The sequence below is a fragment of the Kitasatospora sp. NBC_01560 genome, assembly GCF_045208415.1.
In the GTDB taxonomy this organism is placed as follows: Bacteria; Actinomycetota; Actinomycetes; order Streptomycetales; family Streptomycetaceae; genus Kitasatospora.
The window spans coordinates 3,315,254-3,372,030 of record NZ_CP109364.1 but is presented as its reverse complement, the minus strand read 5'-3'; the positions used below and the strand labels follow the sequence as shown (position 1 = coordinate 3,372,030).

The 56,777-nt window shown below is 72.9% G+C and carries 51 protein-coding genes (1 of these 51 cut by a window edge); 31 read left to right on the top strand and 20 right to left on the bottom strand.

Features of this window, described 5'->3' with window-relative positions; genetic code table 11:
• Positions 1 to 163: 163 nt before the first annotated feature.
• Positions 164 to 2,032 carry a translation elongation factor 4 gene (lepA, locus tag OH807_RS14475; protein WP_406198467.1) on the top strand — a complete coding sequence of 623 codons (1,869 nt, stop codon included), beginning with the start codon at positions 164 to 166 and terminating at the stop codon, positions 2,030 to 2,032.
• Between the two features lie 145 nt (positions 2,033 to 2,177).
• Here lepA and OH807_RS14470 read toward each other — a convergent pair whose 3' ends face one another.
• The 4 genes from OH807_RS14470 to OH807_RS14455 all read right to left on the bottom strand — a co-directional run bounded on the left by OH807_RS14470 (position 2,178) and on the right by OH807_RS14455 (position 8,363).
• Positions 2,178 to 3,245, bottom strand: coding sequence for an NAD(P)/FAD-dependent oxidoreductase (locus OH807_RS14470; RefSeq protein ID WP_406198466.1), 1,068 nt, complete (start codon positions 3,243 to 3,245; stop codon positions 2,178 to 2,180).
• A 228-nt stretch (positions 3,246 to 3,473) separates the two neighbouring features.
• Positions 3,474 to 4,385, bottom strand: a complete 912-nt coding sequence (gene sigJ / locus OH807_RS14465) for an RNA polymerase sigma factor SigJ (protein ID WP_406198464.1) — start codon at positions 4,383 to 4,385, stop codon at positions 3,474 to 3,476.
• A 190-nt stretch (positions 4,386 to 4,575) separates the two neighbouring features.
• Complete coding sequence (locus tag OH807_RS14460; RefSeq protein ID WP_406210978.1) at positions 4,576 to 6,474, bottom strand: ABC transporter ATP-binding protein; 1,899 nt, start codon at positions 6,472 to 6,474, stop codon at positions 4,576 to 4,578.
• A 155-nt stretch (positions 6,475 to 6,629) separates the two neighbouring features.
• The gene (locus OH807_RS14455; RefSeq protein ID WP_406198461.1) at positions 6,630 to 8,363 is read right to left on the bottom strand and encodes an ABC transporter ATP-binding protein; all 1,734 of its coding nucleotides are present in this window, start codon (positions 8,361 to 8,363) and stop codon (positions 6,630 to 6,632) included.
• Positions 8,364 to 8,712: 349 nt separating this feature from the next.
• Between OH807_RS14455 and OH807_RS14450 the strand changes: the two genes are divergently transcribed.
• Genes OH807_RS14450 through OH807_RS14440 form a run of 3 tightly spaced genes read left to right on the top strand, consistent with a single transcriptional unit; the run spans position 8,713 to position 12,521 of the window.
• Positions 8,713 to 10,635, top strand: coding sequence for an AMP-dependent synthetase/ligase (locus OH807_RS14450; RefSeq protein WP_406198458.1), 1,923 nt, complete (start codon positions 8,713 to 8,715; stop codon positions 10,633 to 10,635).
• A gap of 58 nt (positions 10,636 to 10,693) precedes the next feature.
• Positions 10,694 to 11,923, top strand: a complete 1,230-nt coding sequence (gene hemW / locus OH807_RS14445; protein WP_406198455.1) for a radical SAM family heme chaperone HemW — start codon at positions 10,694 to 10,696, stop codon at positions 11,921 to 11,923.
• Positions 11,924 to 11,963: 40 nt separating this feature from the next.
• Positions 11,964 to 12,521, top strand: a complete 558-nt coding sequence (locus tag OH807_RS14440) for a Uma2 family endonuclease (RefSeq protein ID WP_406198453.1) — start codon at positions 11,964 to 11,966, stop codon at positions 12,519 to 12,521.
• Between the two features lie 7 nt (positions 12,522 to 12,528).
• On the opposite strand, the gene OH807_RS14435 is transcribed toward OH807_RS14440, so the two are convergent.
• From OH807_RS14435 to htpX, 4 genes are read right to left on the bottom strand one after another with little or no spacing between them, the layout of a single operon-like run.
• A complete protein-coding gene (locus tag OH807_RS14435) occupies positions 12,529 to 13,356 on the bottom strand; it encodes a DUF3097 domain-containing protein (RefSeq protein ID WP_406198450.1) in 828 nt (275 codons plus the stop codon).
• Positions 13,357 to 13,376: 20 nt separating this feature from the next.
• Positions 13,377 to 14,144: a DUF2785 domain-containing protein gene (locus OH807_RS14430; RefSeq protein WP_406198448.1), complete on the bottom strand. Its 768-nt coding sequence runs from the start codon at positions 14,142 to 14,144 to the stop codon at positions 13,377 to 13,379.
• 56 nt (positions 14,145 to 14,200) lie between these two features.
• On the bottom strand, positions 14,201 to 14,785 hold the full coding sequence (locus OH807_RS14425; RefSeq protein WP_406198445.1) for a hypothetical protein: 585 nt from the start codon (positions 14,783 to 14,785) through the stop codon (positions 14,201 to 14,203).
• Positions 14,786 to 14,809: 24 nt separating this feature from the next.
• Positions 14,810 to 15,730, bottom strand: coding sequence for a zinc metalloprotease HtpX (htpX, locus tag OH807_RS14420; protein WP_406198442.1), 921 nt, complete (start codon positions 15,728 to 15,730; stop codon positions 14,810 to 14,812).
• A gap of 261 nt (positions 15,731 to 15,991) precedes the next feature.
• Between htpX and hrcA the strand changes: the two genes are divergently transcribed.
• From hrcA to era, 15 genes are all read left to right on the top strand, one after another.
• Entirely contained in the window at positions 15,992 to 17,026 is a 1,035-nt protein-coding gene (hrcA, locus tag OH807_RS14415; RefSeq protein ID WP_406198440.1) for a heat-inducible transcriptional repressor HrcA, read from the top strand.
• A 76-nt stretch (positions 17,027 to 17,102) separates the two neighbouring features.
• The gene (gene dnaJ, locus OH807_RS14410; protein ID WP_406198438.1) at positions 17,103 to 18,242 is read left to right on the top strand and encodes a molecular chaperone DnaJ; all 1,140 of its coding nucleotides are present in this window, start codon (positions 17,103 to 17,105) and stop codon (positions 18,240 to 18,242) included.
• A 149-nt stretch (positions 18,243 to 18,391) separates the two neighbouring features.
• The gene (locus OH807_RS14405) at positions 18,392 to 19,141 is read left to right on the top strand and encodes a 16S rRNA (uracil(1498)-N(3))-methyltransferase (RefSeq protein WP_406198437.1); all 750 of its coding nucleotides are present in this window, start codon (positions 18,392 to 18,394) and stop codon (positions 19,139 to 19,141) included.
• A gap of 139 nt (positions 19,142 to 19,280) precedes the next feature.
• Positions 19,281 to 22,592 carry a PDZ domain-containing protein gene (locus tag OH807_RS14400; RefSeq protein WP_406198435.1) on the top strand — a complete coding sequence of 1,104 codons (3,312 nt, stop codon included), beginning with the start codon at positions 19,281 to 19,283 and terminating at the stop codon, positions 22,590 to 22,592.
• 127 nt (positions 22,593 to 22,719) lie between these two features.
• A complete protein-coding gene (locus OH807_RS14395; RefSeq protein WP_406198433.1) occupies positions 22,720 to 23,424 on the top strand; it encodes an RDD family protein in 705 nt (234 codons plus the stop codon).
• A gap of 67 nt (positions 23,425 to 23,491) precedes the next feature.
• The gene (locus OH807_RS14390) at positions 23,492 to 23,845 is read left to right on the top strand and encodes a histidine triad nucleotide-binding protein (RefSeq protein ID WP_406198431.1); all 354 of its coding nucleotides are present in this window, start codon (positions 23,492 to 23,494) and stop codon (positions 23,843 to 23,845) included.
• A 5-nt stretch (positions 23,846 to 23,850) separates the two neighbouring features.
• A complete protein-coding gene (locus tag OH807_RS14385) occupies positions 23,851 to 24,774 on the top strand; it encodes a ribonuclease Z (protein WP_406198429.1) in 924 nt (307 codons plus the stop codon).
• Between the two features lie 177 nt (positions 24,775 to 24,951).
• Complete coding sequence (locus OH807_RS14380; protein WP_406198427.1) at positions 24,952 to 26,088, top strand: PhoH family protein; 1,137 nt, start codon at positions 24,952 to 24,954, stop codon at positions 26,086 to 26,088.
• 14 nt (positions 26,089 to 26,102) lie between these two features.
• Positions 26,103 to 26,597 (top strand): rRNA maturation RNase YbeY, encoded by a 495-nt coding sequence (gene ybeY, locus OH807_RS14375; protein ID WP_406198424.1) that lies wholly within the window; start codon positions 26,103 to 26,105, stop codon positions 26,595 to 26,597.
• A 19-nt stretch (positions 26,598 to 26,616) separates the two neighbouring features.
• Entirely contained in the window at positions 26,617 to 27,942 is a 1,326-nt protein-coding gene (locus tag OH807_RS14370) for a hemolysin family protein (RefSeq protein ID WP_406198422.1), read from the top strand.
• Between the two features lie 32 nt (positions 27,943 to 27,974).
• Positions 27,975 to 28,211 (top strand): hypothetical protein, encoded by a 237-nt coding sequence (locus OH807_RS14365; protein WP_406198420.1) that lies wholly within the window; start codon positions 27,975 to 27,977, stop codon positions 28,209 to 28,211.
• A gap of 77 nt (positions 28,212 to 28,288) precedes the next feature.
• Positions 28,289 to 28,828, top strand: coding sequence for a DUF4383 domain-containing protein (locus OH807_RS14360; protein ID WP_406198418.1), 540 nt, complete (start codon positions 28,289 to 28,291; stop codon positions 28,826 to 28,828).
• A gap of 103 nt (positions 28,829 to 28,931) precedes the next feature.
• A complete protein-coding gene (locus OH807_RS14355; protein ID WP_148645216.1) occupies positions 28,932 to 29,285 on the top strand; it encodes a cytidine deaminase in 354 nt (117 codons plus the stop codon).
• Between the two features lie 106 nt (positions 29,286 to 29,391).
• On the top strand, positions 29,392 to 29,553 hold the full coding sequence (locus OH807_RS14350) for a hypothetical protein (protein ID WP_406198416.1): 162 nt from the start codon (positions 29,392 to 29,394) through the stop codon (positions 29,551 to 29,553).
• Between the two features lie 61 nt (positions 29,554 to 29,614).
• Positions 29,615 to 30,544, top strand: coding sequence for a GTPase Era (era, locus tag OH807_RS14345; protein WP_406198414.1), 930 nt, complete (start codon positions 29,615 to 29,617; stop codon positions 30,542 to 30,544).
• A gap of 132 nt (positions 30,545 to 30,676) precedes the next feature.
• Here era and OH807_RS14340 read toward each other — a convergent pair whose 3' ends face one another.
• Both OH807_RS14340 and OH807_RS14335 read right to left on the bottom strand, forming a co-directional pair.
• Positions 30,677 to 30,943, bottom strand: a complete 267-nt coding sequence (locus OH807_RS14340) for a protealysin inhibitor emfourin (RefSeq protein WP_406198412.1) — start codon at positions 30,941 to 30,943, stop codon at positions 30,677 to 30,679.
• 97 nt (positions 30,944 to 31,040) lie between these two features.
• On the bottom strand, positions 31,041 to 32,060 hold the full coding sequence (locus tag OH807_RS14335) for a M4 family metallopeptidase (RefSeq protein WP_406198411.1): 1,020 nt from the start codon (positions 32,058 to 32,060) through the stop codon (positions 31,041 to 31,043).
• Positions 32,061 to 32,397: 337 nt separating this feature from the next.
• Here OH807_RS14335 and leuA point away from each other — a divergent pair, with 337 nt between their 5' ends.
• From leuA to OH807_RS14315, 4 genes are all read left to right on the top strand, one after another.
• On the top strand, positions 32,398 to 34,194 hold the full coding sequence (gene leuA / locus OH807_RS14330; RefSeq protein WP_406198409.1) for a 2-isopropylmalate synthase: 1,797 nt from the start codon (positions 32,398 to 32,400) through the stop codon (positions 34,192 to 34,194).
• 248 nt (positions 34,195 to 34,442) lie between these two features.
• A complete protein-coding gene (locus tag OH807_RS14325) occupies positions 34,443 to 35,135 on the top strand; it encodes a TerB family tellurite resistance protein (RefSeq protein ID WP_406198407.1) in 693 nt (230 codons plus the stop codon).
• Positions 35,136 to 35,454: 319 nt separating this feature from the next.
• Complete coding sequence (gene recO, locus OH807_RS14320; protein WP_406198404.1) at positions 35,455 to 36,201, top strand: DNA repair protein RecO; 747 nt, start codon at positions 35,455 to 35,457, stop codon at positions 36,199 to 36,201.
• A gap of 4 nt (positions 36,202 to 36,205) precedes the next feature.
• On the top strand, positions 36,206 to 37,051 hold the full coding sequence (locus tag OH807_RS14315) for an isoprenyl transferase (RefSeq protein ID WP_406198401.1): 846 nt from the start codon (positions 36,206 to 36,208) through the stop codon (positions 37,049 to 37,051).
• A gap of 107 nt (positions 37,052 to 37,158) precedes the next feature.
• Here OH807_RS14315 and OH807_RS14310 read toward each other — a convergent pair whose 3' ends face one another.
• The 4 genes from OH807_RS14310 to OH807_RS14295 are packed head-to-tail and all read right to left on the bottom strand — an operon-like array spanning position 37,159 to position 40,344.
• Complete coding sequence (locus OH807_RS14310) at positions 37,159 to 37,569, bottom strand: Fur family transcriptional regulator (RefSeq protein WP_406198398.1); 411 nt, start codon at positions 37,567 to 37,569, stop codon at positions 37,159 to 37,161.
• A 35-nt stretch (positions 37,570 to 37,604) separates the two neighbouring features.
• Complete coding sequence (locus tag OH807_RS14305) at positions 37,605 to 38,525, bottom strand: metal ABC transporter permease (protein ID WP_406198396.1); 921 nt, start codon at positions 38,523 to 38,525, stop codon at positions 37,605 to 37,607.
• A complete protein-coding gene (locus OH807_RS14300) occupies positions 38,522 to 39,289 on the bottom strand; it encodes a metal ABC transporter ATP-binding protein (RefSeq protein WP_406198394.1) in 768 nt (255 codons plus the stop codon). The genes OH807_RS14305 and OH807_RS14300 overlap by 4 nt, the downstream gene beginning before the upstream one ends.
• Positions 39,290 to 39,306: 17 nt before the next feature.
• A complete protein-coding gene (locus OH807_RS14295) occupies positions 39,307 to 40,344 on the bottom strand; it encodes a metal ABC transporter substrate-binding protein (protein ID WP_406198391.1) in 1,038 nt (345 codons plus the stop codon).
• Between the two features lie 217 nt (positions 40,345 to 40,561).
• On the opposite strand from OH807_RS14295, the gene OH807_RS14290 reads away from it, so the two are divergent.
• Positions 40,562 to 41,944 (top strand): glycine--tRNA ligase, encoded by a 1,383-nt coding sequence (locus OH807_RS14290; protein WP_406198388.1) that lies wholly within the window; start codon positions 40,562 to 40,564, stop codon positions 41,942 to 41,944.
• A gap of 83 nt (positions 41,945 to 42,027) precedes the next feature.
• Here the strand turns inward: OH807_RS14290 and OH807_RS14285 are convergent, their stop codons facing one another.
• The 3 genes from OH807_RS14285 to OH807_RS14275 all read right to left on the bottom strand — a co-directional run bounded on the left by OH807_RS14285 (position 42,028) and on the right by OH807_RS14275 (position 45,097).
• Positions 42,028 to 43,329, bottom strand: coding sequence for a hypothetical protein (locus OH807_RS14285; RefSeq protein ID WP_406198386.1), 1,302 nt, complete (start codon positions 43,327 to 43,329; stop codon positions 42,028 to 42,030).
• A 68-nt stretch (positions 43,330 to 43,397) separates the two neighbouring features.
• Positions 43,398 to 44,522: a hypothetical protein gene (locus OH807_RS14280; RefSeq protein ID WP_406198384.1), complete on the bottom strand. Its 1,125-nt coding sequence runs from the start codon at positions 44,520 to 44,522 to the stop codon at positions 43,398 to 43,400.
• Positions 44,519 to 45,097, bottom strand: a complete 579-nt coding sequence (locus OH807_RS14275; protein WP_406198382.1) for an NADAR family protein — start codon at positions 45,095 to 45,097, stop codon at positions 44,519 to 44,521. Before OH807_RS14275 ends, OH807_RS14280 begins: the two co-directional genes overlap by 4 nt.
• Before the next feature lie 117 nt (positions 45,098 to 45,214).
• Between OH807_RS14275 and OH807_RS14270 the strand changes: the two genes are divergently transcribed.
• Positions 45,215 to 45,865, top strand: a complete 651-nt coding sequence (locus OH807_RS14270; protein WP_406198379.1) for a hypothetical protein — start codon at positions 45,215 to 45,217, stop codon at positions 45,863 to 45,865.
• Positions 45,866 to 45,986: 121 nt separating this feature from the next.
• On the opposite strand, the gene OH807_RS14265 is transcribed toward OH807_RS14270, so the two are convergent.
• On the bottom strand, positions 45,987 to 47,312 hold the full coding sequence (locus OH807_RS14265) for an MFS transporter (RefSeq protein WP_406210976.1): 1,326 nt from the start codon (positions 47,310 to 47,312) through the stop codon (positions 45,987 to 45,989).
• Positions 47,313 to 47,605: 293 nt separating this feature from the next.
• Here OH807_RS14265 and OH807_RS14260 point away from each other — a divergent pair, with 293 nt between their 5' ends.
• A complete protein-coding gene (locus tag OH807_RS14260; protein WP_406198376.1) occupies positions 47,606 to 48,586 on the top strand; it encodes a helix-turn-helix transcriptional regulator in 981 nt (326 codons plus the stop codon).
• A gap of 58 nt (positions 48,587 to 48,644) precedes the next feature.
• Here the strand turns inward: OH807_RS14260 and OH807_RS14255 are convergent, their stop codons facing one another.
• Together OH807_RS14255 and OH807_RS14250 are read right to left on the bottom strand one after the other, a co-directional pair.
• A complete protein-coding gene (locus OH807_RS14255) occupies positions 48,645 to 49,100 on the bottom strand; it encodes a hypothetical protein (RefSeq protein WP_406198373.1) in 456 nt (151 codons plus the stop codon).
• Positions 49,097 to 49,615 (bottom strand): hypothetical protein, encoded by a 519-nt coding sequence (locus OH807_RS14250; protein ID WP_406198370.1) that lies wholly within the window; start codon positions 49,613 to 49,615, stop codon positions 49,097 to 49,099. Before OH807_RS14250 ends, OH807_RS14255 begins: the two co-directional genes overlap by 4 nt.
• 135 nt (positions 49,616 to 49,750) lie before the next feature.
• Between OH807_RS14250 and OH807_RS14245 the strand changes: the two genes are divergently transcribed.
• The 5 genes from OH807_RS14245 to ppdK all read left to right on the top strand — a co-directional run.
• Positions 49,751 to 50,980, top strand: a complete 1,230-nt coding sequence (locus OH807_RS14245) for a histidine kinase (protein WP_406198368.1) — start codon at positions 49,751 to 49,753, stop codon at positions 50,978 to 50,980.
• Entirely contained in the window at positions 50,968 to 51,612 is a 645-nt protein-coding gene (locus OH807_RS14240; RefSeq protein ID WP_406198366.1) for a response regulator, read from the top strand. The genes OH807_RS14245 and OH807_RS14240 overlap by 13 nt, the downstream gene beginning before the upstream one ends.
• Positions 51,613 to 51,614: 2 nt before the next feature.
• Positions 51,615 to 52,391, top strand: coding sequence for a DUF4097 family beta strand repeat-containing protein (locus tag OH807_RS14235; protein ID WP_406198363.1), 777 nt, complete (start codon positions 51,615 to 51,617; stop codon positions 52,389 to 52,391).
• A 79-nt stretch (positions 52,392 to 52,470) separates the two neighbouring features.
• Positions 52,471 to 53,640 carry a tRNA dihydrouridine synthase DusB gene (dusB, locus tag OH807_RS14230; protein WP_406198361.1) on the top strand — a complete coding sequence of 390 codons (1,170 nt, stop codon included), beginning with the start codon at positions 52,471 to 52,473 and terminating at the stop codon, positions 53,638 to 53,640.
• A 563-nt stretch (positions 53,641 to 54,203) separates the two neighbouring features.
• Positions 54,204 to 56,777 carry the 5' portion of a pyruvate, phosphate dikinase gene (gene ppdK, locus OH807_RS14225; RefSeq protein WP_406198358.1) on the top strand. The gene runs 135 nt beyond the window's last position, so 2,574 of the gene's 2,709 nt are visible here — the first part of the coding sequence; the start codon lies at positions 54,204 to 54,206; its stop codon lies off the right edge, out of view.

Genomic DNA, 56,777 nt, shown 5'->3' with positions numbered 1-56,777 from the left:
AACCCACCGGCACCCCGGCGGAGACCGAACGGCGGTGCACGCCGCGGTCGTGGGAGGATGGGAGGAACTATTTCGATCGGACGACTGTCCGGTCCCCGGGAAACCGGTCAGCGATGACCCGGAAACACCCCCGGCCCCCGGACCAACGGAGAATCGGACCAAGGTGCCCGCGACCCCCAGCAATGTGCCCCAGCCCAGCCGTACCGACCCGGCGCTGATCCGCAACTTCTGCATCATCGCCCACATCGACCACGGCAAGTCGACGCTCGCAGACCGGATGCTCCAGATCACCGGTGTGGTCGACCCGCGGCAGATGCGCGCCCAGTACCTCGACCGGATGGACATCGAGCGCGAGCGCGGCATCACCATCAAGTCGCAGGCCGTCCGCCTCCCGTGGGCGCCGAAGACCGGGGCGAACACCGGTTCGACGCACATCCTCAACATGATCGACACCCCGGGCCACGTGGACTTCACGTACGAGGTGTCCCGCTCCCTCGCGGCCTGCGAGGGCACCGTCCTGGTGGTGGACGCCGCCCAGGGCATCGAGGCGCAGACCCTCGCCAACCTGTACCTGGCGCTGGAGAACGACCTCACGATCATCCCGGTGCTCAACAAGATCGACCTGCCGGCCGCCCAGCCGGAGAAGTACGCCGCCGAGATCGCGCACATCATCGGCTGCGACCCGGACGACGTGCTCAAGGTCAGCGCGAAGACCGGCCTCGGCGTCGAGGAGCTGCTGGACCACATCGTCGACAACATCCCGGCCCCGGTCGGCGTCAAGGACGCCCCGGCCCGCGCGATGATCTTCGACTCGGTCTACGACTCCTACCGCGGCGTGGTCACCTACGTCCGGGTCGTCGACGGCCAGCTCACCAAGCGTGAGCGGATCGCGATGATGTCGACCGGCGCCACCCACGAGCTGCTGGAGATCGGCGTCATCTCGCCCGAGCCGAAGGTCGCCGACGGCCTCGGCGTCGGCGAGGTGGGCTACATCATCACCGGTGTGAAGGACGTCCGGCAGTCCAAGGTCGGTGACACGATCACCTCGATGCACAAGGGTGCGACCGAGGCGCTGGGTGGCTACAAGGACCCGCGCCCGATGGTGTTCTCCGGCCTCTACCCGCTGGACGGCTCGGACTACCCGCTGCTGCGCGACGCCCTGGACAAGCTGCGCCTCAACGACGCCGCCCTGGTCTACGAGCCGGAGACCTCCGTCGCCCTCGGCTTCGGCTACCGCTGCGGCTTCCTCGGCCTGCTGCACCTGGAGATCATCCGGGAGCGTCTGGAGCGCGAGTTCAACCTCGACCTGATCTCCACCGCCCCGAACGTGGTCTACCGCGTGGTGATGGAGGACGGCACCGAGCACATCGTCACCAACCCGAGCGAGTTCCCGACCGGGAAGCTCGCCGAGGTCTACGAGCCGGTCGTGCGCGGCACCATCCTGGCCCCGAACGAGTTCGTCGGCGCCATCATGGAGCTCTGCCAGGCCCGCCGCGGCAACCTCCAGGGCATGGACTACCTCTCCGAGGACCGCGTCGAGCTGCGCTACACCCTGCCGCTCGCCGAGATCGTCTTCGACTTCTTCGACCAGCTGAAGTCCAAGACCCGCGGTTACGGCTCCTTCGACTACGAGCCCATCGGCGAGCAGAGCGCCCAACTGGTCAAGGTCGACATCCTGCTGCACGGCGACGCGGTGGACGCCTTCTCCGCGATCGTGCACAAGGACAAGGCCTACAACTACGGCGTGATGATGGCCGGCAAGCTGCAGAAGCTGATCCCGCGCCAGCAGTTCGAGGTGCCGATCCAGGCGGCCATCGGCTCCCGGGTGATCGCCCGTGAGACGGTCCGCGCGATCCGCAAGGACGTCCTCGCCAAGTGCTACGGCGGTGACATCTCGCGCAAGCGCAAGCTGCTGGAGAAGCAGAAGGAAGGCAAGAAGCGGATGAAGATGGTCGGCCGCGTGGAGGTCCCGCAGGAGGCCTTCATCGCCGCGCTGTCCACCGACGCCGAGGCGCCGAAGGAAAAGAAGTGACCCGCGGGCAGAAGAAGTAGCCGGCGGCGTACGAGGGCCCGGGGCGTTCTGCCCCGGGCCCTCGGCATGTCCCGGGACCGGCGCCGGCCCGAGCGCCGCTCGGCCCGGCCACCGGGCCCAGACGCCGCCCGGCCCGGGCCCGTGGTCAGCGCAGCGCCCGGACCACGCCGTTGACGATGGCCGCCTTGACCAGCCGCCCGGTCCGCCCGGTCAGCACGGTCGGCCGCATCGAGTCGTCGCCGTGGATCAGCTGCACCAGCGCCTCCCGGCGGCCGAGGCTCAGGCACTGCAGGCTGTACCGGTACGCGAACGGCTTGCCGGTGCGCCCGGCGAGCAGTCTGCCGAGGTAGCGGCCCATCGGCTGGGCGGTGGCGCAGGCCATCCGCAGGGTGCCGGTGCCCGGGACGGTGACCTCGGCGGCGTCGCCGATCACGTGGACGTCGGGGTGCGAGACCGAGCGCAGGTAGCGGTCGACCACGGCCCGGCCGCCCGCGTTGACGGTGAGCCCGGCCTCGGCGGCCAGCGGGTGCGGCTCCAGGGCGGCGGCCCAGGCGACCACGTCGGCGGGGATCCGGCCGTCGGTGGTGTCGAGGCCGGCCGGGTCGACGGCGGTGACCCGCGCGTTCTCGTGCACCTGGACGCCGAGCCGGGCCATGACGTCCAGGACGTGGCCGCGGCCGCGGGCCGAGAACCAGCCGCCTACCTCGCCGGCGGCGACGATCCGGACCCGCCACCCGGGGTGGGCCTCGGCGATCTCGGTGGCCAGCTCGATGCCGGTGGCGCCGCCGCCGACCACGGCGACGGTGCCGGGGCGGTCGGCGGTGCGCAGCCGTCCGGCCAGTTCGGCGGCCCGCTCGGCGGCGTAGGCGTGCTCGGCGGCGCCGGGGACGCCGTGCCAGGCGGTCCGGCTGCCGAGCGCGTACACCAGGGTGTCGTAGGCGACGGCCTCGCCGGTGTCGAGGAAGACCTTGCCGGCGTTCAGGTCGAGGCCGGTGGCGCGCGCCCGCAGGTGCCGGATGCCGCGGCCGCGGACCACCTCGGCGATGGTGGGCCGGTGCTCGGGCCGGCCGGCGGCGGTCTCGTGCTGGCGGACGCGGTGCAGGAAGCGGCTCTCGGGAGCGATCAGGGTGACCCGCTTGCCCTTGCCCGCCCGGGCCGCCGCGGTCAGTCCTGCGTAGCCGGCACCCAGTACGACGATGTGCTTCTCGGTCATGTGGTCCGCCTCCTCGCGGAGCGCCCCGGTGGGGGCACTCGCCCGATGCGCTCTCCGCGCGTGTTCGGAAAGGGGACGACGCGCCCGGCCGTGCTGTGACAGTGACCTGCGTCACGGGTGGCCCGGCCTTAGGGCCGCGGGACGGTCCGGCGCGGCCGGGGGAACCCAGAGGAGGCCGGGGGAGCCCGGGGGAGAGCCCGCGGGAGCCCGGGACCGTCCGACGCAGCCCTAGCGGCCGACGGGTGCGATCCGGGTGAGCTTCTCGGGGTTGACCACCACGTACGCCTCGGTGATCCGGCCCTCCGCGACGGTGAAGGCCAGCACGCCGCCGACCGTGCCGTCGGCCTGGTGCCAGACCAGTCCGGGCTCGTCGTTGACCAGGGCGAACGCGATGCCGATGTCCGGGGTGAACCACTTCGCGACCAGGCCGGCGACCAGCCGGGAGACCTTGTCGGAGCCGAACACCGGGCGGGCGCCGGCGCTGACCACCCCGCCGCCGTCGGAGTGCCAGACGACGTTCGGGTCGAGCACGGCGAGCAGGCCCTCGATGTCGCCGCGGGTGCTCGCGGCGGCGAACGCCTCCACCGCGTGCCGGTGCTCCGCCGGGTCGGCGGTGGCGCGGCGGCCGCCGTCCTTGATCCGGCGCCGGGCGCGCGAGGCGAGCTGGCGGGTGGCCTCGGGGGAGCGGTCGAGCGAGGTGGCGATCTCGTCGAAGCCGACCGCGAAGACGTCGTGCAGCACGAACGCGGCGCGTTCGGCCGGGGTGAGCTGCTCCAGGACGGCGAGCAGCGCCAGCGAGACGGACTCACCGAGCTCGGCCAGCTCGTCGGGGGAGGCGGGGGAGACCTGGTAGGAGACGACCGGTTCGGGCAGCCACTCGCCGAAGTAGGCCTCCCGGCGGGCCCGGGCGGATCCCAGCTGGTCGTAGCAGAGCCGGGTGACGACGGTGGTCAGGTAGGCGCGCGGGTCGGCGACGCCGGAACGGTCGGCGGACCGCCAGCGCAGCCAGGCCTCCTGCAGGACGTCCTCGGCGTCGGTGAACGATCCGAGCAGCCGGTAGGCGACCGAGCCCAGGTAGGTCCGGTTCGCCTCGAAGGCGTCCTGGGGCGGGGCGGCCGCGGCCGACGGGTCGTCACTCACGGGCCCCACCGTAGCGTCCGCCCCCGGGAAGGCGAAGTGCCGGAGGGGGTGATCCCCGCTCCGGCTCCGCGTCCCGGCCGTTCCGGGCCCCGGCACCTTCCCGCCCGCGCGGGGCAGGTCGAGGGCCGGTCGGTCCTCCCCCGCCGGGCAGGTCGGGCGCCTGCCGGCCTGCCCCGCCCGGCCGGGCCGGTCAGTCGACCTCGGCCACCGCCTCGGCGAACTGCGCCTGGTACAGCCGCGCGTAGGCGCCGTCGGAGGCGATCAGCTCGTCGTGCGTGCCCTGCTCGACGATCGCGCCGCTCTCCATCACCAGGATCACGTCGGCGTCCCGGATGGTGGAGAGCCGGTGGGCGATCACGAAGCTGGTGCGGCCGGTGCGCAGCCTGGCCATGGCGCGCTGGATCAGCACCTCGGTGCGGGTGTCGACCGAGCTGGTGGCCTCGTCCAGGACGAGGATGGACGGCTGTGCCAGGAAGGCCCGGGCGATGGTGATGAGCTGCTTCTCGCCGGTGCTGACGCCGGTGCCCTCGTCGTCGATCCGGGTGTCGTAGCCGTCCGGCAGGGTCCGGACGAAGCGGTCGACGTGGGCGGCCCGGGCCGCCTCGACGACCTGCTCGCGGGTGGCTCCCGAGGCGCCGTAGGCGATGTTCTCGGCGATGGTGCCGCCGAACAACCAGGTGTCCTGGAGGACCATGCCGATGCCGGAGCGCAGCTCCTCGCGGGACATCGCGGCGATGTCCACCCCGTCGAGGGTGATCCGCCCGCCGCTGACCTCGTAGAACCGCATCAGCAGGTTGACCATGGTGGTCTTGCCGGCGCCGGTCGGGCCGACGATGGCGACGGTCTGGCCGGGCTCGACCTTGAGCGAGAGGTCGTCGATGAGCGGCTTGCCGGGCTCGTAGCGGAACGCGACGTCCTGGAAGACGACCCGGCCGCGCAGGGTGTCGGGGCGCTCCGGCATGGCGGGCTCGGGGGTCTGCTCGGGCGCGTCGAGCAGTTCGAAGACGCGCTCGGCGGAGGCCACGCCGGACTGCACCAGGTTGGCCATGCTGGCGACCTGGGTGAGCGGCTGGCTGAACTGCCGCGAGTACTGGATGAAGGCCTGCACGTCGCCGATCGACAGCGCGCCGCTCGCCACCCGAAGCCCGCCGACCACGGCGACCAGCACGTACTGGAGGTTGCCGATCAGCATCATCGCGGGCTGGATGATCCCGGAGATGAACTGGGCCCGGAAGCTGGACTCGAAGAGGGCCTCGTTGTGCTCGCGGAAGGCCTCGGCGGACTCCTTCTGCCGGCCGAAGACCTTGACCAGCGCGTGCCCGGTGTACATCTCCTCGATGTGCGCGTTCAGTTGGCCGGTGGACTTCCACTGCTGGACGAACTGCGGCTGGGCGCGCTTGCCGACCTTGGTCGCGACGACCACCGAGACCGGCACGGAGATCAGGGCGATCAGGGCGAGCAGCGGGGAGATCCAGAACATCATGGCCAGCACGCCGACCACGGTGAGCAGGGAGTTCACCACCTGGCCCATGGACTGCTGCATGGACTGGCCGATGTTGTCGATGTCGTTGGTGACCCGGCTGAGTACCTCGCCGCGCGGTTGCTTGTCGAAGTAACTGAGCGGCAGCCGGGCGAGTTTGGCCTCGACGTCCTGGCGCAGCCGGTAGCCGGCCCGCTGGACGGCCTTGGTGGCCAGCCGGCCCTGGACGATGCCGAAGACGGCGGAGGCGACGTAGATCGCCAGCACCCAGAGCAGCACGCTGCCGATCGCCCCGAAGTCCATGCCCTGGCCGGGCGTGAAGGCGATCGGGGAGAGCAGGTCGGCGGTGGTGCCGTCGCCGTGGGCGCGCAGCCCGTCGATGACCTGTTCCTTGGAGGCCCCGGCCGGGAACTTGCTGCCGACCACGCCGGCGAAGATCAGGTCGGTGGCGTTGCCGAGGATCTTGGGGCCGGTCACGGCGCAGCCGATGCTGAGCACGCCGAGCGCCAGGACGCCGCCGAGCAGGGCCCGTTCGGGGCGCAGCAGGGCGAGGACGCGCTTGCCGGAGCCCTTGAAGTCCATCGACTTCTCGGTGCCCTGGCCGCCCATGAACCGGCCGGGGCCGGCCGGGCCGCGGCGGGCGGCGGCGGACTGCGAGTCGCTGCGCGGCTCGCCGGGGCCGCCCTTACCGAGATCGGGCCCGCCCTTGCCGAGGTCGGGGCCGCCCGGGCCCGGCCGGGCCTGCGTCTTCTTCTCCGGGATGGTCACGCCGCCTCCTGCTCGGTGAGCTGGGAGAGCACGATCTCCCGGTACGTCGGGTTGCCGGCCATCAGCTCGCCGTGGGTGCCGCTGCCCACCACGGCGCCCTCGTCCAGGACGATGATCCGGTCGGCGTCGCGGATGGTGGAGACGCGCTGGGCGACGATGAGCACCGTGGCGTCGGAGGTCTCCCGGGCGAGTGCCTTGCGGAGCCGGGCGTCGGTGGCGTAGTCGAGTGCCGAGAACGAGTCGTCGAACAGGTAGACGCCGGGCTTGCGGACGAGCGCGCGGGCGATCGCGAGGCGCTGGCGCTGGCCGCCGGAGACGTTGCCGCCGCCCTGGGTGATGGGCGCGTCGAGGCCCTCGGGGAGCCGCTCGACGAAGTCCTTGGCCTGGGCGACCTCCAGCGCGTGCCAGAGTTCCTCGTCGGTGGCGTCGGGCCGGCCGTACCGCAGGTTGCTGGCGACGGTGCCGGTGAACAGGTAGGGCTTCTGCGGGACGAGCCCGACGGTCTCGGCGATCGTCTCGGGTGCGAGGGCGCGGACGTCGACGCCGTCCAGCAGGACCTGCCCGGAGGTGGCGTCGAAGAGCCGGGGGACGAGGCCGAGCAGGGTGGACTTGCCACTGCCGGTGGAGCCGATGACGGCGGTGGTCTCGCCCGGGCGGGCGGTGATGTCGATGCCGCGCAGCACGGAGGCCTCGGCGCCCGGGTAGCGGAACTCGACGTCGCGCAGCTCCAGGTTGCCCCGGGCGAGCACCTCGGTGATCGGCGCGGACGGCGGGACGACGCTGGACCGGGTGTCCAGCACCTCGTGGATGCGTTCGGCGCAGACCTCGGCGCGCGGCACCATCATGAACATGAAGGTGGCCATCATGACGCTCATCAGGATCTGCATCAGGTAGGAGAGGAAGGCGGTCAGCGCGCCGATCTCCATGCCGTTGCTGTCGATCCGGTGGGCGCCGAACCAGAGCACGGCGACGCTGGAGACGTTCACCACCAGCATCACGGCCGGGAACATGAACGACATCAGCCGGCCGACCTGGAGCGAGACGTCGGTGAGCTCGTCGTTGGCGCCGGCGAACCGGGCCTGCTCGTGGTCGTCCTTGACGAAGGCGCGGATGACCCGGATGCCGGTGATCTGCTCGCGCAGCACCCGGTTCACGGTGTCGATCTTCGTCTGCATGCTGCGGAACTTCGGGCGCAGTCGGTGGACCAGCAGGACGACCACGGCGCCGAGCACCGGGACGACGGCGAGCAGCAGCGCGGAGAGCGGCACGTCCTGGTTGAGCGCCATGATGATGCCGCCGACGCACATGATCGGCGCGGCGACCATCAGCGTGAAGGCCATCAGGACCAGCATCTGGACCTGCTGGACGTCGTTGGTGGTCCGGGTGATCAGGGACGGGGCGCCGAACTGGCCGACCTCGCGGGCCGAGAAGCTCTGCACCCGGTCGAAGACGGCGGCGCGCACGTCGCGGCCGACGGCCATCGCGGTGTGCGCACCGTAGTGGACGGCGCCGATCGAGCAGAATGCCTGGACCACGGTGACGGCGATCATCACGCCGCCGAGCCGCAGGATGTAGCCGGTGTCGCCCTTGATCACACCGTCGTCGATGATGTCGGCGTTGAGCGTCGGCAGGTAGAGCAGGGCGAGGGTGGAGACCAGCTGGAGCAGTACCAGCAGGGTGATCGGTCGGGAGTAGGGGCGCAGGTACGCCCTGAGCAGTCTGATCAGCACTGGCACACTCTTGTCGTCGACGGGGGGATTCGCATCCCGATTCTCGTGCTTCGGCGGAGCCGCACAGGTGATTACCGGCACGGCGCCCGGATGTTTGTCCAGTCCTTTGCCGAACGCCCCGGCGGGCCCGGTTGCACCGCGGCCGGCGGGTGCCGTACCCGGGCTGCACCGGGGGGCCGGCAGGGTGCCGACCTGCGTCCCCCTCTTACGGAATGACCGGTTTCCCCCTAGGCTGCTGATTGCCCCCTTGTTACTCGCCGGTATCGGCCGGTCGTACGGGGGCCCGGTGACCGCCCCCACGGGAGCCGAGAAAATCCCTCAGACGGCCACCCGCCCCCGGAGGTCCTCGTTGAGTTCCGCGCAGTCCCTGATCGACTCCGGCAGTGCTGACATCATCGCCGGGCGTCCCGCCTCCGTCGCCCACCTGTTCCTGGAGCGGGTCGCTGCCACCCCGGGCGGCGAGGCCTACCGCTACCCCGCCCCGGTGGACGAGCACGCGGCGGACGGCGCCCCGGGTGCCGAGCAGTGGCGCTCGCTGACCTGGGCGCAGACCGCCGCCCGGGTGAAGGCGGTGGCCGCCGGCCTGATGACGCTCGGCATCCGCCCGGAGGACCGGGTCGCGCTGGCCTCCTCCACCCGGCTGGAGTGGGTCCTCGCCGACCTCGGCAACATGTGCGCGGGCGCCGCGACCACCACCGTCTACCCGAGCACCAATGCCGACGAGACGGCGTTCATCCTCTCCAACTCCGGCTCCCGGGCGCTGTTCGCGGAGAACGTCGCACAGCTCGCCAAGGCCGTGGCCCAGATCGACCAGCTGCCCGAGCTGCGCACCGTCATCCTCTTCGACGCCCCCGCCACCGCGCCGGACATGGCCGGCCTCGACCTGCTCACCCTCGCGGAGCTGGAGGAGCGTGGCGCCGCGTACCTGGCGGAGCACCCGGACGCGGTCGAGAAGACCGTCGCCGCGATCGACCGGGAGCAGCTGGCCACCCTGATCTACACCTCGGGCACCACCGGCCGGCCCAAGGGCGTGCGCCTGGTGCACGACTGCTGGGCGTACGAGGGCCGGGCCCAGGAGGCCAGCGGGCTGCTGCGCGCCGACGACGTGCACTTCATGTGGCTGCCGCTGTCGCACGTCTTCGGCAAGACGCTGATCTCCGGCCAGATCTCGACCGGCCACGTGATGGCACTGGACGGCCGGGTCGACCGGATCATCCACAACCTGCCGGTCATCCGGCCGACCATCATGGCCTCGGCGCCGCGCATCTTCGAGAAGGTCTACAACGGCATCGCCGGCAAGGCCCGGGCCGCGGGCGGGGCCAAGTACAAGATCTTCCAGTGGGCCGCCAAGGTCGCCCGGGACCACGCCCGGACCGCCCAGGCCTCCCGGATCGCCACCGGCCGCGACAGCGTGCCGTTCGCGCTGGGCCTGCAGCACGCGCTCGCCGACAAGCTGGTCTACGCGAAGATCCGGGCCGCCTTCGGCGGCCGGCTGCGCGGTGCCGTCTCCGGCAGTGCGGCGCTGGCGCCCGAGATCGGCTACTTCTTCCTGGGGGCCGGGGTGCCCATCCTGGAGGGCTACGGCCTGAGCGAGACGAGCGCCGGCTCCACCGTCAACCGCGAGGAGGACGTCCGGATCGGCACCGTCGGCCGCGCGCTGCCCGGCACCGAGATCCGGATCGCGGAGGACGGCGAGATCCTGCTCCGCGGCCCCGGCATCATGCGGGGCTACCACGACCTGCCGGAGAAGACCGCCGAGGTGCTGGAGGCGGACGGCTGGTTCCACACCGAGGACATCGGCGAGCTCAGCCCCGACGGCTTCCTGCGGATCACCGACCGCAAGAAGGACATGTTCAAGACCTCGGGCGGCAAGTACGTCGCGCCCAGCGAGCTGGAGGGCAAGTTCAAGGCCGTCTGCCCGTTCGTGAGCAACATCCTGGTGATCGGCAACGGCCGCAACTTCTGCACCGCGCTGATCGGCCTGGACGAGACGGTGATCATGCCGTGGGCCGCCGAGCACGACCTGGCCGGCCGCTCCTACGCCGAGGTGGTCGCCGACCCGCAGGTGCACCGGCTGATCGACGGCTACGTGCAGCGGCTCAACGGTGAGCTCCAGCGCTGGCAGACGATCAAGAAGTTCCACCTGCTCCCGCGCGACCTGGACATCGAGCACGGCGAGCTCACCCCGAGCCTGAAGATCAAGCGCCCGGTGGTCGAGAAGACGTACGCGGACGCCGTCGCCGGGATGTACGCGGGGGCCAACGAGGCCTGATCCGCGCCCGCCCCGTACGGCCTCGATGATCACCGGGGCCGTACGGGACAATGGGGTTATGCCCTCCGCACTCCCCGACGGCGAACCCGTGCCGTCCGACGGTTCCCTGCCCGCTCACGCCCTCGCCGGGACCGGGTCGCGGCCGTTCGGCTTCTACCTGCACGTGCCGTACTGCGCGAGCCGCTGCGGCTACTGCGACTTCAACACCTACACCGCCACCGAGCTGCGCTCCTCCGGCACGGTCGCCTCCCAGGAGACGTACGCCGACAACGTGGTCGCCGAGATCCGGCTCGCCCGGCGCGTGCTGGGCGGCGCGGACCTGCCGGTGCAGACCGTCTTCCTCGGCGGCGGCACGCCCACCCTGCTGCCCGCCCGGGACCTCGTGAAGATGCTCGCCGCGATCCGCGACGAGTTCGGGCTCGCCGACGGCGCGGAGGTCACCACCGAGGCCAACCCCGAGTCGGTCGACCCGGCGTACCTCGCCGAGCTGCGCGCCGGCGGCTACAACCGGATCTCCTTCGGGATGCAGTCCGCCCGCCCGCACGTGCTGCAGCTGCTCGACCGGCACCACACCCCGGGCCGCCCCGAGGCCTGCGTCGCCGAGGCCCGCGCGGCCGGCTTCGAGCACGTCAACCTGGACCTCATCTACGGCACCCCCGGCGAGTCCGACGACGACTGGCGGGCCTCCCTGGACGCCGCGATCGGCGCGGGCCCGGACCACGTCTCGGCCTACTCGCTGATCGTCGAGGACGGCACCAGGCTGGCCGCCCGGGTCAAGCGCGGCGAGCTCCCGATGATCGACGACGACGTGCACGCCGACCGCTACCTGATCGCCGAGCAGGCGCTCGCCGCGGCCGGCTACTCCTGGTACGAGGTCTCCAACTGGTCCACCACCCCCGAGGGCCGCTGCCGGCACAACGAGCTGTACTGGACCGGCGGCGACTGGTGGGGCGCCGGCCCCGGCGCGCACAGCCACGTCGGCGGCGTCCGCTGGTGGAACGCCAAGCACCCGGCCGCCTACGCGCAGGCCCTCGCCGAGGGGCGCACCCCGGCGCAGGGCCGCGAACTGCTCGCCGACGAGGACCGCCGGGTCGAGCGGATCCTGCTCGAACTGCGCCTCGCCGAGGGCATCCCGCTGGACCTGCTCACGGAGACCGGCCGCAAGGCCGCCGACCGCCACCGCGAGGACGGTCTGCTCGCCCCGGAGCCGTACGCCGCCGGCCGCGCCGTCCTGACCCTCCAGGGGCGCCTGCTGGCCGACGCGGTGGTACGTGACCTGGTGGACTGACGTTCGTTAACGTGGAGTCAGCCGTCGGAGGGAGCGTGCGATGACCGCCATCGATGACCGGATGACCGGGATCTTCGAGAACCTGGAGGTTCCGGAGGGCGTCAAGGCCGAGCTCATCAGGGGGGAAATCGTGATGATGGCCGGGCCGGACATGGTCCACAACCTCATCGTCCTGGCCATCCAGCACCAGGTTCCGTACGGCCGGTGGCGTGCGCTCACCACGCAGGACCTGACGATTCCCGGTGAGGCGAGTGAACCGCAGCCCGACCTGGTGGTGTTCGAGCGGGGGGCCGTCGAGGAGCACGGACGCCTCCTGCCGTCGCCCGTGGTCACACTCGTGGTCGAGGTGGTGTCCAGGACCAGTGTCGATCGCGACTACCGGACCAAACGGGAGATGTATGCCGAGGGCATGATCCCGGCGTACCTGATTGTCGATCCGATCAAGGAAGTGTGCGTGCTGCTGACCGAGCTGAGCCAGGCTTCCGGGTCCGGCGTTCCGGGCTACATGTCGGAGCGGACGAGCAAGTTCGGCGAGGCCGTCCCCCTCGACCTGCTCGGCATCAGCCTGGACACGACGGAGTTCCAGCGGTACGCCTGAGCGGCGCTCACTCCTCCGCCGTCACGAAGTCGATCAGCTCCTCGACCTTCGCCAGCAGGGCCGGCTCCAGGTCCTTGTAGGAGTCGACCTTCGCGAGGATCCGCTTCCAGGCGGCCGGGGTGTCCACCGGCCAGCCGAGGCGGCGGCAGACGCCCTCCTTCCACTCCTCCTCGTACGGCACGTCCGGCCAGCCGGGGATGCCGACGCTGGACGGCTTCACGGCCTGCCAGACGTCGATGTACGGGTGGCCGACGACCAGCACGGCCGCGCCGGTGACCCGGGCGGCGATCCGGTGCTCCTTGGTGCCCGGGAGCAGGTGGTCGACCAGGACGCCGAGCCGCCGGCCCGGGCCGGGGGCGAAGTCGGCGACGACCGCGGGCAGGTCGTCGATGCCCTCCAGGTACTCGACGACCACGCCCTCGATCCGCAGGTCGTCGCCCCAGACCCGCTCGACCAGCTCGGCGTCGTGCCGGCCCTCGACGTAGATCCGGGACTCCCGGGCCACCCGGGCGCGGGCGCCGGGCACGGCCACCGACCCGGAGGCGGTCCGGCCGGGTCCCTTCGCCGGGGCCGGGCCGGCGGGGCGGACCAGGGTGACGACCCGGCCCTCCAGCAGGAAGCCGCGCGGCACCAGCGGGAAGACCCGGTGCTTGCCGAGCCGGTCCTCCAGGGTGACGGTGAAGCCCTCGGCGGTCCTCTCGCAGCGCACCACCGCGCCGCAGAAGCCGCTCGCCGCCTCCTCCACCACGAGGTCCCGCTCGGCGGGCACCTCCGGGGCGGGCTGCTGCCGCTTCCACGGCGGGGTCAGGTCGGGTCCGTACTCGCGGCTGCGCATTCCCCGGATTCTAGGAGGCGTCAGCCCGTGAACGACGAGTTGACGGCCAGGACCTCGGCGATCCGTGCGCGCAGGGCGACGCCGTGGCGCGGCATCAGCGCATCGGCGCCGCGGACCGGGCGGACGCCGCGTTCGGCGAGCACGTAGATCATCCGCAGGGTCCGCAGCGTGTTGGAGACGGTCGCGGGGACGCCGCCGGGGAGGCGCGGCGGTTGGGCGGCGAGCAGGTCGAGCCAGCCCAGCGCCTGGCGCTCGGTCAGGTCCGGGCGGGTGAGGACGAGGGCGACGGCACGGCCGAGGCGGTCGTCCTCCAGGGCGTCCAGGACGTGGTCGGTGGGGGCCAGCAGCCGGGCGGCGGCCAGCTCCAGCAGCGGCGCCGGGTCGGCGACCAGCGGGCTGCGGCCGAACGCCGCCAGCAGGTCCGCGCCGTGCGCGACGGCGTGCAGCCAGCCGAGCTCCGGATCCCACCCGCGCAGGTCGGTCTCGGCGGGGTACCAGCGGGCGAAGGCGTCCTGCCAGGCGGTGCGGTACGCGCCGGCCCCGACGAGCTCGACGAGGACCAGCGGGGCGAAGGTCCGGGCCTGGACCGCGGGGTCGGTCAGCCGTTCGGCCATCTCGTCGCCCAGCGCGTACAGCTCCGGCGGTGCGAGGCGCGGGATCCAGCGGCACAGCTGCTCGTAGGCGAGGGAGTCCCGGACCACCGGGTCGGGGGAGCGCAGTGCGGCGCTCACCTCGGCCAGCAGTTCTGGGGTGGGCTCTGCTGATTCGATCGTGCTCCAGTTGATCACGACCGGACCCTAGGGCCGCCCGGCCCCGGCGGCCAGTGGATTCCGGCCGGCGGGGGTCACAGGCCCGGCGCTCCCCAGACCGGGAACCAGCGGGTGAGGTCCTTCTCCAGCCGCAGGTCGTTCCCGAGCATCGCGTTGACCTGGAGCTCCAGCGGGCTGTTGCGCTTCTCCCCGCCGCCCGGCACCGGCGCGAAGGGGTAGAACGTCCCGCGCTTGTACAGGTAGACCAGGGCCAGCGGCTGCCCGTCGGCGTTGCGGAAGCCCACCAGGGAGCAGAGCAGCTGCGGGCCGAAGCCGTTCCCCTCCAGCTCGCTGTTGACCGCGTGCAGGTCGTTGACCAGCTCGGGCAGCTCCTCCGGGGTGTGCCGGGCGAGCAGCCAGGAGTAGCCGTAGTCGTCCTTGGAGGCCTCGACGGGGACGCCGCCGCGTTCGGTGTCGGCGTCCAGCAGCGCCCGCACCTGCCGTTCGACCTCGCCGAACGCCCCGCCCTCGACGGAGGCGAAGCAGACCGACCCGACGCCGGTCGGCCGGAAGCCGGCCGCCGCCTCCAGGGTCAGCGCGGCGGACGGCACGCCGAACAGCTGGTCGAGATCGGGCCGGACCGGCTTGGTGCGGCCGAACAGCGTGTCCAGGAATCCCACGGTGGTCCCTTCCGGAACGTGGTGTCAGTGGCCGAGATCGGTGGACATCCTCGCCAGCTGCTCCAGCCGCTTCTCCAGCGACGGGTGGGTGGAGAACAGCTGGGTGGCGGCGTCCCGGGCGCTCAGGGCCGGGGCGAAGTAGAAGGCGTTGTACGGCTGGGCCCGGCGCAGGTCCTTGGTCGGGATCGCGGCGATCTGGCCGGTCACCTTGGTCAGTGCCGAGGCGAGTGCGCTGGGCCGGCCGGTGAGCTGGGCGGCGGCGCGGTCCGCGGCCAGCTCGCGGTAGCGGGAGAGCAGCCGGGTGAGCAGGAAGCTGATCGCGTACACCACGATCGACACCAGCGGGATGACCAGGGCGGCGATCGCGGCGTTGGAGTCGTTGCTGTTGCGTCCGCCGCCCATGAACCCGCCGTACATGGCGATCCGGGTCATCGCCCCCGCCAGCACCCCGAGGAACCCGGCGACGGTCATCACCGCGACGTCCCGGTGGGCGACGTGCGACAGCTCGTGCGCGAGCACGCCCTCCAGCTCCTCGGGCTCCAGCCGCCGGAGCAGGCCGGTGGTGACGCAGACCACGGCGTTCTGCGGGTTGCGTCCGGTGGCGAAGGCGTTCGGCATGTCGTTGTCGGCGACGGCGACCCGCGGCTTCGGCATGTCGGCGAGCGCGCAGAGCCGGTCGATGGTGCCGTGCAGTTGCGGGTACTGCTCGGGGGTGACCCGGTGGGCGCCCATCGCCCGTTCGGTGATCTTGTCGCTGAACCAGAACTGGGCCACGAACAGGCCGCCCGAGAGCAGCACGATCAGCGGCCAGGCCCCGCGCAGCAGCACGATCAGCAGCCCGGTGAAGCCGACGTACAGCAGACCGATCACGAACATGGTCCCGACCATCCGGCCGGTCAGGCCGCGGTCCGGTGCGAAGCGGGTGTGCTGGCCCGAGCTCGACATCGTTGCTCCTCCGATCGCCGTCCGCTTCCGATGCTGCCACCCGGACGGGCGGGCGGCATCACCCGCGCGCCGGGAACTGCGGGCAGGATCACCCCGGCCGGGCCGTTCCTGCCGTTGGGCCCGGGCCTTACACTGGCAGGTACGGTCCTGGCACTCGTGTGTTCAGAGTGCCAGAGCCGGGGTCCGCCCGGCGCGGCCCGCAAGCAGTCACCCGAACACATGTCACAACGGACAACGTGCGAAGACGGAGGTGCGTGCCCCATGGCCGGTGAGGTCCGCCAGCTCGACGACCGCAAGCTCGCGGTGCTTCGTGCCATCGTCCAGGACTACGTGGGGACCGAGGAGCCGGTCGGTTCCAAGGCCCTGGTGGAGCGGCACAGCCTCGGCGTGTCGCCGGCCACCGTCCGCAACGACATGGCGGCGCTGGAGGAGGACGGCTACATCCACCAGCCGCACACCAGCGCCGGGCGGATCCCCACCGACAAGGGGTACCGCCTGTTCGTCGACCGGCTCGCCGAGGTCAAGCCGATGAGCGCGCCCGAGCGGCGGGCGATCCGGCACTTCCTCGACGGCGCGGTCGACCTGGACGACGTGGTGGCCCGGACGGTCCGGCTGCTCGCGCAGCTGACCCGGCAGGTCGCGGTGGTCCAGTACCCCTCGCTCTCCCGGTCCACCGTGCGCCACATCGAACTGGTGGCGCTGGCCCCGGCCAAGGTGATGCTGGTCCTGATCACCAACACCGGCCGGGTCGAGCAGCGGCTCGTGGACTGCCCCGGCGCGGTCGGCGAGACCGTTCTGGCCGACCTTCGTGCCAAGATCAACACCAGAGCCGTCGGGCAGCGCCTCCCGGAGGTGCCCGAGCTGCTGGACGACCTCCCGGCCCAGTTCGAGGCGGTCGACCGGCCGGCCGTCACGGTGGTGCTGGCGACGCTCTTCGAGGCGCTCGCCGAGCAGAACGAGGAGCGGATCATGCTGGCCGGCACGGCCAACCTGACCCGCTTCGGGCACGACTTCCCGCTCACCATCCAGCCGGTGCTGGAGGCACTGGAGGAGCAGGTCGTCCTGCTCCGCCTCCTGGGTGAGACGGCGGACGCCGGGATGACGGTCCGGATCGGCCGGGAGAACGCGTACGAGGGGCTGAATTCCACCTCGATCGTCTCGGTCGGTTACGGTTCGGGCGACGAGAGCGTGGCCAAACTGGGAGTGATCGGTCCGACCCGGATGGACTATCCGGGCACAATGGGGGCGGTGCGGGCGGTGGCACGGTACGTGGGTCAGATCCTGGCCGAGTCGTAGCAACGGCCACCATCAGCACCCTGATGGTGGTTTCCAGTCGCAAGCACTTCAACAGGCGGAACAAGCGGAGCATTTGGTGGCCACGGACTACTACGCGGTACTCGGCGTCCGACGGGATGCGGGGCAGGACGAGATCAAGAAGGCGTTCCGGCGCCTGGCACGCGAACTGCACCCGGACGTCAACCCGGACCCGAAGACGCAGGAGCGGTTCAAGGAGATCAACGCCGCCTACGAGGTGCTCTCCGATCCGCAGAAGCGCCAGGTCTACGACCTGGGCGGCGACCCGCTGTCGCCGGGCGGCGGCGGCGCGGGCGGCTTCGGCGCGGGCGCGGCCGGATTCGGCTTCTCCGACATCATGGACGCCTTCTTCGGCGCCGCCGCCGGCCAGCGCGGACCGCGCTCCCGGACCAGGCGCGGCCAGGACGCCATGATCCGGCTGGAGATCACCCTGGAGGAGGCCGCCTTCGGCACCACCAAGGAACTCCAGGTCGACACCGCCGTCACCTGTACCACCTGCAGCGGCGAGGGCGCCGCGCCCGGCACCTCCGCGCAGACCTGTGACATGTGCCGCGGCAAGGGCGAGGTCTCCCAGGTCACCCGGTCCTTCCTGGGCCAGGTCATGACCTCCCGCCCCTGCCCGCAGTGCCAGGGCTTCGGCACCGTCGTGCCGACCCCGTGCCCGGAGTGCGCCGGCGACGGCCGCGTCCGCGCCCGCCGCACCCTGACCGTCAAGATCCCGGCCGGTGTCGACAACGGCACCCGGATCCAGCTGGCCGGCGAGGGCGAGGTCGGCCCCGGCGGCGGCCCGGCCGGCGACCTCTACGTCGAGATCGCCGAGAGCAACCACCCGACCTTCCAGCGGCGCGGGGACGACCTGCACTGCACCGTCACCATCCCGATGACGGCGGCCTCGCTCGGCACCCAGGTGCCGTTGCAGACCCTCGACGGGCTGGAGGAGGTCGACATCCGGCCCGGCACGCAGTCCGGCCAGTCGATCCCGCTGCACGGCCGCGGCATCACCCACCTGCGCGGCGGCGGCCGGGGCGACCTGATAGTGCATGTCGAGGTGCAGACGCCCACCAAGCTCGACCCCGAGCAGGAGGGGCTGCTGCGCCAGCTCGCGGTGCTGCGCGGCGAGGAGCGGCCCTCGGGCCAGTTCGCGCCGGGCCAGCAGGGGCTGTTCTCGCGCCTGAAGGACGCCTTCAACGGCCGCTGACGGCCGCATCGGCGCCCGGTGATCCGCGAGGGTCACCGGGCGCCGTCGTTCCACCGCACCCGCGAGGCCGCCCGTGCCGGCCGCACCCGCGACCCACCGCCCCGCGCCGGCCGGACCCCGGCCCCGGGCGCCGACCCCCAGGACGTGCCATGACCGCCCCCGTGTTCGTCGTCGAGACCGCGCAGCTCGCCACCGCCGCCCCCGGCTCGGTGGTCCGGCTGGACGGCCCGGAGGGGCGGCACGCCGCCGCGGTCAAGCGGCTGGAGCAGGGCGAGGCGGTGACCCTCGCGGACGGGACGGGCCTCGGCGTGGACGGCACCGTGGCGGCGGTGCACGGCAAGGACGCGATCGACGTGACCGTCGCCGCGGTCCGCCGGGAGCCCGAGCCGGCGCCGCGGATCGTCGTCGTCCAGGCGCTGCCCAAGGGCGACCGCGGCGAGCTGGCGGTGGAGACCATGACCGAGGTCGGCGTGGACGTGGTGATCCCCTGGTCCGCCTCCCGCTGCATCACCCAGTGGAAGGGCGAGCGCGGTGCCAAGGCGCTCGCCAAGTGGCGGGCCACCGCGCGCGAGGCGGGCAAGCAGTCCCGCCGGCTGCGCTTCCCCGAGGTCCGCGAGCCGATGACCACCCGGCAGCTGGCGCCCGTCCTGGCCGCCGCCGCGTTCGCCGCGGTGCTGCACGAGGAGGGCGCCGAGCCGCTGGCCGCCGCCGCCCTCCCGACGGGCGGGGACATCGTGCTGGTGGTCGGCCCCGAGGGCGGGGTCTCCCCGGAGGAGCTGGCCGCCTTCGCCGCCGCCGGCGCCGGGCCGTACCGGCTGGGCCCCTCCGTGCTGCGCACCTCCACGGCGGGCGTGGCCGCCGGCGCCCTGCTGCTGGGCCGCACCGGCCGCTGGAGCTGACCGCGCCGGGCCGCGCCCGCCGGGTGTCCGGGGCCGCGGGCGCTCCGGCGGCCGCGCGGGCCGCGCGGGTGTGCCCCGCACGGGTCGGCTGTTTCCGAAAACCCGGTGCATCGTGTGCACACGTGCCTAGGCTGGCCGCGTGAGTGAAACCGTGAGCACCCCTGCCGGCGCCTACCTGCGCCACCCGCACCTGCACGGTGACCTGGTCACCTTCGTGGCCGAGAACGACATCTGGCTCGCCCCGCTGGACGGCGGCCGCGCCTGGCGGCTGACGGCCGATCACGTCCCGGTCCGCAGGCCGCGGTTCTCCCCGGACGGCCGGCACATCGCCTTCACCTCCACCCGGGACGGCGCACCGGAGGTGCACCTCGCGCCGGTGGACGGCGGCCCGTCCCGGCGGCTGACGTACTGGGGCAGCGACCAGACCCGGTTGCAGGGCTGGACGGCCGACGGCCGCCCGATCGCCACCACCACCGCCGGGCAGGCCACCCTGCGCCGCACCTGGGCGCACGCCGTGCCGCTGGACGGCGGGGAGCCGGTCCGGCTGCCGTACGGGCCGGTCGGCGGCCTGGCGTTCGAGCCGGACGACGCGGGGGCGTCCCCGGCGGAGGGCGCGGGGCGGGTGCTGCTGGCCTCGGCCAACAACCGGGACCCGGCCTGGTGGAAGCGCTACCGGGGCGGCCAGGCCGGCAAGCTCTGGATCGGCCGCGACGAGTTCGTCCGCATCCACGAGGAGCTGGACGGGCAGCTGGACTCCCCGCTCTGGGTGAGCGGCCCCGGCGGCTCCAGGATCGCCTTCCTCTCGGACCACGAGGGCGTCGGCGAGCTGTACTCCAGCCTCCCGGACGGCAGCGGGCTGCGCCGGCACACCGCCTCGCCGGAGGGCTTCTACGCCCGCGACGCCGCCACCGACGGCACCCGGGTGGTCTGGCACCGGGCGGGCGAGCTCTGGCTGCTCGACAGCCTGGAGGGCGCGGTCGGCCCGGACGGCGCGGAAGGCCCCGCGGGTGACGGGCCGCGCCGGCTGGACGTCCGGCTGGCCGGTCCGCGGGCCGGGCGCCGGCCGCGCCCGGTGGCGGCCGCGCACTGGCTGGAGAGCGCCGCGCCCGACCGCACCGGCCGGGCCGGCGCCGTCGTGGTCCGCGGCACCGTGCACTGGCTGACCCACCGGGAGGGCCCGGCCCGGGTGCTGGACGAGACGCCCGGCGTACGGGGCCGACTGGCCCGGGTGGTGCCGGGCGAGGACGGCGGACAGGGCGTCGTCTGGGTGACCGACGCGGACGGCGACGACGCCCTGGAGTACGCCCCGGCCGTGCTGGGCGCCGAGCGCCGCCGGCTGGCCGCCGGGCAGCTCGGCCGGGTCCGCGTCCTGGTGGTCTCGCCGGACGGCAAGCAGGCGGCGGTCGGCTCGCACGACGGCCGGCTGCTGCTGGTCACGCTCGCCGACGGCGTCGTGCACGAGCTGGCCCGCAGCACCGACGGCGAGGTCAGCGGCCCGGCGTTCAGCCCGGACTCGGCCTGGCTGGCCTGGTCGCAGCCGGCCCCGGGCCTGGGGCCCTTCTCGCTGCGCCAGATCGTGCTGGCCAATCTGGCCACCCGCACGGTCGGCGAGGTCACCCCGCAGCGGTTCTTCGACAGCTCGCCGGCGTTCACCGCCGACGGCAAGCACCTGGCGTTCCTCTCGGTGCGCAACTTCGACCCGGTCTACGACTCGCACGTCTTCGACCTGTCGTTCCCCAACGGCTGCCGCCCGTACCTGGTCACGCTGGCCGCCGACACGCCGTCCCCGTTCGGGCCGCAGCGGGCCGGGCGCGCGGTCGGCGCCGAGGAGGACGAGCCGCGCGGCAAGAAGGGCGACGGCGAGGAGGGCGCCGCGGACGCACCGCCCGCCACCCGGGTCGACCTGGACGGCATCGCCGACCGGATCATCGCGTTCCCGGTCGAGGGCGGCCGGTTCGGCACCCTGAAGGCGGCCAAGGACGGCGTGCTCTGGACGAGGATCCCGCTGATCGGCGAACTCGGCGACGAGGCGGCCGACCTGGAGGACGACCGGCCGCGCGCGGCGCTGGAGCGGTTCGACTTCCGCAAGCGGCGGGCCGAGCAGCTGGTCGACGCCCTGGACGGGTTCACCGTCAGCGGCGACGGCACCCGGCTGGCCGTCCTCGACGAGGGCGAGCTGCGGATCGTCCCCGCCGACCACAAGGCGGTCGGTGACGACGACGAGATCGGCGTCGACCTCGCCCGGCTGCGGGTCACCGTCGACCCGGCGGCCGAGTGGCGGCAGATGTACGACGAGAACGGCCGCCTGATGCGCGACAACTTCTGGCGCCCGGACCTCGCCGGTGTCGACTGGGACGGCGTGCTGGCGCGCTACCGCCCGCTGGTGGACCGGCTCGGCTCCAAGGACGACCTGGTGGACCTGCTCTGGGAGGTGCACGGCGAGCTGGGCACCTCGCACGCCTACGTCATCGCGCACGGCGTCCACACCGAGGCCGCCCGCCGGCAGGGGAAGCTCGGCGCCGACCTGGTCAAGGACGGCGAGGTCTGGCGGATCGCCCGGATCCTGCCCGGCGAGTCCTCTGACCCGCGGGCCCGCTCGCCGCTGGCCGCGCCCGGTGCCGCCGTCCGTCCGGGTGACGCCGTGCTGGCCGTCAACGGCCGCCCGGTCGACCCGGTCACCGGCCCGGCGCCGCTGCTGGCCGGCACCGCCGGGCAGCCGGTCGAGCTGACCGTCGCCGGCAAGGACGGCACCGACCAGCGCCACCCGGTGGTCGTCCCGCTCGCCGACGACGAGCCGCTGCGCTACCACGACTGGGTGGCCGGGCGCCGGGCCGCCGTCCGCGAGCTGTCCGGCGGCCGGCTCGGCTACCTGCACGTCCCCGACATGCAGGTGGCCGGCTGGGCGCAGATCCACCGCGACCTGCGGTCGGAGATGGCCAAGGAGGGCGTGATCGTCGACATCCGGGAGAACCGCGGCGGCCACACCTCGCAGCTGGTGATCGAGAAGCTGGCCCGCCGGATCGTCGGCTGGGACGTCGCCCGGGACATCGCCAGCCCGGTGCCGTACCCCGGCGACGCCCCGCGCGGGCCGGTGGTGGCGCTGGCCGACGAGTACTCCGGCTCGGACGGCGACGTCGTCAACGCCGCGATCCAGGCGCTGAAGATCGGCCCGGTGGTCGGCACCCGGACGTGGGGCGGGGTGATCGGCATCGACAGCCGCTACACCCTGGTCGACGGCACCCTGGTGACCCAGCCCAAGTACGCCTTCTGGATGGAGGGCTACGGGTGGGGCATCGAGAACCACGGCGTCGACCCGGACGTCGAGGTGCCTTTCGCGCCGCACCAGCACGCGGCGGGGGAGGACCCGCAGCTCGCCGAGGGCGTCCGGATCGCGCTGGCCGCGCTGGCCGGCACCCCGGCCCGGACGGCGCCGCCGCTGCCCTGGGTGTAGGGCGTCCGGACACCGCCCGGAGCGGGAGGCCGGCCCGCCCGGCCGCCCGCTCCGGGGCTGGGTAGGATGCGGGGCTGTTCTTGATCAGGACCGATCGTCGGCCGGTCGGCAGCGCACGGGGGAGCACATGGCGCAGGGGCATCCGCACCAGCAGTACGGCGGCCAACAGCAGTACGGCGGCCAACAGCAGTACGGGGGACAGCAGCACTACGGGGGACAGCAGCCGGGATACGGCGGGCCGCAGCAGTACGCGCAGCCGCAGCAGTACGGCGGGCCGCAGCCCTACCCGCCGCAGGACCCGTACGGCCGGGACCCGTACGGGCCGCAGTCGTACCCGCCGCAGCAGCCGTACGGGCAGCAGCCCCAGCAGCACACCCCGCAGCACCCCTACGCCGGGCGGGTGCCCCGGCCGAAGGAGGCGAGCGGCTTCCGGCGCTACCCCGCCATCCTGCTCGACTGCCTGCTCGCCGTCGTGCTCGGCTTCGTCGCCGCCAAGGCCGCCGGCGGACCGAGGACCGTCCACGGCGGCGCCTACCTGGGCGCCCTGCTCGGGGTCGGCTTCGGCGTCTCCTACGCCAACCAGGTGCTGCTGGCCCGCCTCACCGGCTTCAGCGTCGGCAAGGGGATCATGGCGCTGCGGGTGATCCGCAAGAAGGACGTCAGCCGGCCGCACACCTGGCGGCTCACCAAGCGCTGGATGATCGGCTTCGTGATCCTCGCGGTCTCGCTGCTCGCCGAGGACTTCGAGGACGAGGGCGAGGTCTTCGGAGTCCGCGCGGTCCGGTGGAAGCACCTGCGCGAGTACCAGCAGGCGACCGGGCGGCTCGGCTAGCATGCGGCCGTACGCCCCGACCGACACGGTGCGCCACGACGCCGTGCGACACCGCGAGGAGACCCCGATGGCCGGCGAGCCGCAGCCCGACTGCCTGTTCTGCAAGATCGTGGCGGGCGAGATCCCGGCCACCGTGGTGCGCAGGACCGAGCGGACCCTGGCCTTCCGGGACATCGCCCCGAAGGCCCCGACCCACGTCCTGGTCGTCCCGCACGCGCACTACCCGAACGCCGCCGCCCTGGCCGCCGCCGAGCCGGAGATCGCCGGCGAGCTGCTCGCCGAGGCCGGCCGGGTCGCCGAGGACGAGGGCGTCGGGGACTACCGGCTGATCTTCAACACCGGCGCGGGCGCGGGCCAGACCGTCTTCCACGCCCACGTCCACGTGCTCGGCGGGATCCCGATGACCGAGCGCATGGTCTGACCGGCGTGTCCCAGCGCGAACTCGTCGTCCTCGGCACCGCCAGCCAGGTACCGACCCGGCACCGCAACCACAACGGTTACCTGCTGCGCTGGGACGGCGAGGGCCTGCTGTTCGACCCCGGCGAGGGCACCCAGCGGCAGATGCTGCACGCCGGGGTCTCGGCCACCCAGATCACCCGGATCGCCGTCACGCACTTCCACGGCGACCACAGCCTGGGCCTCGCCGGGGTGATCCAGCGGATCAACCTGGACCGCGTCCCGCAGCCCGTCGACGTCTACTTCCCGGCCTCCGGCGAGGTCTACTTCGAGCGGCTGCGGTACGCCACCGCCTACCACGAGACGGCCGTGCTGCGCCCGCGCCCGATCGAGGAGCCCGGCCCGCTGCCCGCCCCCGGCGCCAGGTTCGCACTGGACGCCGTCCGGCTCTCGCACCCGGTCGAGTCCTTCGGCTACCGGCTCACCGAGCCCGACGGGCGCCGCCTGGTGCCCGAGCGGCTCGCCGCCCTCGGCATCGCCGGCCCGGACGTCGGCCGGCTCCAGCACCGGGGCGTGATCGAGGCGGCCGGCCGGCGGGTCACCCTGGACGAGGTCAGCGAGCCCCGGCTCGGCCAGCGCTTCGCCTTCGTGATGGACACCCGGCTCTGCGAGGGCGTCCACGAGCTGGCCGAGGGCGCCGACCTGCTGGTCATCGAGTCGACCTTCACCGACGCCGACGCCCGGCTCGCCGAGGACCACGGCCACCTCACCGCCGGCCAGGCCGCCAAGGTGGCCGCCGAGGCCGGGGCGCGCACCCTCGTCCTCACCCACTTCTCCCAGCGCTACCCCGACCTCGGCCAGCACCTGGCCGACGCGCGCAAGCACTTCGACGGCCACCTCGTGCTCGCCGAGGATCTCGCCCGGATCCCCGTCCCGGCCCGACGGCAGCCGTGAGCCCGCGCCCCTCGGCGGCGGAAAACCGCTCGCGCCGCCCCGCGATCTGCCGGAGCATCGTCGGGTGCGGCCCCGCCGCCCGCCGCGGCGATCACGCCCGCGGCGTACCCTGGTGCCCCGGAGAGACCGAGCGGCCCACGAGACACGGATGGGATGAGGCAGGCCAAGCGCCGACCCATGAGTGACACATCGCAGACCCGTACCGACGGGCAGTCGCGCCCCGAACCGGCCGAGGACGGCCGTGTGAGCGCCCGGATCACGATCCCCGAGAAGCACCCGATGGTCACCCTGCTCGGCACCGCGGACTCGCTGCTCCGGGTGATCGAGCGGGGCTTCCCCGCCGCCGACATCCATGTCCGGGGCAACGAGGTGACCGCCACCGGGGAGCGCGCCGAGGTCGCCCTCGTGAAGCAGCTCTTCAACGAGATGATGCTGGTGCTGCGCGCCGGCCAACCCCTGACGGAGGACTCCGTGGAGCGCTCCATCGCCATGCTCCGGAGCGCTGTGGACGACCCGGACAGCCCGGCGCCGTCCCAGGTGTTCACCGCGAACATCCTGTCCAACCGGGGCCGCACCATCCGCCCCAAGACCCTCAACCAGCAGCGCTACGTCGACGCGATCGACAAGCACACGATCACCTTCGGCCTCGGCCCGGCGGGCACCGGCAAGACCTACCTCGCGATGGCCAAGGCCGTCCAGGCCCTCCAGGCCAAGGAGGTCAACCGGATCATCCTGACCCGCCCCGCGGTCGAGGCGGGGGAGCGGCTGGGCTTCCTGCCCGGCACCCTCTTCGACAAGATCGACCCGTACCTGCGCCCGCTCTACGACGCGCTGCACGACATGATGGACCCGGACTCCATCCCGCGCCTGATGGCGGCCGGCACCATCGAGGTCGCCCCGCTCGCCTACATGCGCGGCCGCACCCTCAACGACGCCTTCATCATCCTGGACGAGGCCCAGAACACCTCGCCCGAGCAGATGAAGATGTTCCTCACCCGCCTCGGGTTCAACTCCCGGGTGGTCGTCACCGGCGACACCAGCCAGATCGACCTCCCCGGCGGCACCCGTAGCGGTCTCAAGGTCGTCCAGGAGATCCTGGTCGACGTGCCCGACATCCACTTCTCCGTCCTCACCAGCACCGACGTGGTCCGCCACAAGCTGGTCGGCCGGATCGTGGACGCGTACGAGCGCTGGGACTCCCTTCAGGAGACCGAGGAGACCACTCCGCAGACCTCCCGCAAGCCGTCCCAGCGCCGGCCCGGGAAGACCACCGCGCCGCGCGCACCCCGACAGTCCCATCGCACCGAAAGCTGAGTAACCAGCCCGTCATGTCGATCGACATCGCCAACGAGTCCGGTTGGGACGCCGACGAGGAGTCCATCCTCGACGTCGCCCGCTACGCACTGGACAAGATGCGGATCCACCCGCAGTCCGAACTGTCCGTGATCCTGGTGGACGGTGCGGCGATGGAGGAGCTGCACATCCAGTGGATGGACCTCCCCGGGCCCACGGACGTGATGTCCTTCCCGATGGACGAGCTGCGCCCCGGCAAGGAGGGCGAGGAGCTCCCGCAGGGCCTGCTCGGCGACATCGTGCTCTGCCCCGAGGTCGCCGAGCAGCAGGGCAAGGAGGCCCCCTCCAAGCACTCGATGGACGAGGAGCTGCAGCTGCTCACCGTCCACGGCGTGCTGCACGTGCTCGGCTACGACCACGAGGAGCCGGACGAGGAGGAGGAGATGTTCGGCCTCCAGAAGGCGATCCTCGACGGCTGGCGGGCCGGCCGCGGCCTGGGCGGCATCTCGCCGGCCCCCACCACCCACTGAGCGCGGAGCCCGAACTCCTGTGAGTGGTGAGAGTACGAGCTTCATCCTCGGTGCCGTCCTGCTCGTCGTCCTCGGCTGGCTGGCCGCGTGCGCCGAGGCGGGCATCTCCCGGGTCTCCCGGTTCCGTGCGGAGGAGGCCGTCCGGGCCGGGCGGCGGGGCTCGGCCCGGCTGCTGACGGTGGCCTCCGACCCGATCCGCTACCTCAACCTGGCCACCCTGATCCGGGTGGCCAGCGAGATGGCGGCGGCCGTCCTGGTCACCGTGGTCTGCGTGCGGAACCTGGAGACCACCTGGCAGGCCGTCCTGCTGGCGTTCGGCGTGATGGTGCTGGTCTCGTTCGTGGCGGTCGGCGTCTCGCCGCGCACGATCGGCCGCCAGCACCCGCTGACGACCGCCACCGCGGCCTCCTTCGTGCTGCTGCCGCTGGCCGCCGTGCTCGGCCCGATCCCGCGGCTGCTGATCCTGCTCGGCAACGCGCTGACCCCCGGCAAGGGGTACAAGGAAGGGCCGTTCGCCTCCGAGGCGGAGCTGCGCGCGCTGGTCGACCTCGCGGAGAAGAACGACGTGATCGAGGACGACGAGCGCCGGATGGTGCACTCCGTCTTCGAGCTGGGCGACACCATCGTCCGCGAGGTGATGGTGCCCCGCACCGACCTGGTGATGATCGAGCGGCACAAGACCGTCCGCCAGGCGCTCACGCTCGCGCTGCGCTCCGGCTTCTCGCGCATCCCGGTGGTCGGCGACAACGAGGACGACGTGGTCGGCATCGTCTACCTCAAGGACCTCGTGCGCCGCACCCACATCAACCGGGAGGCCGAGTCCGAGGAGGTCGGCGCGGTGATGCGGCCGGCCGTCTTCGTCCCGGACTCCAAGCCCGCGGGTGACCTGCTGCGCGAGATGCAGCAGCGCCGCTCGCACGTGGCGATCGTGATCGACGAGTACGGCGGCACCGCCGGTCTGGTCACCATCGAGGACGTCCTGGAGGAGATCGTCGGCGAGATCACCGACGAGTACGACCGGGAGATCGCCCCGGTCGAGGACCTCGGCGACGGCTCGTACCGGATCACCGCCCGGCTCCTCGTCGAGGACGTGGGCGAGCTGTTCGGCATCGAACTGGAGGACGAGGACGTCGAGACCGTGGGCGGCCTGCTCGCCAAGCACCTCGGCCGGGTGCCGATCCCGGGCTCGTCCTGCGAGATCCCCGTCCCGGAGGAGGCGGTCACCGACCTGACCGCGATCCGGCTGACCGCCGAGAGCTCGGCGGGCCGCCGCAACCGGGTCGGCTCGATGGTCGCCGCCCCGGTCCGCCGCCGCTCCGGCGGGGAGCCGGAGGCCGGCGAGTAGCGTCCTGGCGGCCGCGGAGCGACCATGAAGGTATGACTCACCAACTTCGCGCGGAGTACGGCTCGCAGGGGGTCGCGGGCGGGGTCAAGGTCTGGCACGTGGTGCGGGACGGCGATCCCGCCATGGCGCTCTGCGGCCGGACCATCCCGGCCGACGCCGACACCAGGCCGGAGCAGGAATGGGGGACCGGGCTCCGGTGCTGCCAGCAGTGCGGCTCGCTCTACATGCACGAGGTGCCGCACATGCAGGGAAGTCATCCCTACAGCTAGGCCGCGGGCGCGCGGTGCCGGGCCCGGCCCGGTAAGGCGCGCCCGCGGGTCGCCGACGTCCTCCTGCGGAGGCCACCATGAAGCTGCAAGACGAACTGCCCGTCGACCACAAGCTCGTCACGGTCTGGCGGATCGGAGCGGGGCTCGGAGGGGTCTTCCTGATCGTGTTCGGCTGCCTGGGGCTGGCCGACCACTCGGGCTTCCTCTCCACCAGCGGCAGTGATGTCGCCGGGCTCTCCACCAACGGCGCGCTGAGCATCCTCTCCATCGTGGTGGGCGCGGTGCTGGTCGTCGCCGCCGTGATCGGCGGGAACGTCGCCGCCAACGTGAACATGGCGGCCGGGGTGCTGTTCGTGCTCTCCGGCTTCTACGGCCTCACGGTGCTCGGCCGGCCGGACGCCAACATCCTGAACTTCCGGATGGCCAACGTGCTGTTCGCGTTCATCTTCGGGATCGTCCTGGTCACCTTCGGGATGTACGGCCGGGTCAGCAGCCACCTGCCGCACGACAACCCGTACTGGCGTGACCGCAGTGCGCGGGAGGAACCGCTGCCGAACGGCCCCAAGACCTTCGTCAAGGTGATGCGGCCCGGTCCGCCGAACCCGATCGGCCACTGAGCCCGCCTGCCCGTCGCCCGCCCGCCCGTCGCCTGTCCGTCGCCCGCCTGTCGCGCACCCGCCGCCCGCCGGCGCCGGCGGGCGGCGGCCTATGCTCGGCGCCATGAGTGACATCGTCGAGCTCGACCCCGAAGACAAGAAGATCATCACCCTGGCCCGCTCCGCCCGTGCCCGCAACGGCGTCCCGGAGGGGGCCGCGGTGCGTGACGAGACCGGGCGCACCTACGTGGCCGGGACGGTGGCGCTGGAGTCACTGCGGCTCAGTGCACTGCAGACGGCGGTGGCGATGGCGGTGGCCAGCGGCGCGAAGTCGCTGGAGGCGGCGGCCGTGGTGAGCGAGGCGGGGGAGCCGGCCGAGGCCGACCTCGCGGCGGTCCGGGACCTCGGCGGGGCCGGCACTCCGGTGCTGCTGGCCGGTCCGGACGGGGTGCTGAAGGTGGCGGCCGAGGCCCGCTGAGCCGGACCGCCCCGCGGGGCGCCCGGGGCCTGCGCCCCGGGCGCCCGCCCGTCTCGGCCTGGCAGATAATCTCACCGGGGATCGGTGCGGTGAGGGGGCTGGGGAGATGGGGCCGTTCGCGTTCTTCGCGGGGCTGCTGCTGGGCGTGATGGGCATGGGCAAGTGGCAGGAGACCGGCTCGCCGTTCTGGCTCTGGGGCTCGGTGGCCTTCCTCCTCATGGTGCTGATCATGGGTTTGTCCTCGCTCGGCGGCGGCGGGAAGGGCTGACCGGAGGCGGTCCGGGCGGGCGCGTCCGCCGCGGTCCCGGTGATCAGGGAGAATGGAGCGCATGAGTGCCCCTTCCTCCCCGTACCGCTCCGGCTTCGCGTGCTTCGTCGGCCGGCCCAACGCGGGCAAGTCGACCCTGACCAACGCCCTGGTGGGGACGAAGGTCGCGATCACCTCCGACCGTCCGCAGACCACCCGGCACACCGTCCGCGGCATCGTGCACCGCCCGGACGCCCAGCTCGTCCTGGTCGACACCCCCGGCCTGCACAAGCCGCGCACCCTGCTCGGCGAGCGCCTCAACGACCTGGTCCGCTCCACCTGGGCCGAGGTCGACGTGATCGGCTTCTGCCTGCCCGCCGACCAGAAGCTCGGCCCCGGCGACAAGTTCATCGCCAAGGAACTCTCCGAGATCAAGAAGACCCCCAAGGTCGCCATCGTCACCAAGACCGACCTGGTCGACTCCAAGCGGCTGGCCGAGCAGCTGATCGCCGTCCACCAGCTCGGCGCGGAGCTGGGCATCGAGTGGGCCGAGATCATCCCGGTCTCGGCGGTCGGCGACAAGCAGGTCGAGCTGGTCGCCGACCTGCTCACCAAGCTGCTCCCGGAGGGCATGCCGCTCTACCCGGACGGCGACCTCACCGACGAGCCCGAGGTGATCATGGTCGCCGAGCTGATCCGCGAGGCGGCCCTGGAGGGCGTCCGGGACGAGCTGCCGCACTCCCTGGCCGTGGTGGTCGAGGAGATGATCCCGCGCGAGGGCCGCCCGGCCGACCGCCCGCTGCTGGACATCCACGCGAACGTCTACATCGAGCGGCAGAGCCAGAAGGCGATCGTGATCGGCGCGAAGGGCTCCCGGCTCAAGCACGTCGGCACCACCGCCCGCAAGCACATCGAGGCGCTGCTCGGCATGCCGGTCTACCTGGACCTGCACGTCAAGGTGGCCAAGGACTGGCAGCGGGACCCGAAGCAGCTGCGCAAGCTCGGCTTCTGACCGGACCGGACGGTTCGGAGAGGCCGGCCGGTCCGGAGAGCTCGGCGCATGGTGCGGCCCGGCCGGGGGTGTGTCCCCCGTCCGGGTCGTGACGGATCGTCGGGCGGGCTCCGGCCCGGCCGGCGCGGGCGCTCAGGCGCCCTCGCGCAGGACCAGCGAGACCAGCTCCCGCTGCGAGTCGGTGAGCTTGGGGTCGGCACAGTGCACCGTCCGGCCGTCGACGGTGATCTCGTAGTGGAAGCCGTCCGGCACTCCGTAGGAGGGGGCGCGCAGCCCGCCCGCGACGGCTTCGCGGGCGAGTGCGTGCACGTGCGGAGCGTCCCTCCGCTCGGTGGTGTCGAGCTCCGCATGGCGGACGTGTCCCGCGAGGCCGCCGGTCCGGGTCACCTGGATACGCATGGTGTCCATGGTGCTACGCAGGGATGGTTGTTTGCCGGGCTTTTTCCGGATCTTGACCTTCGGGGGCCTTAAGCCCGCCTCAACCCCGCCTGAACGCTCAGGCGGTGCTGACGCCGACGGTCGCCCAGGCCGCCGTCACGGTGTCGGCCACCGAGGGTTCGGCGTAGCGGGCCCGGGCCGCCGCGACGGTGGCGCGGGCGAAGGCGGCGAACCCGGCGGTCGCGGCCAGCCGGCGGCCGGTCAGCGCGTCGTACCAGATCCGCCCGGCCCGCTCCCAGGCCGGGCCGCCGAGGGCGGTGGCGAGCAGGTAGAAGGCGTGGTTGGGGATGCCGGAGTTGATGTGCACCCCGCCGTTGTCCTGGGCAGTGCGCACGTAGTCGCGCAGGTGGGCCGGTTGCGGGTCCTTGCCGAGCCGCGGGTCGTCGTACGCGGTGCCCGGCGCCTTCATCGAGCGCAGCGCCACCCCCTGCACGCCGGGGGCCAGCAGCCCGGCGCCGATCAGCCAGTCCGCGTCGGCGGCGTCCTGGTGCAGCGCGTACTGCTTGACCAGGGAGCCGAACACGTCGGAGACGGATTCGTTGAGCGCGCCGGACTGGCCGCGGTACTCCAGCCCGGCGGTGAACTGGGTGACGCCGTGGGTGAGTTCGTGGCCGATCACGTCGATGCAGGCGGTGAAGTCGCCGAACACCACGCCGTCGCCGTCCCCGAAGACCATCTGCCGGCCGTCCCAGAACGCGTTGTCGTAGTCGCGGCCGTAGTGGACGCTGGCGTCCAGGCGCAGGCCCCGGTCGTCGATCGAGCGGCGCCCGTAGGCGTCGGCGAAGAGGGCGAAGGTGGCGCCGAGGCCGTCGTAGGCGTGGTTCACGGAGCCGTCGGCCACGGGACCGGCGCCCTCCGTGCGGACGGTGCGGCCGGGCAGCTGCTCGGCGTGGCCGGCGTCCGCGACCACCCGGTTCAGGGTCGCGGCGGCGGGCGGGGCGGGGTCGGCGGTGAGACGGGCCGTACGGTGCACGGCGTCCAGGGCGAGAGTGCGGCTGGCGGGCTCGTGACCGTCCTCGGCGAGGCGGTCCAGGACGTACGGCGGGACGATCGTGCAGAGCGGCGCGACGGCAGTCATGTGGCCAAGGGTGAGGCCTTCGTGACCGCTTGTCACTGGCATGGACAGAACCGGTGTCGTCTCAAGGGGTGGAATGTCAGCCCGGCTCACTTCGGGGGCGCGTGGCCCTGGGTTACGCTGGAACACATCATGCGCATGGGGCTGCTTCTTCTTAGCTGCCGCGTCGAGGGCCTGTAGTCCACCAAGGGCCGGCTCCCTCGCCGCGGGGACTGTGCTGCGCGCGTAGGAATCGGGCGACCCGACAGGGGTCGTGAGCGGCAGCAGGCCGGCCAGCCGGGTGTCCACCTCACCCCGGCGCGCCTCGCACCTCCACAACAGGAAGCCGAGAGTCACCTCCATGACCGAGCAGAGCTCCGCCGCGTCCATCCCCGCCGCCCCTGCCTTCGTCGACCGTCCGACCCCGATCACCGCCGCGAGCGTGCGCCAGCAGCCCGCGGGCATGCGGCACGGCCGCTACCTGCCGTTCGGTGTCGTCGACCTGGCGGACCGCACCTGGCCGTCGAAGGTGATCACCAAGGCGCCGCGCTGGCTCTCCACCGACCTGCGGGACGGCAACCAGGCGCTGATCGACCCGATGTCCCCGGCCCGCAAGCGGAAGATGTTCGACCTGCTGGTGGCCATGGGCTACAAGGAGATCGAGGTGGGCTTCCCCTCCTCGGGCGCCACCGACCACGCCTTCGTACGCTCGCTGATCGAGGAGGGGGCGATCCCGGAGGACGTCACCATCTCGGTGCTGACGCAGGCCCGCGAGGAGCTGATCGAGAAGACCGTGGAGTCGCTGGTCGGTGCCCCGCGCGCGACCGTCCACCTGTACAACGCGACGGCCCCGCTGTTCCGCCGGGTGGTGTTCCGCAACGACATGGCCGCCACCAGGGCGATCGCCACCGACGGCACCCGGCTGGTGATGGAGTACGCGGAGAAGCTGCTGGGCGACGACACCGTCTTCGGCTACCAGTACTCGCCGGAGATCTTCGTCGACACCGAGCTGGACTTCGCGCTGGAGGTCTGCGAGGCGGTGATGGACGTCTGGCAGCCCGGCGAGGGCCGCGAGATCATCCTGAACCTGCCGGCCACCATCGAGCGGGCCACCCCGAACGTCCAGGCCGACCAGTTCGAGTGGATGTCGCGCAACCTGTCCCGCCGCGAGTTCGTCTGCCTGTCCGTCCACCCGCACAACGACCGCGGCACCGCCGTCGCCTCGGCCGAGCTGGCCTACATGGCCGGCGCCGACCGGATCGAGGGCTGCCTGTTCGGGCAGGGCGAGCGGACCGGCAACGTGGACCTGGTCACCCTGGGCATGAACCTGTTCTCGCAGGGCGTCGACCCGGAGATCGACTTCTCGGACATCGACGAGGTCCGCCGCACCGCCGAGTACTGCAACCAGATGGAGGTGCACCCGCGCCACCCGTACGCCGGTGACCTGGTGTACACCTCCTTCTCCGGTTCGCACCAGGACGCGATCAAGAAGGGCTTCGACGCCCTGGAGGCCGACGCGAAGGCGGCCGGCATCCCGGTGGAGGAGCACACCTGGGGCGTGCCCTACCTGCCGATCGACCCGAAGGACGTGGGCCGCACCTACGAGGCCGTCATCCGGGTCAACAGCCAGTCGGGCAAGGGCGGTGTCGCGTACGTCCTGAAGAACGACCACAAGCTGGACCTGCCGCGCCGGATGCAGATCGAGTTCTCCCGGATCATCCAGGCCAAGACCGACGCCGAGGGCGGCGAGGTCACGCCGGCCGAGATCTGGCGGGTCTTCGAGGACGAGTACCTGCCGACCACCGGCAACCCGTGGGGCCGGATCTCGCTGAGCGGTTCGCGCACCCTGACCACCGAGGACGGCCGGGACGCGCTGATCGCCGGCGCCGTGCTGGACGGCAAGCCGGTCACCCTGACCGGTACCGGCAACGGCCCGGTCTCCGCGTTCGCCGACGCGCTGGCGCAGATCGGCGTGGACGTCCGGGTGCTGGACTACGCCGAGCACGCACTGAGCGAGGGCGGCGACGCCCAGGCCGCTGCGTACGTCGAGTGCGCCGTGGACGGCAAGGTGCTGTGGGGCGTGGGCATCGACGCCAACACCGTGCTGGCCTCGCTGAAGGCGATGGCCAGTGCCGTCAACCGCGCGCAGCGCGGGTAGTTCGTACGAGTGGTGATCGGCGGGCCGTCCTCCGGGGCGGCCCGTCGGCGTTCCCCCCGGCCCCGGGGGCGACTGTGGCCTGCGCCACATTTTTTCGGGTCGGAAGCCGTTCGAGGTACTGACACGTGCCGGTAACCGTGGCAACATCGACGCACCGGAAAACCGGGTCGGTGGGACGGCCTCGGTGTCCGGTCGCGTGACCTGCCCATTGTTGTGCAGGCCGCCTGCCATGTCTGGGGAGTGGCGCCGTGACAGGGTTGTGGGGTGTCCGCCCGAAATGGCGGACCGACGTTCTCGGCGAGTTCTTCTGCCCGGGCTGCGGCGGGGACCGCAACTACCGCCGGCAGCACGGCCGGCGGTGGCTGCGGCTGTTCGGGGCCCCGGTGCTGCCGGTCGGCCCCGTCCTCGGCAGTGTGCAGTGCACCACCTGCCACGGCCGGTACGGCGTGGAGAGCTTGGAACAACCGACCTGTGTCCGCCTCGGCGGGATGCTCCGCGACGCCCGGTACACCGTGGCCCTGACCCTGCTGGCCGCCGGCGGCACCGCTCACCGGGCGGCCCGCGAGGCCGCCTGCGCGGCCGTCCGGGAGGCCGGCTTCGAGGACTGCGGCGAGGCCCAGGTGCTGGCCGCGCTGGCCGCGCTCTCCGGCCTCGGCGGCGAGCTCCACGAGGCCCACGACCTGGGGGACCCGGCCGGCCGGGGCCTCGGCGGGGCCGACGCCCTGGCGGTCGAACTGCACGCGGTGCTCGAACCGCTCGCCCCGCACCTCGCCCACCAGGGCCGGGAGCTGCTGCTGCTCCAGGGGGCGGCGATCGCCCTGGCGGACGGACGCTACCTGCCGCAGGAGCGCGAGGCGCTGGCCGCCGTCGGGCGGTGCCTGGACCTGCCGCAGGCCCGGGTCGGTGTGCTGCTGGAGGCGGCGACCCGCACCCCGCACTAGGACCCGCGCCCCGTACCTCGCGCCCTGCACCCCGTACCCCGCACCGGCGCCCGGCACCGGGACCCGCGCCCCACCGCGCAAGCGCACACCCGCCGGATCCTTCCGGCCGGACCGGCTCCGGAGGCCGGCCGTCGGCGGTGCTCCACCAGCCCCCGCAGACCCCCACAAAACGGGCCCGACCCCCCTCCCGGGCCCGCCGTGACCCGCACCGACCGGGCACACCCCCACGGGCCCCGGTGCGGGCCACACGGCTGCCCCCGGTCCTGCGCGACAATGGGGGGATGTCCACACTGTTCGACGGCGGCCGCGAGGCCCAGGCATGAGTCTGTTCCGGGACGACGGCGTGGTGCTCCGGGCCCAGAAGCTCGGCGAGGCCGACCGGATCATCACCCTGCTCACCCGCCAGCACGGCAAGGTGCGCGCGGTGGCGCGCGGGGTGCGCAAGACCAAGTCCAAGTTCGGCGCCCGGCTGGAGCCGTTCTCGCACGTGGACGTGCAGTTCTTCAGCCGGGGGAGCGACCTGATCGGCCGCGGGCTGCCGCTCTGCACCCAGGTGGAGACGATCGCCCCGTACGGCGGTCCGATCGTCGCCGACTACGGCCGCTACACCGCCGGGACGGCCATGCTGGAGACGGCGGAACGGTTCGCCGAGAACGAGGGCGAGCCGGCCGTCCAGCAGTACCTGCTGCTGGTCGGCGGACTGCGCACGCTGGCCGCCGGGGTGCACGAATCGCACCTGGTGCTGGACGCCTTCCTGCTCCGGTCGCTGGCCGTGAACGGGTACGGCGCGAGCTTCACCGACTGCGCCAAGTGCGGCCTGGAGGGCCCCAACCGGTTCTTCTCGCTCCAGGCGGGCGGCGTGCTCTGCGGGGACTGCCGAGTGCCCGGATGTGCCGTACCCTCCCCTGAGACACTGGTACTGCTCGGCGCGCTCCTGTCAGGGGACTGGCAGACGGCCGACGACTGCGCGCCGAGGTACTGGCGGGAGGGCAGCGGCCTGGTCGCGGCCTATCTGCAGTGGCACCTGGAGCGGGGCATCCGCTCGATGAGATACGTGGAGAAGTGAGCACATGGCAGCGCGACGGCTCTTCGGCGGCGGCAAGCAGCGGGCGTACGCCCCCCCGGCCCCGCACCCCAGCGGCGCCCGTCCCCCGAAGATCCCCGGCGAGCTCGTGCCCGAGCACGTCGCGATCGTGATGGACGGCAACGGACGCTGGGCGAAGGAGCGCGGCCTGCCGCGCACCGAGGGCCACAAGGTCGGCGAGAGCGTCGTGCTGGACGTCCTGCGCGGCGCGATCGAGCTGGGCGTGAAGAACATCTCGCTGTACGCCTTCTCCACCGAGAACTGGAAGCGCTCGCCCGACGAGGTGAAGTTCCTGATGAACTTCAACCGGGACGTCATCCGCCGCCGCCGCGACGAGATGGACGCGATGGGCGTGCGGATCCGCTGGGCCGGCCGGATGCCGAAGCTGTGGAAGAGCGTCGTCCAGGAGCTTCAGGTCGCCGAGGAGCAGACCAAGGGCAACGACGCCGTCACCCTGTACATGTGCGTCAACTACGGCGGCCGGGCCGAGATCACGGACGCCACGGCGGCCATCGCGGCCGACGTCGCGGCCGGCAAGCTGGACCCGCGGAAGGTCAACGAGAAGACCATCGCCAAGTACCTGTACCACCCGGACATGCCGGACGTGGACCTCTTCCTGCGCCCGAGCGGCGAGCAGCGGACGTCCAACTTCCTGCTCTGGCAGTCCGCGTACGCCGAGTTCGTGTTCCAGGACGTGCTCTGGCCCGACTTCGACCGGCGGGACCTCTGGCGGGCCTGCGAGCAGTACGCGATGCGCGACCGCCGCTTCGGCGGGGCGATCCCCAACGAGGTGGCCCAGCCGGGCGTGGCGGAGCTGCCGGCCCAGCGCTGACGCGCGCCCGGTACCGGCCGCGCGGAGACGCGGAGAAGCACGGGAAGAGGTGGAGGGCCCGCGGGCCCTCCACCTCTTCCGCGTTCTGCCGCGCCCGGTACCGGGCGTCAGGCCTTCTTGGCGCACTCCTGGCAGGTACCGAAGATCTCCAGGGTGTGCGCGATGTCGCTGAAGCCGTGCTCGGCGGCGACCGAGTTGGCCCAGCGTTCGACGGCCGGCCCCTCGACCTCGACCGTGGCGCCGCAGTGCCGGCAGACCAGGTGGTGGTGGTGCCCGCTGCTGCAACGGCGGTAGACCGCCTCGCCGTCGGCGGTGCGCAGCACGTCCACCTCACCCGCGTCGGCGAGGGACTGCAGGGTGCGGTAGACCGTGGTCAGGCCCACCGAGTCACCCCGGTGCTTGAGCATGTCGTGGAGCTCCTGCGCGCTGCGGAAGTCCTCGATCTCGTCCAGGGCCGCCGAGACGGCGGCACGCTGCCGGGTCGAGCGGGCGCGCGGCGACGGGCCTGCGGTGGTCACCGTGGGTCCTCCTGGGGGTGTGGGCATCTCGCACCTCATTGTGCCAGCCCCGCCCTCCGCTCCGGAGTGGTCGCGTCGGACGGGCCCGGTCCGGGCAGTTGTACGTCGCAGACCTGGGGTCCGGAGTCGGCCGCCGCCCGGTGCCGGCGGCGTGCCAGCGGAGTGGCGATCAGGCTGAAGACGGCGAACACCGCGATGGCGAGCAGCACGATGGCGGGGCCGGAGGGGACGTCGAGCTGGTAGGAGCCGGTGACGCCGGCCAGCGCGACCACCACGCCGAGCCCGATCGAGGCGGCCTGGGTGGCGGCGAAGGAGCGGGTGAGCTGCTGGGCGGCCACCACGGGGACCACCATCAGCGCGCTGACCAGCAGCAGGCCGACCACCCGCATGGCGACGGTGACGGTGACGGCGGCCATCACGGCGAGCAGCAGGTTCAGGGTGCGCACCGGCAGGCCGGTGACCCGGGCGAAGTCCTCGTCCTGGCAGATCGCGAAGAGCTGGCGGCGCAGGCCGACGGTGACGCCGATCACCACGGCGCCGAGGACCGCGATGGTGGCGAGGTCGGCGGGGGCGACGGTCAGGATGGAGCCCCACAGGTAGGACTCCAGCGAGCCCGCCCCGGCCTGGGCGGACATCGAGACCAGCAGCTTGCCGCAGGCCATGCCGCCGTAGAAGAGCATCGCGAGCGCGATGTCGCCGCGCTGGTTGCCGCGCGAGCGGACCAGCTCCATGGTGACGGCGCCGAGCACGCAGACCAGCACGGCCATCCAGACCGGGCTGGTCTGGAAGATGAAGCCGAGGCCGACGCCGGTCATCGCGACGTGGCCCATCCCGTCGCCCATCAGCGCCTGACGCCGCTGCACCAGGTAGATGCCGACGGCGGGTGCGGTGATGCCGACCAGGACGGCGGCGAGCAGGGCGCGCTGCATGAAGTCGTAACTGAGCATCTCGGTCATGCCAGCAGCCCCTGGGTCTGGTGGTGGTCCGCGTGGGGGTGGACGTGGTCGTGGCCGGGCAGCGCGTGCAGGCCGGTGTTGGGGACGGGCGGCCCGTCGTGGGCGACGCAGCCGTCGCGCAGCACCACCGCCCGGTCGATCAGCGGCTCCAGCGGGCCGAGCTCGTGCAGCACCAGCAGGACGGCGGCGCCGCGGGCGACCTCGGTGCGCAGGGTGTCGGCGAGCACCTGCTGGCTGGCGGCGTCCACGCCGGCCATCGGCTCGTCCATGATCAGCAGGTCCGGCGAGCCGACCAGGGCGCGGGCGATCAGCACCCGCTGCTGCTGGCCGCCGGAGAGGTCGGCGACGCCGTCCCCGGCCCGGTCCAGCATGCCGACGGCGGCCAGCGCGCCGTCCACCGCGGCGCGGTCCTTGCGGCGGAACGGCAGCAGCCCGTGCTGCGGCAGCCGCCCGGTGGAGACCACCTCGCGGACGGTGGCCGGGACGCCGGAGGCGGCGGTGGTGCGCTGCGGGACGTACCCGATCCGGTGCCAGGCACGGAACGCGGCGAGCGGCGTGCCGAACACCTCCAGGGCGCCCTGCTCCAGCGGGACGGCGCCGATCACGGCCTTGACGGTGGTGGACTTGCCGGAGCCGTTGGCGCCGAGCAGGGCGACGACCTCGCCGGGGCTCACGGTGAGGTCGACGCCGCGCAGCACCGGCCGGCCGCCGCGCGAGGCGACGGCGTTGCGGAGGCGGACGGCCGGGGGTGTCGGGTGCGTCATGAGCTGCTGTCGTCCCGTCAGCTGGTGGTCGCGGGGGTGGTGGCGGGCGCGGCGGCGGGCGCGCTGCCCGCGGTGCCCGGGTCGGCCGCCGGGCTGCCGGGTGCGGTGGCGGGCGCGCCGAGCGCGGCCCGGAGGTTGGCGAGGTTCTGCCGCATCACCGTCAGGTAGTCGTTCTTCGCCGGGTCCTTGACGCCCTCCAGGGGGTCCAGGACGGCGGTCTTGAGGCCGAGGTCCTTGGCGACGGTCTCGGCGAGCTTCGGGCTGACCAGCGTCTCGAAGAAGATCGTGGTGACGCCGTTCTCCTTGGCGGCCTTCTGGACGTCGGCGAGGCGGGCCGGGGTGGGCTCGGACTCCGGGTCGACGCCGTTGATGGCGACCTGGGTGAGGCCGTAGTGCTCGGCGAGGTAGCCGAAGGCGGCGTGGCTGGTGACGAAGGTCCGCGTCCCGGCGTCCTTCAGGCCGGCCTTGAACTCCTCGTCCAGGGCGGTCAGCCTGCCGACCAGGTCGTCGGTGTTCTTCCGGTAGTCGTCGGCGTGGGCCGGATCGGCCGCGGCGAACCCGGCGCCGACGCTCCTGGCGACGGCCGCGTAGCGGGTCGGGTCGAGCCAGAGGTGCGGGTCGCCGGCGGCCTTGTCGTGGTCGTGCCCGTCGCCCTCGGCGTGGCCCTCGTCGAGGTGGTGGTCGACCAGCGGGCTGGCGGCGGTGGCGTCGATCACGTGCTTGGTGCCGGAGTCGGCGACCGCCTTGTCGACGGTGGGCTGGAGGCCCTTGAGGTAGACGACGGCGCCGGCCTTGTGGACGCTCGCGACCTGCTTGGCGGTGAGCTCCAGGTCGTGCGGTTCGACGCCGGCCGCGGTGAGGTCGGTGATCTTCACGTGCTCGCCGCCGATCTGCGCGGCGAGGAACTCCATCGGATAGAACGACGCGACGACGTCCAGCTTGCCGTTGCTGCCCTGGGCGCTGCTGTCCCCGCCGCAGGCGGTGAGGAGGAGGGAGGCGGAGACGGCGGTGGCGGTCAGGGCTATGACGGTACGGGCAGGTCGTCGGATCATCATGACAACCATTCTCAGGTTAGATGGAAATGATTGTCAAATCACTCGGACGGGTGAACAGGGGATGGCGATGAGTGGGGGCGCACCGGACATCGCGACGAGGGGGAGGGGGTGGACGATACCGATTTGAACCTCGTACCCACCTGGCCGGTAACCTGAGGTATTCGGGTACGCGCAACCAGCCGTGCCCTGACCGCGCCGTCGTACTGAAGAGAGCACTGTGGCCGCCGACAAGATCGACACGATCGTCAGCCTGAGCAAGCGCCGTGGCTTCGTCTACCCCTGCAGCGAGATCTACGGCGGCACGCGTGCCGCCTGGGACTACGGGCCGCTGGGCGTCGAGCTGAAGGAGAACATCAAGCGCCAGTGGTGGCGCGCGATGGTCCAGGCCCGTGAGGACGTCGTCGGCCTCGACTCGTCGGTGATCCTGGCCCGCGAGGTCTGGGAGGCCTCCGGCCACGTCGCGACCTTCAACGACCCGCTGACGGAGTGCCTCTCCTGCCACAAGCGCCACCGGGCCGACCACCTGGAGGAGAAGTACGAGGCCAAGCACGGCTACCCGCCGGCGAACGGCCTCAAGGACATCAACTGCCCCGACTGCGGCACCAAGGGCTCCTTCACCGAGCCCAGGGAGTTCTCGGGCATGCTGAAGACCCACCTCGGTGTCACCGAGGAGGCCGGTGGCCTGGCGTACCTGCGCCCGGAGACCGCGCAGGGCATCTTCACCAACTTCCGGGCCGTCCAGACCACGTCGCGCAAGAAGCCGCCGTTCGGCATCGCCCAGACCGGCAAGAGCTTCCGCAACGAGATCACCCCCGGCAACTTCATCTTCCGCACCCGCGAGTTCGAGCAGATGGAGATGGAGTTCTTCGTCAAGCCGGGCGAGGACGAGGAGTGGCACGAGTACTGGCTCCAGCACCGCTGGGACTGGTACGTCGACCTCGGCCTGCGGACCGAGAACATGCGCTTCTTCGAGCACCCGAAGGAGAAGCTCTCCCACTACGCCAAGCGCACCGTGGACATCGAGTACCGCTTCAACTTCGGTGGCCAGGAGTTCTCCGAGCTGGAGGGCGTCGCCAACCGCACCGACTACGACCTCCGGGTGCACAGCGAGGCCTCCGGCCAGGACCTCAAGTACTTCGACCAGGAGTCCGGCGAGCGGTACTTCCCGTTCGTCATCGAGCCGGCAGCGGGCCTCAACCGCGCCATGCTGGCCTTCCTGATCGACGCCTACTTCGAGGACGAGGCGCCCAACGCCAAGGGCGTCATGGAGAAGCGCGTCGGCATGCGGCTCGACCCGCGCCTCGCCCCGGTCAAGGTCGCCGTGCTGCCGCTGTCGCGCAACACCGACCTCTCGCCGAAGGCCCGCGGCCTCGCCGCCGACCTGCGCACCGCGTGGAACGTCGAGTTCGACGACGCCGGCGCGATCGGCAAGCGCTACCGCCGCCAGGACGAGATCGGCACGCCGTTCTGCGTGACCGTCGACTTCGACACCCTGGAGGACAACGCGGTGACCGTCCGCGACCGCGACACCATGTCGCAGGAGCGGGTCTCGCTGGACCAGGTGAAGTCGTACCTGGCGGCGCGGCTGATCGGCTGCTGACCTCCGCTGCACCGGGAGCCCCCGTTCGCCTTCGGGCGGGCGGGGGCTCCCTGCTGTTCCGGGCGGCGGCTGCCCGGCCGGGGCTAGCGGCGGCCCCAGCGGGAGCGGGCCGGGGCGGGCGGCGTGGTCGACAGGCCGGCCGTCCGGAGGGCGGCGAGGGTGGTGCGGTGGCGGCCCTCGTCCCCGGTCAGGGCCGCCAGCAGCGCTCCGTACAGCTCGGGGGCGTCGTCCAGGGCGGCGGCCAGCCGGACCAGCTCGGCCGGTGGGCGCAGCGCCGCCAGTTCGTGCAGCAGGACGGCGGACAGCGGCGCGGGCAGCGTCGAGGCCAGGGCGGTGAGGTCGGCGGTGGGCCGGCCGGCGGCCTGGCGCAGCAGCGTCCGGGCGTCGTCCGGGCGGCCGGCCCGCTCCAGCGCGGTGGCGAGCGCGGCCAGTTCGGCGGTGGGGGCGGAGCCCCACTCCCAGAGCAGGGTCGCGCCGTCCGCGTGCTGTCCGGCGCGCTCCAGCGCGGCCAGCAGGGCGGGCAGGGTGTCGGGCGGGTAGCTCCAGAGGGTGTGGAACAGCTCCGTGGCCTCCTCCGCGAGGCCGGCCGTGCGGAGCGCGGCGAGCGTGCCGGCGGCCTGCGCGGGGGTGCCCAGGGCCGCGCCGCGGGCGAGGCGGACGGAGGCGCCGGGCGGGCCGCTGCGGACGAGCAGGCCGGCCAGGTGGGCGGTGTCGGGAGGCAGCAGGAGGGTGGCCGCCTGGCCCAGCAGGGTGGTGATCTCCTGGGCCGCGCCGCGGTGGTGCAGGGTGGCGATCCGCTCGGCGAGGGCGGCGAGTTCGGCGGGGGAGCGGCGGCGGGGGGCCTGCGGCGCCGGCGGCGGTGGTGCGGCCTGCGGGCCGTCGGGGTCGGGCCGGGCGCCGGGGTGCGGTCCCGGCTGCGGCGCGGACGGGGGCTGGGGCCTGGCCCGGCCGAAGCGGGCGCCGGTCGCGGCCGGCGGAGGGGGAGCAGGAGCGGGAGCGGGTTGTTCCGCCGCGGGGGCGGGCGCCTCCTCGTACGCACCCCCGAAGCGGGCGCCGGTGGGCCGGCCGGGGTTCGGGCCGGAGCTCCTCGGCGCGGGCTGGCGCAGCCGGTCCTCCAACGCCGTGAGCTGCTCGCTCAGTTCGAGGCAGCGCGCACCGAGGCCCTCGCGCAGCGTCCGCGCCTGGGCCAGCTGCCGCAGCAGCCCGCCGTCCGGCTGCTGCCGCTCCGGCACGGCCCGTACGGCCTCGGCGAGCCGCCGTTCGCGCTGGTTGGCGTACTGCCGTGCCCGGAGTAATTCGTCCAGCTCCGACCGGAGTTCGAGCGCGTCCTGTTCGCTCTCACCGGTGTGCCGGTCCGTGGGTTGTCCTGTGTGCCGTATCCGCATGATCGCCGCACCCTGTCCATCTCGACCCTGACTGCGAGTCATCCTGGCGTCGGTGTACGGCGGCTGAGTTACAGCAGTGCGTCCAATGGTTTGCGAGTGGTGTCGAGGAGTGCGCAGACGGCGACGGCGGCGAGCAGCGCGGCGGTCGCGGAAGGCAGCAGAGCGGCCTCGTAGTAGGCGGCCGTGGACCAGTGGACGGCCGCCCAGGCTGCGGCGACGCCTGCCGCGGCGGGCAGGGCCAGCCGGAGCGCGACCCGGGCGGTGGCGGCGATCAGCACCACGGCGGCGGCAGCGGCGGCGAGTCGGGGCGTTCCGAAACTCCCGGCGTAGCGGATCGCGAGGGCGGGGGCGAGAAAGAGTGAAAGACCGGCGCGCAGGGCGTGCGCGAGCGCCCCCACGGCCGGGCCGGCGGGCCGGCCGCCGCGCGGGACGAAGCGGGTGGCGGTGAGGACGGCGAGCGCGGCGAGGGCGACGGGGAGGCGGTCGCCGAGGCGGGCGGGGTTGTAGAGCAGCGCGGTGTCGTAGAGGGCGAGCACGAGGGCGCCGTACGCCCAGAGTTCGAGGGCGAAGAGCGCCAGGTGGCGTGCGGTGGCCGGGGGCTCCCCGGCGGCGGGATCGCGGCCGGCCGGCCTGGCGAGCACGACCGGGGTGACGACCGCCGAGAGCACGCGGAGGGCGATGTCGTCGGTCGTGTACGGGTTGCGCAAGTCCCATTCGACGGCGCAGAACGCGACGGTGTACGAGGCGGCGGCGAGCGGGAGCAGCGGTGAGCGGAACACCCTGCGGTACAGCGGTGCGTCCAGCCGGCGCAGCACCGCGGCGAACGTGAGGAGCACCAGCGGCAGTTCGAGGAAGGCCTGGACGCGCAGGACGGACGGTGCGAGCAGCGCCGGTGCGGGCACGTGGGCGGCGAGCAGGTCGACGACCGGGTCGCCGTGCGGCACGGCGAACCAGCCGGGGGGCAGGTAGCGGGCGATGAACGAGGTGTCGCCGCCGTGCACCCGCTGGACGTAGACCGCGAACGCGAGCTGGTTGAGGAGGATCAGTGCCACGACGACCGCGAGCGCCGCGTCCGGCCCGGGGCCGCCGCGGCCCGGCGGCCGCTCCGGCTTCGGCACCCGTGGCCCGAGCACCAGGGCCGCGGCCGTCGTCACCACCACCGTGGCGTCCAGGACGGGGGCGACCGTGCTCACTGCGCCAACCGGGCCCGGGCCTCCATCAGCGCGAAGCCCAGCAGGTTCTCCCCGCGCCAGTCGGCGGGCCGCCCCGCCCGCTCGTCGTCCGCGGCGAGCCCGATGCCCCAGAGCCGGTCGACCGGGCTGGCCTCGACGAGGACGCGGTTCGCGGTGCCGAGGAGGTACGTGCGCAGCGCTTCGTCCTGCCCGAACTTGGCGACGTTGCCCCGGACGACGAGCTCGAACCGCCCGGCGGCCCAGGTGGGTTCGTCGAATCCCGCCACCAGCCGGCCGAGCTTCTTCGCCTCGGCGGGCGTGCGGGCGCCGAGGATGCGCGGCACGATCGCCTCGTCCCCGAACATCCGGGCCTTGCCGGCCATCATCCAGTGCTCGGCGCCGGCGTACGTCACGCCGTCCACGGTGAACGGGGCCGGCCACCACTGGCTCAGCGACCCCGGCCCGACCGAGCCGTCCCGCTGCGGCCGGTGGCCCCAGAACAGCAGCCACTTCGGCTCTGCGCCGGCGGCGACGGCGGCCACCAGCTCGGCCCGGTTGCGGCTGTGGAGAGGGTCCCCCGCGTACACGTCGTTCATATCGTCATGCTGACACAAAGGGGTCGGCCGCGGCCAGCGCTTTCCGTCGCTCCCCGTGCCGCGGTGCCCGGCCCCGGGCCCGGCCGGCTGACGGTCCTGCTTGCCATGATGGTGATCATGAGTCACAACATCTCGTACTCCACCGCCGACAAGGCCGACGTCCTCGCCTTCCTCGGGAGCGGCGGTGATCTGACGGAGGATCAGCAGCGCCGCCTCGGAACCATCCGCCGGTACGCCCGGGCCCGCCAGGACGGCCTCGACGACCAGGGCGTCGACTGGGGCCTGTCCGTCCCCGAGGCGCTCGACCACCTGATCGCCGGCCACAGCGACTCCGACGCGGAGTGCGCGGGCAACGCCTACCACGCGGCCCTGCAGATCGTCATCGACCGCAACGCCTCCGACCCCTCCGACCTGGCCACCTACTCCAAGCCGGCGACGTTCTTCGGCCTGGTCGACGACGAGCTGCGCCGGCTCGGCGTGCCGGCCGACCTGCTGCCCGGCGGCTACCTCTACGGGGGCCTGCCCGAGGAGTTCCCGCTCCTCCCCGGCGCGCTGGACGGCTACCCGGCCATCGGCCACCTCCCGCTGGCGAAGGCCCGCCCCGCCGCCGAGGCCTACCTCGCCGTCCTGGACCGCCTGGACCCGGACCTCCGGTACGACGTCCGGCAGCTCGCCGAGAAGCTGGAGTTCGAGCACCAGGAGTGGGAGCGGGCGACGAAGGACATCGACTGGTACACCCAGGACACGCTGTTCTTCTCGCTGCGCTGAACCCGTCCGGTCCGGTCCGGTCCGGCTCGGCGCAGGACGGGCGGGGACGCAGCACGGAGGCCCCTGCCGCTCGGGAGCGGCAGGGGCCTCCGGGTGCCGGCCGTGACCCGGCGGCGGGCCGTCAACCGAGCGAGCGGGGCAGCCGGAGCGTCAGCCCGAAGATGGTGAGCGACCCCAGCAGCTGGATGCCGAGGCACAGCGCGAGCGCCCGGTCCATGCCCAGGGTGGGGGAGAGGGCCAGGTAGAGGGTGCCCAGGGTGGCCACGCCCAGGGCGAGGCTGGACTGCTGGCTGGTCGCGAGGACACCGCTGCCCACGCCGGCCCGGTCGGCGGGCACCTTGGCGAGGACGACCCGGAACAGCGGGGTGCCGATCAGGCCCTGGCCGATGCCGGCGAGCGCGACGCCGGGGGCCATCCGGAGCGGGGAGAAGTGCTGCCAGTCGGTGAGGACGGTGGCTGCCAGGGTGGCCAGGCCGAGGGCCTGGACCACGGCGCCGGCGGTCAGCACCCGGCTGCCGAACCGGCCGATCAGCCGCGGGCCGGCGAGCGAGGCGCCGAAGTAGCCGACGGCCATCGGGACGAGTGCCCAGCCGGCCGCGACCGGTCCGAGGTGCAGGCCCTGCTGGAGGGCGACGGCGACCACGAACATGAAGCCGCCGAAGCCGCCGAAGAAGGGGAGGGCGATGCCGAGCCCGCGCCGCATCTCGGGGATCCGCAGCAGGCTGGGCGGCACCAGCGGGGAGCCGCCGCTCCGCTCGGCGCGGCGCTCGACCGCGGCGAAGGCGAGGGCGAACACCGGGAACAGCGCGAGCAGCACCCAGGACCAGAGCGGCCAGCCGGCGGCGCGGCCCTCCATCAGCGGGACGAGCAGGGAGAGCATGGCGGCGGTGAGCAGCAGCGTGCCGGGGACGTCGATGCGGGCGCTCTGCTCGGCGCGGCTCTCCGGGACGTAGCGGACGGCCAGGACGAGGGCGAGCAGCGCGAACGGGACGTTCAGCAGGAAGACGGAGCGCCAGCCGGTGCCGAACAGGTCGGCGGCGACGAGCATCCCGCCGAGCACCTGGCCGATCACCACCGAGATCCCGCCGACCGCGCCGTAGATGCTCAGCGCGCGGCCGCGCCGGGCGCCGTGGGTGGCGGCGGTGATGGTGCCGAGCACCTGGGGGATGAGCAGTGCGGCCGAGGCGCCCTGGGCGGCGCGGGCGGCGACCAGGCTCCAGGCGCCGGGGGCGAGCCCGCAGGCGAGCGAGGTGAGGGCGAAGGCGGCGGCGCCGACGACGAACAGCCGGCGGCGGCCGAAGATGTCGCCGAGCCGGCCGCCGAGGACCAGCAGGACGGCGAAGGCGATGCCGTAGCCGGCGGCGACCAGCTCCAGGACGGCGGGGCCGGCGGCCAGGTCGTGGTCGATGGTGGGCAGGGCGACGTTGACGATGAAGAAGTCGAGCATCGGGAGGAAGGCCCCGAGCAGGACGGTGACGAGGCCGGCGGTGCCGAGCCCGGTGGTACCGGGTGCGGTGGTGCCGGGTGCGGTGCTGCCGGGCGTGGCCGGGGCGGCGGCACCGGTGGTGCGGGCGGCGGCTCCGGCCGGCTGGGGGTTCGCGACGAGGGTGGTCCTGGCGGCGGCGAGTTGGTGGGTCACGGGTCATACGATCCGCCGGGCGACAACCTGGTACCAGAGTGTGGTTATCCAGGTATAAGAAGTACCTGGCAACAGGCTCCGCGCGGGCGCATGCTGGGGGGATGAGCCTGACGACCGCACCCGCCTCCGCCGCCCCGGCCGCGTCCGTGGTGCCCGGCGCGCCCGCAGCCCCTGCCGCCTCCGCTGCCGCCGCGTCTCCCGCCGTGCCTCCCGCCGTGCCTCCCGCCGTGCCTCCCGCCACGTCCGCGGCCCTGGCCGAGGCCCGCCGGCACGAGCTGGCCGCGTTCCTGCGCAGCCGCCGGGAGCGGATCGCACCCGAGCAGGTGGGGCTGCCGATGACCGGACGCCGCCGGACGCCGGGGCTGCGCCGCGAGGAGGTGGCGCAGCTCGCCGCGGTCGGCGTCACCTGGTACACGTGGCTGGAGCAGGGGCGGGACATCCAGGTCTCCGCCCAGGTGCTGGACGCGGTGGCCCGCGCACTGCTGCTGGACCCTGCCGAGCGAGGCCACCTCTTCGTGCTGGCCGGCACGGAGGACCCGTCGCCGGTGCGGGAGTGCCTGACGGTGACGCCGGCGATCCGCCTGGTGCTGCAGCAGATGTCGCCGATGCCGGCGGCGGTGGTCAACGCCCGCTACGACGTGCTGGCGCACAATCCCTCCTACACCCACATCGTCGGGAACATCGACGAACTTCCCTTCGCGGACCGCAATTTGATGTGGATGGCGTTCACGCCCTCGCGGTTCCGGGAGGTGCTGGTGGACCACGAGAACGAGCGCGAGGGGATGGTCGCCCGCTTCCGGTCGGCGATGGCCGACCACAGCGCCGAGCCGGCCTGGAAGGCACTGCTGACCAGGCTGCGCAAGGCCTCGCCGGACTTCGAGGCGGCCTGGCAGCGGCACGACGTGATGAACCCGGGCAACGGGCTCAAGCGGTTCATGGTGCCGGGGATCGGGCTGCTGCACTGCGACTACACCAGCTTCTGGCTGGGCCCGCGGCCCAGTGCCCGGCTGATCGCCTACACGCCCAGGGACGAGGAGAGCCGCGAGCGGATGGCCCTGATGGCGGGCGGGCTGCCGGCGTAGCGCGGCGGCGGCGGGGGGTCGGGGGTCGGCCGGGGTCGGCCGGGGGCCGGCAGGCGGCTCAGGCGCGGGCGGCCGCGCGGCGGCCGAGGGCCACGCAGAGTGCGGCCAGCGGCAGTTCGATGCACCCGGCCATGACCACGGCGGCGAGCAGCGGCAGGCCCGGGCCGGCGGTGGCGATGTCGGCCAGGGCGTCGCCGGTGAGCAGCACGGCGACCAGGCAGGCGGACCGGATCGCGGCCGGGCTGCGCCGGCGCAGCTGTGCGTCCAGCGAGAGCAGGGCGGCCAGCTCGACCAGGTCGAGGGCGACCCAGGCCGTCTCGTGGCCGACCGCCAGCACCACCAGCCAGGGCAGCAGGGCGAGGGCCGCGAGGGCGGGCACCCGCGGGGTCCAGGCCGGCAGCCCGGGCAGGACCGGCAGCCCGGGCCCGGTGCCGGGCGCGAAGCGGACCGCCGGCGTGCGGGCGGACGGTGCGCGGCCGGGCAGGACGGCGGCCCGGGCGAAGGTGGTGCTCATCGCGCACCCCGGCCGCGCACCCGGGCCAGCGGACGCCGCTCGCAGCGGCCCGCGTGCTCCACCAGCACCCCGGTGAACCGGCCCGACGCCCAGGCGAGCCAGAACTCCCCGTCCACCGTGACGAGTTCGGACGCCTGCCCGGCCCGCCCGGCCGGCCACCCGGAGGTGAACCGGACGGCGGGCACGGCGCCGTCCTGCGGCAGCCGGCCCCAGGCCAGGCCGTACCGCGCGTCCGCACACGCACCGGCACCCGTACCGCCGGCCGAGCCGCGCCGCCCGCCGCGGAGCAGCTGCGGGGCCAGCCGGGCCGCGACCAGCACGTCCACCAACTCGCCGTCCTCGTACACCTCCAGTGCGGCACGCCCGCCGGTCGCCCGGGCCTTGCGCACCGTCCACGGGCCGCACGGGCCGGCCGGCCCGACCGGCAGGGTGCCGTCGGTGTCGACCGTCCCGGTGCCCGGGGCGGGCCGCCCGTGCGGCGGCGGAGCGGCGGAGTGCGATGCAGTGCTCGTCATACCGTCAAGACTTCCGTCCGGCACCGCCCGGCGTCGGTAGTGCACCGCACCCAACCCGGGGTGTACCTGGCTACACCCCCGCTCTCCACTCCCCTTCATGGCGGCAGTGGATCTTCGCGTTCTACGCTGTCGGTCATGCCCTCCACACCGCTGCGCCGAGCGCTTGCCAGGAGCGCCGAGCGGCTGCCGTGGTCGGCGGCCGTCTGGCGCGACACCCGCTTCATAGCCGCCGGCCTCCCCCTGGCCGCGCCGGTCTGGCTGTCCCTGCTCGTCCCCAAGGTCTTCCTGGTGACGATCGCGCTGGTCCTGGTCTGCCTGCGGCTGCTGACGGCGGCCCAGCGCCGGCGGCTGCGCGCCCTGCGGGGCGTCGAGGTGCCGGTGCTGCTGCGGTCCGCGGACACCCCGGCGGGCCTGCTGACCATGCTGCGCACCGGCGTGAACTGGCGCCAGGTCGGCTACCACCTGCTGGCCGGCCCGGTGCTGGCGGCCGGTTCGGCGGTGGTGCTGTACGCGTGGGGCGCGGGCCTGGTGATGGCGACCGTCTACGGCTGGTCCTGGCTGATGCCCTCCTCCAACCCGGTCCGGGAGGATCTGCTCTCCCTCGACGTCCCGGTCACCGTGGGCGGCGCGGTGCTGCTGCTGGCGGCGCCCTGGGCGGCGGGGCTGATGGCCCGGCTGGAGGAGTCGGCGGCCCGGAGGCTGCTGGGCCCGGGCCGGACGGAGGCCCTGGAGCGCCGGGTCGAGGAGATCGCCGAGAGCCGGGCCGGCCTGGTCGACGCCGTCGACGCCGAGCGCCGCCGGATCGAGCGCGATCTGCACGACGGCGCCCAGCAGCGGCTCACCTCGCTGGCGATGAACCTGGGGCTGGCCCGCCGGACCCTCAAGGACGTGTCGCCCGAGGCCATGCAGGTGATCAAGGACGCGCACGAGGAGGCCCAGGCCGCCATCGACGAGCTGCGTGACCTCGTCCGCGGCCTGCACCCGGCCGTCCTGGAGGACCGCGGCCTGGACGCGGCGCTGTCCGGCATCGCCGCGCGCTCCCCGCTGCCGGTCCGGCTGGAGGTCGCCCTCGCCGAACCGATCGCCCCGACCGTCGAGGCGGTCGCCTACTTCACCGTCTCCGAGGCGCTGACCAACGTGGCCAAGCACGCCCGCGCCTCGCGGGTCGAGCTCGCGGTCCGGACGGTCGGCGGCCGGTTGCAGCTGGTCGTCAGCGACGACGGCGTCGGTGGCGCCGACGCCTCGCGCGGCACCGGCCTGACCGGTCTGCGCAAGCGCGCCGCCTCCGTCGACGGCACGCTGTCCGTTCTCAGCCCCCTCGGGGGGCCCACCACCATCACCGTGGAGTTGCCGTGCGTGCTGTGATCGCCGAGGATTCGGTCCTGCTCAGGGTCGGGCTGGTCAAGGTCCTGGAGGCGGTGGGCTTCGAGGTGGCCGCCGCGGTCGGGGACGCCGAGGAGCTGCTCGCCGCCGTGGAGGAGCACCGGCCGCAGGTGGTGGTCGCGGACGTCCGGATGCCGCCCGGTTACACCGACGAGGGGGTCCGGGCGGCGCTGCTGATCCGCCGGCAGTGGCCGGAGGTCGCGGTGCTGCTGCTCTCCCAGTACGTGGAGGAGCGGTACGCGGCGGACCTCCTGGCCACCAACACCAGCGGGGTGGGCTACCTGCTCAAGCAGCGGGTGGCCAATGTGGACGACTTCGTCGAGGCCCTCCAGCGGGTCGCCGGGGGCGGTACCGCGCTGGACCCGGAGGTGGTCGCCCAGCTGCTGGTGCGCCGCCACCGGGATCCGCTGGAGAAGCTGACCCCGCGCGAGCGGGACGTGCTGGGCCTGATGGCGGAGGGCCGCTCCAACGCGGCGATCGCGGCCGCCCTGGTGGTCAGCGACAGCGCGGTGGCCAAGCACATCAACTCGATCTTCACCAAGCTCGACCTGCCGCCCGCAGACGCCAGCCACCGCCGGGTGCTCGCGGTGCTGCGCTTCCTGGAGGTCGGGTAGCCGTGCAGGGGCGTGGTTTCTGGCGGGTCACCGGGACGCTCGCCACGGTCGTGGTGATGCTGTTCGCCGCGGGGCAGACCTGGGCGATGGTCGCGCAGCAGCAGTCGGTCTCCGAGCGCACGTACCGGGTCGGGGTGAGCCGGGTCCAGCTGGACGCCGGTATCGCGGCGGTCCGGATCAGGCCGGGCCGGGACGGGCAGGTGGTGGTGAAGCAGTACCTGGACTGGACGGTCCGCAAGCCCACGGTCCGCACCGTCTTCGAGGACGACACCCTCACCGTGCAGGTGCGCTGCAACCAGGTGGTGCCGATCGCCGACGTCGGGTGCGGGGCCCAGATCGATCTGGAGGTACCGGCCGCGGCCGGGGTGACGGGCGGGTCGACCTCGGGCTCCCTCGACGTCCGCGGGCTGAGTGGTGAGGTGCGGGTCTCCTCCGGATCGGGGGCGATCCAGCTGGCCGGCCTCTCCGGGCCGGTGTACGCGAGGGCGACCTCGGGGGCGGTGGACGCCAAGGGCCTCACCTCGGCGCGGTTCGAGGTGGACACCACCTCGGGGGCGGTCGACGTGGCCTTCGCGCGGCCGCCGCACGCGGTGTCCGTCGGGGTGTCCTCCGGCTCGGTGACGTTGGCGCTGCCGGAGGGATCGCGCTACGCCTTCAGCGGCGAGGGCGGTTCGGGCAACCGCCACCTCGACCCGGTGCTGGCCGACGCGTCCAGCCCCGACACCGTCCGGATCACGGCCGGCTCGGGCTCGGTGAGCGTCGTCCCCGCGCACGGCTGACGGGGACGGCCGGGAGGCCGATCCGTGGGTGGGGGACAATGGGGAGTCCCCCGTCCCGCGTCCCCGAGGTCTGCCGCGCATGACAGTCACGCCCGCACCCACCGAGACCACCGCCGAGTTCGCGCCGCTCACCATCGGCCCGATGCGGGTGTGGCCGCCCGTCGTGCTGGCGCCGATGGCCGGCATCACCAACGCGCCGTTCCGCACGCTCTGCCGCGAGCAGAGCGGCGGCAAGGGCCTGTACGTCTCCGAGATGATCACCACCCGGGCCCTGGTCGAGCGGAACGCGAAGACCATGCAGCTGATCAAGTTCGACGCGAGCGAGAAGCCGCGCTCGATCCAGCTGTACGGGGTGGACCCGGTGACGGTCGGCAAGGCGGCCCGGATGATCGCCGACGAGGACCTGGCCGACCACATCGACCTGAACTTCGGCTGCCCCGTCCCCAAGGTGACCCGTAAGGGCGGCGGCTCCGCGCTGCCGTACAAGCGGCACCTGCTGCGGGAGATCCTCCGCGAGGCCGTGGCCAACGCCGGGGACCTGCCGGTCACCATGAAGATGCGCAAGGGCATCGACGACGACCACCTCACCTATCTGGACGCCGGGCGGATCGGCGCCGAGGAGGGCGTGTCCGCGATCGCCCTGCACGGTCGCACCGCCGCCCAGCACTACGGCGGCACCGCGGACTGGTCGGCGATCGCCCGGCTGCGCGAGTCCGTCCCGGCGCACGTCCCGGTGCTCGGCAACGGGGACATCTGGTCGGCGGACGACGCGCTGCGGATGATGCGCGAGACCGGCTGCGACGGCGTGGTGGTCGGCCGTGGCTGCCTGGGCCGGCCGTGGCTGTTCAAGGACCTGGTCGCGATCTTCGAGGGTGAGGCGGACTACGCCCGCCCGGCCTTCGCCGACGTGGCGCGGGCGATGGTGCGCCACGCCCAGCTGCTCGGCGAGTGGCTGGGGGACGAGACGCGTGGCGTGATCGACTTCCGCAAGCACGTGGCCTGGTACACCAAGGGCTTCTCGGTGGGCTCCGAGCTCCGGGTGAGGCTGGCGAACTCCTCCTCGTTGGCCGGACTGGCCGAAACCCTCGCCCAGGTGGAGCAGTCCCAGCTCTGGCCGGCCGGGGCGGACGGCCCGCGCGGGCGCACCAGCGGCAACAACCGGGTGGTTCTCCCGGAAGGCTGGTTGGACGATCCGTACGATTGCGCCCTGCCCAGCGAGGACGCCGAATCGGACACCTCCGGCGGATGATCTGTCCGTAGTGGCAAAAATGACCCCGAGGGGCCGACTGCCACCGTGGCCCAGCCCTCTTGGCCGATCTGGCCAAGAGGGCTCCTTTCTGGCGCATCAATATCACGGAGAGGGAATGTTTCTGGACACAGTGCAACGATCGGCGCAGGCGGAGTACGCCCGAGCGGCGAGATGCGCTCGTGACGCTTGCCACATACGGTGGCGACTGACGGTCACTCAGAGGACGAATTGGCCACATCGGCGGTGAATCGCTTCCCGAAGGGGGCGGTGCGGGATCGGCCGGTCCGGGTGCAGGAAATCAAGCCGGGGCAACACGGTGGACCACCAGCCATCACCCTCCGTCCTGTTCCTGTGATCTTCCGGTTTCGTTGTGTTCAAGACTTGAACGCTCGCTAGCGTCAACCGGACGATTTCACCAACAGAGGTGAACGCCTTTATGTGCATTCGATCTACTGGGTCGCCAGCAGGTACGGGCCTCGTACGGCCTATTCGCGGCGCAGAAGTGCCTTCGAAATGGGTATGTTCTCCGGCGTCAGGGCAACCGTGTGCGAGGAGACAGACCCGTGTCGTCCCAGCAGAAGTTTGTTTACTCCTTCACCGAAGGAAACAAGGACCTCAAGGATCTTCTTGGCGGCAAGGGCGCGAACCTGGCCGAGATGACCAACCTGGGTCTCCCCGTCCCTCCGGGGTTCACCATCACCACCGAGGCCTGCAAGGTCTTCCTGGAGACCGGTAGCGAGCCGGCCTCGCTCCACGCGGAGATCAGCGCCCACCTGGAGGCGCTGGAGCAGGAGATGGGCAAGAAGCTCGGCCAGGCCGACGACCCGCTCCTCGTCTCGGTGCGCTCCGGGGCCAAGTTCTCCATGCCCGGCATGATGGACACCGTCCTGAACATCGGCCTCTCCGACGCCTCGGTGGTCGGCCTGGTCGCGCAGTCCGGCAACGAGCGCTTCGCCTGGGACTCCTACCGCCGCCTGGTGCAGATGTTCGGCAAGACCGTGCTGGGCGTCGAGGGCGAGCTGTTCGAGGACGCCCTGGACGAGGCCAAGCACGCCAAGGGCACCGTCAACGACCTGGACCTGGACGCTTCCGACCTCCGGGAACTGGTCGAGGTGTTCAAGGGCATCGTCGAGCGCGAGACCGGCCGGGCCTTCCCGCAGGACCCGCGTGAGCAGATGGACCTCGCCGTCCACGCCGTCTTCCACTCCTGGAACGGCGACCGGGCCCGCCTGTACCGCCGCCAGGAGCGCATCCCGAACGACCTGGGCACGGCGGTCAACGTCTGCAGCATGGTCTTCGGCAACCTCGGCGAGGACTCCGGCACCGGTGTCGCCTTCACCCGCGACCCCTCCACCGGTGCCGTCGGCGTCTACGGCGACTACCTCTCCAACGCCCAGGGCGAGGACGTCGTCGCCGGCATCCGCAACACCCTGCCGCTGTCGGAGCTGGAGAAGCTCGACAAGAAGTCGTACGACGAGCTCATGGCGATCATGCAGAAGCTGGAGAACCACTACCGCGACCTCTGCGACATCGAGTTCACCATCGAGCGCGGCAAGCTCTGGATGCTGCAGACCCGCGTGGGCAAGCGCACCGCGGCCGCGGCCTTCCGGATCGCCGTCCAGCTGGTCGACCAGGGCCTGATCGACCTCGACGAGGCCCTGATGCGGGTCACCGGCGGCCAGCTCTCCCAGCTGATGTTCCCGCGCTTCGCGCCGAACGCCGAGTCGAAGCAGATCGCCTGGGGCCTGGCGGCCTCGCCCGGTGCGGCCATCGGCAAGATCGTTTTCGACTCGTACACCGCCGTCAAGTGGTCCCGCTCCGGCGAGAAGGTCATCCTGGTCCGCCGCGAGACCAACCCGGACGACCTGGACGGCATGATCGCCGCCGAGGGCATCCTCACCTCGCGCGGCGGCAAGACCTCGCACGCCGCCGTGGTGGCCCGCGGCATGGGCAAGACCTGTGTCTGCGGCGCCGAGGACCTGGAGGTCGACACCAAGCGCCGCCGGATGACCACCTCCGACGGGCTGGTCCTGGAGGAGGGCGACGTCGTCTCGATCGACGGCGCCAGCGGCAAGGTCTACCTCGGCGAGGTACCCGTCCTGCCGTCCCCCGTCGTCGAGTACTTCGAGGGCACGCTGCACGCCGGCGCGGACGTCCAGGGCGGCCTCGTCCAGGCCGTGCACCGCCTGATGTCGCACGCCGACGGCCGCCGCCGGCTGGCCGTGCGGGCCAACGCCGACAACGCCGAGGACGGCGGGCGCGCCCGCCGCTACGGCGCCCAGGGCATCGGCCTGTGCCGCACCGAGCACATGTTCCTCGGTGAGGAGCGCCGCAAGGAGGTCGAGCACCTGATCCTGGCGGACAACGACAAGGACCGCGAGCTCGCCCTCTCCACCCTGCTGCCGCTGCAGAAGGGTGACTTCCTGGAGCTCTTCCAGGCGATGGACGGGCTGCCGGTCACCGTGCGCCTGCTCGACCCGCCGCTGCACGAGTTCCTGCCCGACATCACCGAGCTGTCGGTGCGCGTCGCCCTCGCCGAGGCCCGCAAGGACCCGAACGAGAACGACCTGCGCCTGCTGCAGGCGGTGCACAAGCTGCACGAGCAGAACCCGATGCTCGGCCTGCGCGGCGTCCGCCTCGGCCTGGTCATCCCCGGCCTGTTCGGCATGCAGGTGCGCGCCATCGCCGAGGCCGCCGCCGAGCGCAAGCTGGCCGGCGCGGACCCCCGCCCCGAGGTGATGATCCCGCTGGTCGGCACCGTCCAGGAGCTGGAGCTGGTCCGCGACGAGTGCGAGCGCGTGCTCGCCGAGGTCGCCCAGTCCACCGGCGTCCAGCTGGACATCAAGCTCGGCACCATGATCGAGCTGCCGCGCGCCGCCGTGACGGCCGGCCAGATCGCCGAGGCCGCCGAGTTCTTCTCCTTCGGCACCAACGACCTCACCCAGACGGTGTGGGGCTTCTCCCGGGACGACGTGGAGGCCTCCTTCTTCACGGCCTACCTGGAGAAGGGCATCTTCGGGGTCTCGCCGTTCGAGACCATCGACCGCGACGGCGTCGGCGCGCTGGTCAAGCACGCCGTCGAGGCCGGCCGGGCCACCCGCCCCGACCTCAAGCTCGGCGTCTGCGGCGAGCACGGC

Excerpts from the sequence above, each read along its gene's own strand:
- OH807_RS14470 (WP_406198466.1), bottom strand. The coding sequence starts at position 3,245 with ATGACCGAGAAGCACATCGTCGTACTGGGTGCCGGCTACGCAGGACTG.
- OH807_RS14460 (WP_406210978.1), bottom strand. The coding sequence starts at position 6,474 with ATGGGCGGCCAGGGCACCGAGAAGTCGATGGACTTCAAGGGCTCCGGC.
- hemW (WP_406198455.1), top strand. The coding sequence starts at position 10,694 with ATGCCCTCCGCACTCCCCGACGGCGAACCCGTGCCGTCCGACGGTTCC.
- OH807_RS14440 (WP_406198453.1), top strand. The coding sequence starts at position 11,964 with ATGACCGCCATCGATGACCGGATGACCGGGATCTTCGAGAACCTGGAG.
- OH807_RS14435 (WP_406198450.1), bottom strand. The coding sequence starts at position 13,356 with ATGCGCAGCCGCGAGTACGGACCCGACCTGACCCCGCCGTGGAAGCGG.
- htpX (WP_406198442.1), bottom strand. The coding sequence starts at position 15,730 with ATGTCGAGCTCGGGCCAGCACACCCGCTTCGCACCGGACCGCGGCCTG.
- hrcA (WP_406198440.1), top strand. The coding sequence starts at position 15,992 with ATGGCCGGTGAGGTCCGCCAGCTCGACGACCGCAAGCTCGCGGTGCTT.
- OH807_RS14405 (WP_406198437.1), top strand. The coding sequence starts at position 18,392 with ATGACCGCCCCCGTGTTCGTCGTCGAGACCGCGCAGCTCGCCACCGCC.
- OH807_RS14395 (WP_406198433.1), top strand. The coding sequence starts at position 22,720 with ATGGCGCAGGGGCATCCGCACCAGCAGTACGGCGGCCAACAGCAGTAC.
- OH807_RS14390 (WP_406198431.1), top strand. The coding sequence starts at position 23,492 with ATGGCCGGCGAGCCGCAGCCCGACTGCCTGTTCTGCAAGATCGTGGCG.
- OH807_RS14380 (WP_406198427.1), top strand. The coding sequence starts at position 24,952 with ATGAGTGACACATCGCAGACCCGTACCGACGGGCAGTCGCGCCCCGAA.
- ybeY (WP_406198424.1), top strand. The coding sequence starts at position 26,103 with ATGTCGATCGACATCGCCAACGAGTCCGGTTGGGACGCCGACGAGGAG.
- OH807_RS14365 (WP_406198420.1), top strand. The coding sequence starts at position 27,975 with ATGACTCACCAACTTCGCGCGGAGTACGGCTCGCAGGGGGTCGCGGGC.
- OH807_RS14360 (WP_406198418.1), top strand. The coding sequence starts at position 28,289 with ATGAAGCTGCAAGACGAACTGCCCGTCGACCACAAGCTCGTCACGGTC.
- OH807_RS14355 (WP_148645216.1), top strand. The coding sequence starts at position 28,932 with ATGAGTGACATCGTCGAGCTCGACCCCGAAGACAAGAAGATCATCACC.
- OH807_RS14350 (WP_406198416.1), top strand. The coding sequence starts at position 29,392 with ATGGGGCCGTTCGCGTTCTTCGCGGGGCTGCTGCTGGGCGTGATGGGC.
- era (WP_406198414.1), top strand. The coding sequence starts at position 29,615 with ATGAGTGCCCCTTCCTCCCCGTACCGCTCCGGCTTCGCGTGCTTCGTC.
- OH807_RS14340 (WP_406198412.1), bottom strand. The coding sequence starts at position 30,943 with ATGCGTATCCAGGTGACCCGGACCGGCGGCCTCGCGGGACACGTCCGC.
- OH807_RS14335 (WP_406198411.1), bottom strand. The coding sequence starts at position 32,060 with ATGACTGCCGTCGCGCCGCTCTGCACGATCGTCCCGCCGTACGTCCTG.
- leuA (WP_406198409.1), top strand. The coding sequence starts at position 32,398 with ATGACCGAGCAGAGCTCCGCCGCGTCCATCCCCGCCGCCCCTGCCTTC.
- recO (WP_406198404.1), top strand. The coding sequence starts at position 35,455 with ATGAGTCTGTTCCGGGACGACGGCGTGGTGCTCCGGGCCCAGAAGCTC.
- OH807_RS14315 (WP_406198401.1), top strand. The coding sequence starts at position 36,206 with ATGGCAGCGCGACGGCTCTTCGGCGGCGGCAAGCAGCGGGCGTACGCC.
- OH807_RS14305 (WP_406198396.1), bottom strand. The coding sequence starts at position 38,525 with ATGACCGAGATGCTCAGTTACGACTTCATGCAGCGCGCCCTGCTCGCC.
- OH807_RS14300 (WP_406198394.1), bottom strand. The coding sequence starts at position 39,289 with ATGACGCACCCGACACCCCCGGCCGTCCGCCTCCGCAACGCCGTCGCC.
- OH807_RS14295 (WP_406198391.1), bottom strand. The coding sequence starts at position 40,344 with ATGATGATCCGACGACCTGCCCGTACCGTCATAGCCCTGACCGCCACC.
- OH807_RS14285 (WP_406198386.1), bottom strand. The coding sequence starts at position 43,329 with ATGCGGATACGGCACACAGGACAACCCACGGACCGGCACACCGGTGAG.
- OH807_RS14275 (WP_406198382.1), bottom strand. The coding sequence starts at position 45,097 with ATGAACGACGTGTACGCGGGGGACCCTCTCCACAGCCGCAACCGGGCC.
- OH807_RS14270 (WP_406198379.1), top strand. The coding sequence starts at position 45,215 with ATGAGTCACAACATCTCGTACTCCACCGCCGACAAGGCCGACGTCCTC.
- OH807_RS14265 (WP_406210976.1), bottom strand. The coding sequence starts at position 47,312 with ATGCTCGACTTCTTCATCGTCAACGTCGCCCTGCCCACCATCGACCAC.
- OH807_RS14260 (WP_406198376.1), top strand. The coding sequence starts at position 47,606 with ATGAGCCTGACGACCGCACCCGCCTCCGCCGCCCCGGCCGCGTCCGTG.
- OH807_RS14255 (WP_406198373.1), bottom strand. The coding sequence starts at position 49,100 with ATGAGCACCACCTTCGCCCGGGCCGCCGTCCTGCCCGGCCGCGCACCG.
- OH807_RS14250 (WP_406198370.1), bottom strand. The coding sequence starts at position 49,615 with ATGACGAGCACTGCATCGCACTCCGCCGCTCCGCCGCCGCACGGGCGG.
- OH807_RS14245 (WP_406198368.1), top strand. The coding sequence starts at position 49,751 with ATGCCCTCCACACCGCTGCGCCGAGCGCTTGCCAGGAGCGCCGAGCGG.
- dusB (WP_406198361.1), top strand. The coding sequence starts at position 52,471 with ATGACAGTCACGCCCGCACCCACCGAGACCACCGCCGAGTTCGCGCCG.